This is a genomic window from Gammaproteobacteria bacterium (assembly GCA_036383255.1).
GTDB lineage: Bacteria > Pseudomonadota > Gammaproteobacteria > Natronospirales > REEB76 > DASUBN01.
Window position 1 is genome coordinate 56,839 of sequence record DASVOS010000018.1, and the last position, 57,671, is coordinate 114,509.

Consider the following 57,671-nt stretch of genomic DNA (forward strand, 5'->3'; position numbering starts at 1 on the left):
CGGCCGCGCAACCCGGGTGAGCAGGACGGCCTACTGTGGTTCTGCGAGAACTGCCACGCCGAGCTCTACCGGGAGTACTTCGAGCTCACCAACATCGAGACCCAGTTCCCGCCGGTGTTCGACCGCTACTTCGGCAGCCTCGAGAAGCGGACCTGCAAGCACTGCGGCACGGTCATGGAAGCACCCCAGAAGAAGAAATAGAACGTGCTTAAGATCGACATCCACACCCATATCCTTCCCAAGGAATGGCCTAGCCTGAAGGAGCGCTACGGCTACGGTGGCTTCATCCATTTGGAGCACCACGGCCCCGGCTGCGCCCGCATGCTGAAGGACGACGGCACCTTCTTCCGGGAGATCCAGGCCAACTGCTGGGATGGTCCCACGCGGCTCAAGGAATGCGACGCCCACGGCGTGCAGGTGCAGGTACTGTCCACGGTGCCGGTGATGTTCAGCTACTGGGCCAAGGACCGGGACGGCGCCGACCTCGCGCGCCTGCTCAACGACCATCTCGCCTCCGTGGTGGCGGGCGATCCGAAGCGCTTCATCGGCCTCGGTACCCTGCCCCTGCAAGCGCCGGACCTCGCCGTGAAGGAGCTGGAGCGCTGCGTGAAGGAGCTTAGGTTAGCCGGCGTGCAGGTCGGCTCCAACGTGAACGGCCGGAACCTGGATGATCCCTCCCTGTTTCCCGTGTTCCAGGCGGCCAGCGACCTCGGCGCCGCTGTGTTCGTGCATCCCTGGGAGATGCTGGGCAAGGAACGCATGGACAAGTACTGGGCGCCCTGGCTGGTGGGCATGCCCGCCGAGACCTGCCTCGCCATCACCAGCATGATCTTCGGCGGCGTCCTGGAGAGGCTGCCCAAGCTGCGCGTGGCCTTCGCCCATGGCGGCGGCAGCTTCCCTGCCACCGTCGGGCGCATCTCCCACGGTTTCCACGCCCGTCCCGACCTCTGCGCCGTGGACAACAAGGTGGACCCGCTGGCCTACCTCAAGCGCATCTACGTGGATTCGCTGGTGCACCATCCGGCCATGCTGCGCTACATGCTGGAGCTCATGGGTCCGGAGCGCATCGCGCTAGGCAGCGACTATCCCTTCCCGCTGGGGGAGGATCGCCCGGGCGAGATCATCGATTCGCTGCGTCTGGAAGAGACCGCCAAGGCGCGTCTCCTGCACGGAACTGCGCTGGAGTGGCTGGCGCTACCCAAGACGAGGTTCGCCTGATGCTGCTCTCCCTCGAGATCGCCGGACGCAAGTATGTGGCGGATATGGCGCGCGGCATCTCCCTCGCCATCCCCCTGGTCTTCGGCGCTCTCCAGCCCGCCTTCTTCGGCGCGCCTCCGGCCGAGGAGCAGGTCCTGGAGAGCGGCGAGTGGGTCGGTGACACCCGGCGCGGCGGGAGCTGCAACGTGAAGAGCTACCGCATCGTGCCTCACTGCAACGGCACCCATACCGAGTCCATCGCCCACCTGGTGGACGATGGCCCGCAGGTGCATGAGGCCGTGCGGCCCGGGCTCCTGCCCGCCACCCTGGTGAGCGTGGCGCCCCGCGACAAAGTGATCGACGACAAGCTGATGCAGGCGGCGCTCGGGCGCTATCCGGAAGCCGCCTTCCGCAAGGCCCTGATCCTGCGCACCCTGCCCAACGGCGAGGACAAGCTCACGCGCCGCTACGAAGGCCCGCTGCCGGCGCCTTACCTCACGGTGCAGGCCATGGCGATGCTGGTGCAGGCAGGGGTCGAGCACCTGTTGGTGGATTTCCCCTCGCTGGACCCGGCGCAGGACGAAGGCCGCATGGCCGCGCACCGGGTGTTCTGGGGCATGCCTGCCACGGGCCACCGGCTGGCCGATGCGCGCCGCCCCGGCGGCACCGTGACCGAACTCATCTATGTGCCGGAGGCGGTGGCGGACGGCTACTACCTTCTGGACCTGCAGATACCCGCCTTCATGACCGACGCGGCCCCCAGCCGGCCCGTCATCTACCCCGTGGGATGAGCATGCGATTCCGACCCGACCCGACCCAGGCCGCCGAGCTGGACCGCGCCGACACGCTGGCCTCCTATCGCGAGCGCTTCCACATCCCGCAGCACGAGGGCAAGGACGAGATCTATCTCTGCGGCAACTCCCTGGGGCTGCAGCCCCGCAACACCGAGCGCTACGTGCAGGAGGAGCTGGAAGACTGGCAGCGCCTGGGCGTGAAAGGCCACTTCGGCGGCCGCCGCCCCTGGATGCCCTACCACGAGATCTTCACGGAGCGCACCGCGCGCCTGGTCGGCGCCAAGCCCGTGGAAGTGGTCAACATGAACTCCTTGACCGTGAACCTGCACCTCATGATGACGAGCTTCTACCGCCCCACCCAGGCGCGGCACAAACTCCTCATCGAGCGCGGCGCCTTCCCCTCGGACCGCTATGCGGTGGAAGCCCAGGTGCGGCTGCACGGTTTCGACCCGGACGAGAGCCTGATCGAGCTCGCCTCCCGCAGCGGCGAGCCTTACATCCCGGTGGAGGAGATCGAGGCGTTGCTGGAGGCCGAGGGCGGGAAGATCGCCCTGGTCATGCTGCCGGGCGTGCAGTACTACAGCGGCCAGGCCTTCGACCTGACGCGCATCAGCGCCGCTGCCCACAAGGCTGGTTGCAAGGTTGGCTTCGACCTCGCCCACGCCGTCGGCAACGTGCCGCTCGCGCTCCACGACTCAGGCCCCGACTTCGCCGTGTGGTGCAACTACAAGTACATGAACTCCGGTCCCGGAGCCGTGGCCGGCTGTTTCGTGCACGAGCGCCACTCCAGGGCCTTCGACCTGCCACGCCTCGCGGGCTGGTGGGGCCACGACAAGTCCTCCCGCTTCCGCATGGGCCCGGAGTTCGTGCCCATGGCCGGCGCCGAGGGCTGGCAACTCAGCAACCCGCCGGTGCTGGGCCTGGCGCCCCTGCATGCCTCGCTGGATATCTTCGATGAGGCCGGCATGCCGGCACTGCGGGAGAAGTCCCTCAAGCTCACCGGTTACCTGGAGTTCCTGCTCAAGGAGAAGCTCGCGGAACACATCGACGTGCTTACCACCGCCGATCCGGCCCAGCGCGGCTGCCAGCTGTCGCTGCGCCTGCACAAAGGCCGCGACGCGGCGCGCCGCGTGTTCGAGGAACTGGAGGAAGCAGGCGTCACCGGCGACTGGCGCGAGCCGGACGTGATCCGGGTGGCACCGGTACCGCTCTACAACAGCTTCGACGATGTATACCGCTTCGTAGAGATCCTCGGCCGGCTGGTGCAAGCCTGATGGCCGCCCGCGCCCCCATCACGCTCATCGGCGCCGGCCTCGCCGGCAGCCTGCTGGCGGTGTTCCTGGCCCGCCGCGGCCATGCAGTCACGGTATACGAGCGCCTGCCGGACATGCGCCGGCATGCGATCCCGGCGGGCCGCTCCATCAACCTCGCCCTCGCCCACCGCGGCATCCGCCCGCTGGAAGCGGTCGGCCTCATGCCCGAGGTGCAGAAGCTCCTCATCCCCATGCGCGGCCGCATGCTGCATGACAAGGCCGGCGCCACCAGTCTCACGCCCTATGGCCGCACGCCTACCGAGGTGATCCACTCGGTCTCCCGTCCCGGCCTCAACATGCTGCTCATGGACGCCGCCGAGAAGGCCGGCGCCCGTTTCCACTTCGGCCGCCGGGTCGAGGACGTGGACTTCGACACGGGCCGCGTGACCCTGGTGGACGGGACCGGCGGCAAGCATGCCGTCGAGGCCGCTACGCTCATCGCCACCGACGGCGGGGGCTCCGCGGTTCGCCAGGCCATGATCCGCCGGCGTGACGTGAAGGTGGTGGAGGATGTCCTGCCTCATGCCTACAAGGAGCTCACCATCCCGGCGGCGGCGGACGGCAGCCACCGCATGGAGAAGCACGCCCTGCACATCTGGCCGCGCGGAGGCTACATGCTCATCGCGCTGCCGAACCTGGACGGGAGCTTCACGGTCACCCTATTCCTGGCACGGGACGGCGAACCCAGTTTCGCCCAGCTCGAGAAGCCGGGCGAACTCAAGCGCTTCTTCGCCGAGGAGTTCCCGGACGCCCTGGCCCTGATCCCGGACCTTGAGCAGGACTTCCGCAGCCACCCGACGGGACTCATGGGCACCGTGCACACGGAGCACTGGCACGTGGGTGGTCGTGCGTTGCTGCTGGGTGACGCCGCCCATGCCATCGTGCCGTTCCACGGCCAGGGCATGAACTGCGCCTTCGAGGACTGCCTGGTGCTGGACGAGTGCCTGTCCCGCCACGGCGGGGACTGGGGCGAAGTCTTCAGTGAGTTCGAGGCCCTGCGCCGCCCCAACGCCGAGGCCATAGCCGCCATGGCGCTGGAGAACTACGTGGAGATGCGCGACGCGGTGCGTGACCCCAAGTTCATGCTGCAGAAGAAGCTCGGTTTCCTGCTGGAGGAGCGCAACCCCGGCATGTTCGTGCCGCGCTACTCCATGGTCATGTTCCATCACCTGCCTTACGCCGACGCCCGCGCCCGCGGCGCCATCCAGCAGCGCATCCTCGACACGCTCACCGAAAGCGTCACCGATGTCGGGCAGGTGGATCTTGCCCGCGCCGACAGCCTGGTGCGGGCCGAGCTCGGCGGGCTGGAGCGGGTGAAGTGAACGCCGGAGAACTGCTCGCGAGCTTGTCCCGCGGCCCGGACACCTTCCTGCAAGACCTGGATTTCGTCAACCGCCGCGGCCTCCTGGTGCAGCAGGACCAGGCGGCGTTGCGCCGCGCCCCGTTCCTTGACCAGCGCGCCCTCACGCCCGGCACCGCCGGCGCCTGGTTCCCCCTGCCGATGATCGCCGAGCAGGCCGCAAGCATCCATCCCACGCCGCCTCACGCCATCTTCCACGTGAGCCATTGCGGTTCCACCCTGGTGTCACGGCTCCTGGGAGAACTGCCGGGCTGCCTGCCGCTCAGGGAGCCCGTGGCCCTGCTGGCTCTCGCGGTGCAGCGTCGCGAGCTGGACCTGCCCACCTCGCGCCTGGGACCGGCCGAGTGGGACAAGTGGTTCGACCTTGCCCTGCGCCTGCTCTCACGCAGCTATGGGCCCGAACAGCGGGTGATCATCAAAGCCACCAGCGCCGCCGCGAACCTGCTCATGCCGCTGCAGGAGCGCGCGCCGGCATCCAGGGCATTGCTCCTGTATGTGGACCTGGAACGCTGGCTTGCCACCATGCTCAGGGACGAACAGGTGCGGGAGAACGGCCGCTTCTACGCGCCCGCCTGGCTCACGGACTTCCGCAGCCTCACCGGCCGTAGCGACCTGCGCCTCACCGTGCTCTCGGAAGCGGAGCAGTTCGCCCTCAACTGGCTGACGGGCATGCTGCACTTCCAGCGGGCACTGGAAGCATCACCGGAGCGCAACCGGCTGTGCGACTTCGAGGCCTTCCTGGCGGACCCCGCCTCAGGCCTGCGGGACCTGGGTGGGTTCTTCGGACTTGAGACGGCGCGTGCGGCGGAGATCACCGGCGGGCCGCTCATGCAAAGCTACGCCAAGAACACCGGCCAGCCCTTCGATGCTGCCGCCCGCCGCAAGGAGCTGGAAGAGAGCCGCAAGCGCAACGCTGCCGAACTGGAGGCGGGCCTCAAGTTCGCTGAGAAGCTGTGCCGGGAAATCTCTTCGCTCGAACCTCTCATCCCTTGCTTGCGGGAAGCTTGAGACCGACTCAAAGCGTAGCGAGCGAAGGCAGAACGAGGCGCGCGGCGGCAAGGAACCGGAGTGTACTCTTATGTACATGAGGATTCCGACCCGACGCGCAACGAAGTTATGCCGAGCGCAGCAGCTTTGAGGCGGGCTCAGCGCCGTTCGTAGGTCAGGAAGGAATAATCGTAGGCATTCTTGGCGTCGGCCTTATGGTCGACCCGCTCCGTGAGCCTCCACTCTTGGTCGTCCACGTCCGGGAAGAAGGTGTCCGCCCCTTCCACGTCCGCCTCGATGCGGGTGAGGTAGATCCGGTCGGCCCGCAACCAGGCCAGCCGGTAGACCTCGCCTCCGCCGATCACCATGAGCTCCGGCGCATCAGTCGTGAGCCGCAGTGCCTGCTCCAGGCTCGTGACCGTCTCGCAGCCCTCGGAGCGGAACGACGCATCGCGGGTCAGAACCAGGTTGCGCCGTTCCGGCAGTGGCCGGCCGATGGCCTCCAGGGTCTTGCGCCCCATGAGCACGGGCTTGCCGAGGGTGTTGGCCTTGAAATGCTTCAGGTCCGCCGGCAGGTGCCAGGGCATCTTGCCCGCCATGCCGATCTCACCACGGCGCCCCACCGCGACGATGAGGGATACGATCATCCGAGCTTGGCGCCGTTAGGGACGGGCTTGTCCGGCACCGCCAGGACCACGCTGCCGTCCTCCCGGTAGAAGCCGGTGACGAGGCACTCGGACATGAAGGGGCCGATACGCTTGGCTGGGAAATTCACCACTCCCACCACCTGGCGGCCTTTCAGCTCCGCCAGCGCGTAGTGCGCGGTGATCTGCACCGAGGAGCGCTTGAGGCCGATCTCGGGACCGAAATCCACTGTGAGCTTGTAGGCGGGCCTGCGCGCCTCCGGGAAGGGCTCCGCTTCCACCACGGTGCCGACCCGAAGCTCCACCTTCTCGAAATCGCCCCAGCTGATCTCGTTCATACCGCCACCGGCGCTTTTATCGCCGGATGCGACTCGTAGCCCGCGACCTCGAAGTCCTCGTACTTGTAGTCGAAGATCGAGGCAGGCTTGCGCTTGATGAGTAGCTTGGGCAAGGGCTTGGGCTCGCGCTTGAGCTGCTCTTCCACCTGCTCCATGTGGTTGCTGTAGAGATGGCAATCGCCACCGGTCCAGATGAAGTCGCCGGGTTCGAGGTCAGCCTGCTGCGCCACCATGTGGGTGAGCAACGCGTAGGAGGCGATGTTGAAGGGCACGCCCAGGAAGATGTCGGCGCTACGCTGGTACATCTGGCAGGAGAGCTTGCCTTCCGCCACGTAGAACTGGAAGAACGCGTGGCAGGGCTGCAGCGCCATCTCGTCTAGGTCCGCCACGTTCCAGGCGCTCACGATGATGCGGCGCGAGTCCGGTGTGGTCCTGATCTGTTCCATCACCTTGGCGATCTGGTCGATGTGGCGCCCATCCGGCGCCGGCCAGGAACGCCACTGGTAACCGTAGACCGGCCCCAGCTCGCCCTTCTCATCCGCCCACTCGTCCCAGATGCTGACACCGTTCTCCTTGAGATACCGGATGTTGGTCTCACCCTTCAGGAACCACAGCAGCTCGTGGATGATGGAGCGGAAATGCAGTTTCTTGGTGGTGACTGCCGGGAATCCCTGGGCGAGGTCGAAGCGCATCTGGTGGCCGAACACCGAGCGGGTGCCGGTGCCGGTGCGGTCGGCCTTGACGGCGCCCGTGTCCCGCACCCGGCGCATGAGGTCGAGGTACTGCTTCACGCGCGCTCCCGCCTCCGTTCAGAACGGTACGCCCATACCATCAACGCAATGCCCGCGGCGATCAGCGGCAGCGACAGGATCTGCCCCATGGTGAGCCAGCCCAAGGCCAGGTAGCCGAGCTGCTGGTCCGGCATGCGCACGAACTCGACGAGGAAGCGGAACGAGCCGTACAGGATCGCGAACAGGCCCGAGACCGCCATGCGCGGCCGTTTCTTGCTGGAGTAGAGCCACAGCACTATGAACATCGTCACGCCCTCCAGCAGGAACTCATAGAGCTGGGAGGGATGGTGCGGCAGGCTATAACCCGCGTTCTGCGCGCCGCAGTAGTAGCTGAAGCGCGGGTCGGCGCAGTCCAGGCGCATGCCCCAGGGCAGGTCCGTGACCTTGCCCCACAGCTCGCCGTTGATGAAGTTGCCCAGGCGCCCGGCGCCGAGACCGATGGGCACCACCGGGGCGATGAAGTCCATGAGGTCGAAGAAACGCCGGCCCTGCTGGCGGCCATAGATCCACATGGCCAGCATCACGCCCATGAGGCCGCCGTGGAAGGACATGCCACCGTTCCACACGAAGAAGAAGGTCTCGGGATGGTGGCTGAAGGTATCCCAGTCATAGAACAGCATGTAGCCGGCGCGGCCGCCCAGCACCACGCCCAGGGCCACGTAGAACAGGAGGTCCTGCAGTTGCAGCGAGGTCCAGCCGCTGGCCGGGCGCTTGCTGCGCAGGTGCATGCACCAGTAACCGCCCAGGAAGCCCACCAGGTAGGTGATGCCGTACCAATGGACGGCGGGCTGGAAGACGCGGCCGAACAGGTGCCAGGTGCCCAGGGGCAGGGCGATGGGGTCGATATGGGGATAGATCATAGGGCGCCTATTCTAAACGACGCCCAGCCCTGGCTCAGGCCACCACGCGGACGTAGAACGCCTTGAGATAGGAGGTCTCGGGGATGGCCGGGTGCACCGGATGGTCCGGCGCCTGCATGCCCTGCTCCAGCACCTGCGCGTCCCGGTCCAGGTGGCGCGCGGCGGTCTGGATCGCCCCCAGGAGGTCCTCGGCGCTCATGTGGTGGGAACATGAGCAGGAAATGAGCATCCCGTCCCGCTCCAGCACCTGCATGGCGAGCTGGTTGAGACGCCGGTAGGCATCGCGTCCCGCCGCCAGGTCCTTGCGCCGCTTCACGAAGGCCGGCGGGTCCAGCACCACTACGCCGAAGCGGCGTCCCTCATCCTTGAGGGCCTTGAGGGCATCGAAGGCGTCCTCCTGGAGGGTGGCGACCTTGAGGCCATTGGCGGCTGCGTTCTTCTGCACCCACTCCAGCGCGGAGGCTGAGCTGTCCACGCAGGTAACCTCGCTGGCCCCATGGGCGGCCGCCTGGATGCCCCAGGCACCCACGTAGCTGCACACATCCAGCACAGCCTGGCCCTTCACGTAGCGGAACAGGCGCGCCCGGTTGTCGTGCTGGTCGAAGAACCAGCCGGTCTTCTGGCCGCCCTCCAGGGGCGCCTGGAACTTGAGGCCGTGCTCCACCACGTCCAGTACCGCTGGCGGCGTGCCGAGCGCGGTCTCGGTGTAGAGCGGCAGTCCCTCCAGCTCGCGGATGCCCACATCGTTGCGGAACACGATGGCGGAAGGCTTCACCACTTTCTCCAGCGCCGCCACGATGTCGGCCTTCATTCGCTCCATGCCGGCGGTGGTGATCTGCGCCACCAGCACGTCGCCATAGCGGTCCACCACCAGGCCCGGCAGGCCATCGGATTCACCGAAAGCCAGGCGGTAATGAGGCGTGGGATAGAGCCGCTCCCTGAGCGAGAGGGCCACGTTGAGCCTATGCACCAGCAGCGAGCGGTCCGGCAAGTGATGCGGGTCGCGCGAGAGGATACGCGCCGCGATGAGTGAGTTCGGGTTCACATAACCGGTGCCAATGACATGGCCGCCGGCGGACTGGATCTCGACCAGGTCTCCGGGCTGGAAAGCCTTGAGGGGCGTGCGACCGATGTCCACCTCGTTGCTGAACACCCACAGGTGTCCCGCGCGCAGGCGGCGGTCCTCGTTCTTCCTCAGGATGAGCGGGGGCAGGGACATGGGAATTCCGTGCTGCGGAGCAAGGTTCAGGAACGTATAGTAGGCGCATTCTAGCAGCGAGGCTCCGAATGGGCGACCACGCCGAGAACCGTTTGAGCCGCGAGACCAGTCCTTATCTCCTGCAGCATGCGGACAATCCGGTGCACTGGCAGCCCTGGGACGAGGCCGCGCTCGCCTCCGCGCGCGAGGCGGACAAGCCCATACTGCTCTCCATCGGCTACGCCGCCTGCCACTGGTGCCACGTGATGGCTCACGAGTCCTTCGAGGACCCGGCCACCGCCGAGCTCATGAACCGGCTGTACGTGAACATCAAGGTGGACCGGGAGGAGCGGCCGGACCTGGACCGCATCTACCAGCTCGCCCACCAGCTCATCGCCCAGCGAGGCGGCGGCTGGCCGCTCACGCTGTTCCTCGCCCCCGGCGACCTCGCGCCCTTCTTCGCGGGCACCTATTTCCCCCGGGAGCCGCGCTACGGCATGCCTGCGTTCCGGGAGGTGCTGGAGAAGGCGGCGGAGTTCTACCGGGAGAACAAGCCGGCCCTGGAGCAGCAGAGCGCCGAGCTCGTGGGCGTGTTCCAGCGGGTCGGCAGCGAGCATGAACCTGTGGAAGAGGAGCTGGATGCAGAGCCCATCGGCTCGGCCCTGGGCGTGCTGCTCAAGAACTTCGATCCGCGGGACGGCGGCTTCGGCCGCGCCCCGAAGTTCCCCCACACTGCGGACCTGGAACTCCTGCTGCATATCACCGCGGCTCAGGATTCGGATCCGGAGACGCGCCGCACCTGCCGCCACATGGCGACCCTCACGCTGCGGCGCATGGCCACCGGCGGCATCTACGACCACCTGGGCGGCGGCTTCTGCCGCTACTCCGTGGACAACGCCTGGAGCATCCCCCACTTCGAGAAGATGCTCTACGACAATGGCCCCCTGCTCCTGCTCTACGCCCAGGTCTGGCAACTCACGGGCGAGGGCCTGTTCCGCGAGACCGCCGAACAGACGGCGGGCTGGGTGATGCGGGAGATGCAGGGCGAGCACGGCGGTTACTTCTCGAGCCTGGATGCGGACTCGGAAGGCCATGAAGGCACGTTCTACGTATGGACCCGCGATCAATTGCGGGAGCTCCTCACGGAGGAGGAGTTCATCGCCTTCGCCGCCCACTACGGACTCAACGACCCGCCGAACTTCGAGGAACGCTGGCACCTCAGGGTGACCCTGGAGCAGGCGCGGCTGGTGCCGCCGCCTAGACCTGATGCGGCTACGCTGGAACTCCTGGCATCGGCCCGGACCAAGCTTCTGGCCGCCCGCGAGAAGCGCGTGCGTCCGGGGCTGGACGACAAGGTGCTCACCGCCTGGAACGGCCTCATGATCCGCGGCATGGCCGCCGCCGGCCGCTTGCTCGCCCACCCCGACTACGTGGATTCCGCCGAGCGCGCTGTGGGTTTCATCCACAAGCACCTGTGGCGTGACGGCCGCCTGTGGGCGAGCTGGCGCGGCGAGACGAAGATCCTGGGTTACCTGGACGACCACGCTTTCCTGCTGGCGGGCCTGCTGGAACTCCTGCAAGCCCGCTGGGACAGCAGCTGGCTCGCCTGGGCGCGGGAGATCGCCGATGCCCTGCTCGTCCATTTCGAGGACGTGGAGCGCGGCGGATTCTGGTTCACCGCCGGGGACCAACCGACGCCGCTGCACCGGCCCAAGGGCTTTAGCGACGAGTCCATGGCCTCCGGCAACGCGGTGGCGGCCCGTGCGCTGATCCAGCTCGGCCACCTCTGTGCCGACCCCACCTATATAGATGCGGGTGAGCGCACCCTGAAGGCGGCCCAGGCCCACATGCGGCAGTATCCGGAATCCCACGCCGCCATGCTGCTGGCGCTGGAGGACATGCTGGAACCGCCGACACTCGTGGTGCTGCGGGGCGAGCCGGAGGCGCTCGCCGAGTGGCGCGAGGAGCTAGCGAGCCAGTACGACCCACGCCGCCTCGTGCTCACCATCCCGGATCAGGCCCGCAACCTCGTGGGGCTCTTGGCCCGTTGCACACCGCGCGGTCCTGCCTGCGCCTACGTGTGCCGCGGCACCACTTGCTCCCTGCCTCTCACCAGTGTCGAGAGCCTGGCGCGGACCCTGAACGAATGAACCGTTGCGTGCTCGTGATCCGCCACGCCGAGGCCGAGGACGGCCGCGACGACCGGCTGCGCGCGCTCACGGCCGAAGGCCGGCGCAAGATGGGCGAAGGTGCCCGCGGCCTCGCGACGCTGGTGGAGAAGCTGGACCTCCTGGTCTCGAGCCCGCTGGTACGTGCGGTGCAGACCGCGGACCTTGTAGCCGAAGCCTTCCCCCAAGCGCAGCGCCTGCAGCACACCGGCCTCGCTCCGGGCGTCTATCCCAGCGCGCTGCTGCAGTGGGTATCGAACCACAAGGGCACAGTGGCGCTGGTAGCCCATGAGCCGGACCTGAGCCAATGGATCGGCTACATGGTGAGCGGAGAGCCCAGGAGCCTGGTGCAGATGAAGAAAGGCGCCGTCTGCTGCCTGGAGATGCCGGAGCCCGCCGTGCCGGGCGAGGCGCAGATCCTCTGGCACCTCAACCTCAGGCAACTGAGATCGCTAGCCTAAAACTGTCCTGTTGACGCCGCCATGTGGATAACGTCAACAAGTTGTGGAAAGTAACGTCCCTGTCATCGGCTTCATCCTGGCGCCGTCACTCCCTGTCTTGATCTCCATAGAACTCTGCTTCGAAAGCTGCACCATGCATGCGGGTGCAGGGGGTAAGCCGCGAGCCAGTCCATAGGCTGCGGCTTCGTCGGCTTTAGCCGGCTAACCGGTAAAGGGGAGGCACGGCGGCGGCGCTCCCAGCGCAGGCTGCGCTCGAATACGAAGGGCTGCAGGACTTTCGCAAGCATGGGCGCACTCTAGCTCCCACGCGTTAAAACCACGTTAAGTCCAGGTTGCAGTTCAAAGACACTCCGCGCCATGCAAGGGGATCGTTTCACGCAGATGTAACCCTACTTTCACACGCTCTTAACCCTCTACCTTCAGAATGCCACGCAACGTGCAGAAGGAGGAAGACAACATGAGCGTCCATCACATGAAGCCGCTGCGATACCGCAGTATCTTCATCTCCGACGTGCATCTGGGTTTCCGTGGCTGCCGCGCCGACTTCCTCCTCGACTTCCTCCGCCATACCGAATGCGACTACCTCTATCTGGTGGGCGACATCATCGACGTCTGGGAGATGAAGAACCGCATGTTCTGGCCCCAGGAGCACAACAACGTGGTGCGCACGATCCTGGGCAAGGCCAAGCACGACACCAAGGTGATCTTCATCCCCGGCAACCATGACGAGGTGTTCCGCGAGTACGTGGGCATGGAGTTCGGCAACGTCTCCATCCAGCAGGATGCCATCCACGTCACCGCCGAGGGCAAGCGCCTCCTGGTGCTGCACGGCGACGAATTCGACAGCGTGGTGCGGATCAGCAAGTGGCTGGCGAAGCTCGGCAGCCGCATCTACGACTGGCTGCTCTACTGCAACCGCTGGCTCAACGTGTTCCGTCGCAAGATGGGCTTCCCCTACTGGTCCCTGGCGGCCTACCTCAAGCACAAGGCCAAGAGCGCCGTGCAGTTCATCGGCGACTACGAGGACGCGGTGGCGCGCGAGACCCTGAAGCGCGGCGCCGATGGCGTGGTCTGCGGCCACATCCACCACGCCGAGATCGCCATGCGCGGCGGCGTGCTGTACTGCAACGACGGCGACTGGGTCGAGTCCTGCACCGCGCTGATCGAGCGGCATGACGGCACGCTCGAGATCCTCAACTGGGCAGAGCATATCGCCGCCCGCAACCCCAAGCCTGCAGCCCCGCGCCGGACAGGCGCCAAGGTGGCCCACGCATGAAGATCGGCATCGTCATCGACACCTGGCTGCCGGAGGTGAACGGCGTCGTCACCACCATGCACAAGATCGTGCAGGAGCTGGAGAAGGCCGGCCACGAGCCCCACGTGCTCTCCCACGCCCAGGGCTTCACCACGGTCCCCATGCCGGGCTACAGCAGCATCCGCCTCGCCCTCTTCCCGCAGGGCAAGGTCAACAAATGGCTGGACGCGCTGCAACCAGACGCGATCCACATCTCCACGGAAGGCCCCCTGGGCGGCGCCGCGCGGCGCTACTGCATCAAGCGCGGCCTGCACTTCACCACCTGCTACCACACCAAGTTTCCGGAATACATCCGCGCCAGGGCGCCCATCCCCCTGAGCATGGGCTACGCCTGGATCCGAGGCTTCCACAACCCGGCGAGCCGGCTCATGGTCTCGACGCCCTCGCTCATGCAGGAGCTCAAGGGACGGGGCTTCAGGAACCTGGTGCACTGGGGCAAGGGCGTGGATACCGAGCTCTTCCGCCCGCGGGACAAGCACTTCCTGGACGAGAACCGCCCGGTGTTCATGTACCTGGGACGGGTCGCGGTGGAGAAGAACATCGAGGCGTTCCTGGAGCTGGACCTGCCCGGCACCCAGTACGTGGTAGGCGATGGTCCGGACCTGGAGATGCTGAAGAAGAGGCATCCCAAGGTGAAGTTCACGGGATTCCGGCGCGGCGAGGAACTGGCCAAGACCCTGGCGGCAGCGGATGTGTTCGTGTTCCCGAGCCGCACCGATACCTTCGGCCTGGTGCTCCTGGAAGCCATGGCCTGCGGCGTGCCGGTGGCCGCCTACCCCGTCACGGGCCCCGTAGACGTGGTGCAGCAGGGCGTCACCGGCTTCTGCGACACGGACCTCAGGAAGGCCGCCCTCGCCTGCCTGGAGCTGGACGGCAAGCAGTGCCGCGACTACGCCGTGAAATTCAGCTGGAAGGCCGCCGCCGAGGAATTCCTGCGCAACATGGTGCCGGCGCGGCAGTCGCCGCAGGCGGAGACACTGGTCAGCGCCTGAACCAGCGAAGGAATCCTTGGCATAGCCGGGGTACCCGTTCACCAACGTCAATGACCGCTCCATGCGAATCGGACCGCAATGCTGAGCGGGTGCCAGACCGATTGCCAGCCCCTCCCCTACCCCCAGGATGATGACAATTTTGTGACAGCGAGCCGGCGCTTAGCACAGATTAGATGTGATGAGCAGCCCCTCCCCGTGGCGAAGCGAGCCCGGCTTCAGGGAAAGCGATGTGCCGAGGAAGGTGAACGCCGGATCAGAACGGCTTGACCTGCCCGTCGTAGAAGACGGGACAGCCTTCCTTGGTGAAGAGCTCGTCCGCCTTGTGCACGAGGTGCCGCACCGGGCCCGCCACCACCTTGAAGACGTTGGGCTTCTGCATCTTGGGCTTGCGGATCGGCCCTTCCATGTTGTCCTGGGCGAGGGAGCAGCCCTTCGCATCCACAAGCGCGATGGTCACATGCTCGAAGTTGTCGGTGAGCAGGTTGACGGCACCCTTCGCGGCGATCCTGTGGGTGTCAGTGGAAGCCGCCACATCTTCGGCGCTAACTATGCCTTGAGCGACCTTCACCTTGGCGACCAGCACATGGACATGGCTCACACCGCCGCGGTATTGCAGGAGCTGGGCGTAGTCGGAACCCTTGGTGGCGACGACACCGGCGCCGTTGCCGACGAACAGTCCCAGGAGGTCTGCCACGTCAAACTTCTGCGTCCGCTCGAACTTCCTGAGAAGCTTGTCCAGGTCATACCCGTACACCGTCACCGAGTCCCCGCGGAACAGGATGTCGCCGGTGATGCTCTTCAATAGGTCCTTGTGGGAACGGCCCTGGTAGGCCAGGTTGCCGGAGAGCCCCACCTTGCCATCCGCGAACCTCTTGAACCCCTGGTCCTGGAGGAGCTGACCCACCTGCACATCCGGCACGTCCAGCGCCAAGGCATAGCTCTCATCGTCGCCGGCCAGCCGTATGCGGAAGGCGCCGCCGGCCTTGGTGCCGAAGGCATTCAAGGTCATGGGCTGCAGGTCGAGTGCGCCGCCCACCTTCTCCTCGGCATGGAGCCTCAGGTCCGTGCCGGTGAACTTGCCGGCCTTGAGGGTGGTGCAGCTCAGGTCCGCTCCCGAGAACGTCAGCAGTATGAGCAGGCGGCGCCCATCCGGCATGGCCGACTGGATGCCGTGGACGGTCAAGTCGCAGCCATCGCCCTCGATCGGATTGCGGCCCTTGGGATCTTCGTACCGGATGTTCGCGCCGGTCACGGTCACCTCTATGGGTCCATGGGCGCGCTTGTGCTTCGCTGGCGGTGCGTCGCCGATCAGGTCCAGGGTGCCGTCCGTGCCCTTCTTGATGAGGATGTGCGGATCCTTGACCGTGATGACGACCGGTTCCGGGTCCCCGCGCAACAAGGGCCACCAGCGAAACCGGATATAAGTCTCTCCGATGGTGCCCGCGTTCACGCCTCGGTTGGCGATCCTTACGTCATGCAGGGTGACGTGGGGCGACGGGATGAGCCCGATGCGCATGGGGCCCGCCAGCTCCACCTGCATGCCGAGGCCGCGGCTCACGACCCCCTGCATCAGATGCCGGAAGCTGTCGGTCCTGGCGTAAGCTGCGAGCGCGATGAAAGTGAGGACCGACACGGCGACGACGATGAGCACCGTATGGGAGCAGATCTTGAGCGACCGCCGCACGGCCTCTCCTTAGCTGTTTGGTGCTTCAACGATGCCTTGTACAGGGCATCTCGTCCGCGAAGTCCGTCACTGGATATGGCGTCATGTGGGAAATTGCGGCTAAGCGGCATACCGCGGGCTGCGATTGGACCGTTAGCGAGATTTGGTCAAGTAGCTTTCAGAGCACTCTCAAAGACAAATAGGATCATGTAGCGGGTCGCCGGGTCGTAGGAATAATGGGTGCTCAGGTTCGCGCCGGAATCCGCCACCACCACGTTGCCGTGGGCGTCCATGCGTGCTCGTAGAAGTTGCCGGCGGCGGCGGTGGCGCCCGATTAATGTATTAAGTCAAGACCTGACCCCATTCCATCTTTATTGATCAAAAACGCAGACGTAGTTACCCGAAACTACATCCTTTTGTTCAATGATCAAATCCGGTTGTTTTTCTATTTGCTTAGTAACTTTCACCATCTCATCGTAGCTAGCGAGTCCCCCGGAAATTTCGTCAGGAACCCAATGACCTTTCTCTTTCTTTATCGATCCACCATCTCCTATGTAGATACTATCCTGACCGCCTTTCTCTTTGTCGAAGTAGACACGATAAAAATCTGCTTCTGCTCCATCAGCATGGAATACAAAAAGCTGAAGTTCGTTGTCCTTCTCATAGTCCGGCGTCAATATCCCGTAAAAATATCTAACCTTATAAATTCCGGAAGCGCTCTGCTGAGGCCCAAAGTCTTTCGGGCCAAGCTTGGTTATTAGGCAACTTAAAACGTTACCAACCCTCTCTTTCGAGATTTGTTGCTGGCCTGACTGTGCAAAGCAGGCAGACGTACTCATAACCAACGCTAGCAGAAGTATTTTTTTCATTGCTATGGTCCGTAGGTTTCAATATATGTATATGGCGTCGGGGATATATAGGGTCCCGACTGTGTGTGGACGGCTCCACCATATCTGAATGGCCGTCCAGCGAAGTCTTGATCCGGAGTACGCATGTTGTAATGCACGGCCCCGTTGGTGGGGTCAATGCCAGCACGATCTTCAACCATCGCTCTTACAGTAATGGAGAATGCCTCTCTGTAACCCGCTCCGCTCATAAGTGGAGGCATCATTCCAGATCTCTCATCTACCTTATCACCGAATGCTCGTACAGCGTTAAGTCGTTGATGAACAATCTTGTCTTTTGCCTCAGACAGTCGTTCATTCTCTAGAGGACTGTCATGCATTCCTAGAGTCTCGTGGTTCACAACACCAGCCAAGTTAGTCGCTAGTTTTACTGTGTCAGGCGAAGTCAAAGCTTCGATATCAGCCGGCGTTAAAGCCGTAGGAATATCCTCAAAGTGATAATCCCCATTGTCATCGCGGAAAAATCCTAACCCTGTAACGTTTGCTAGCGCTGTCGCCCTATCTATGTCAGAGGCACCCTTGGGCAAGTGCTGCATGTCAGCGATAGCTTGCTTCAGGTGTGCTCCGTTCCCTACGTTCTCTTCAGTGATTTCGCACCGACCCGAACAGGATGCAAAGGCATCGGCGCGACCGGGAATGTGCGAACCTGCGTGAGCATCACGGTCTTTAGCCTTCTTCTCATCGTTTCGGGGCCGGATTTGTCCCGGCGGATCGCACCACAGGTCGCAGTGCAAACCACCACCAGCACACCCAGATTCGTAGGCACCACCAGGGCAAGCTACTGACATGTACCCACTCGGATCCACCAAGCTCAACGGATTATTCATCACATAGCTATACGGGTTGACCGACTGAGTATTGGTCGGCGCCTGGAACACCGGATCCACTGACATGAACCTGCCAAGCTTCGGATCGTAGACCCGGCCCTGCATGTGCACCAGGTTCAGGTGGTCCAAGTCCTCATGGTCTGTATAACCATGGGTCTTGGTGGCGGAGGAACCGCTCCCCGTACCGGTCCAAGTGCCGGGGTCACGCTTTCGGCCGAACGAATCATAGTTCCTATGACCCACGATGTTGCTGGCGCCTTCCACGGTGGTGGTGACGCTGCCCAAATGGTCGGTTAGCAGGTAGTCCTGGGTCTCCGCCGGGTTGCCGGTGGCTGTATCAGTGACGAACTTGTCCAGCAGCACGGGGCGGCCATAGGCCGTCATGTTGTGGTGGTACTCCACGGTGGTGCCGGTGGTCTCGATCTCCAGGCCGCCGATATACAGGGTCGTGGTCTGGGTGCCAGACGCCATCGCAACTTCCTTGTACTTGTGCTTGTCGGAAGCGTAGGAGAAGTTGCTGTAGTTGCTTCCCTCGGTGATGTTGGTGGGCTGGTTGTCAGAATCCCACACTACGTTGCCGGTGGGAGTGCCGGTGCAGCTTAAGCCCGCCGAGTCACGGCAGCTCATGTTGCCGTCCGCGTCGTAGTTGTAGGACGCGGTGGCGGCGCCGCTCAGGGTGGCGACGGCATGGGGGTGGTCAGTACCGAACCCATAGGCGTAGGTGGTGGTGTTGGTCCCTTCCACCTTCTGGGTGATGTTACCCACGCTGTTGTAGCTATAGCTCACCATGGGCTGGGTACCGCCGGCATTGGTCACCGTGGAATCTAGCAACCTGTTGTGCAGGTCGTAGTGGAACGCCTCGCTGGCACCGGTGAGCACGTCGCTGCGCTGGGTGAGGTTGCCGGTGGGGGTCCACTGGAACGTCATGTCCTGCACCGTGCCGCTGCCGCTCAGGCTGGTGCTGGTCTCCACCATATAGCGGGTCAAGGGGTCGTAGGAATAATGGGTGCTCAGGTTAGCGCCGGAATCCGCCACCACCACGTTGCCGTGGGCATCCATGCCGTGCTCGTAGAAGTTGCCGGCAGCGTCGGTGGAACCGGTGCCTCCCGCGAACGAGTTCACCTGCCAGTAGACCCGGTTGGGGTCCACGCCGGAGGTGAGCTTCCACAGGTAGCCGTTGGCGGTGTAGGCGTACTTCACCGAGAGCCGCGCCACGGGATAGGTGGTGGTGGCGCTCTCCAGGTGCGCGCCCGCCCAGGCCTTGTAGAGCGGCGGAGCGAACTCAGGACGAGCAGACAAATTGGGTTGCTTCCTTGGAGCCTGGACGGTAGCCAAGGCCACACGCGTCGGATCCGAAAGCTGAATGGGATCGACAGACGTTAGAGGTTCGGTCGAAGCCAATTGAGACAAAGCTGGATTCCGGCTTTCGCCGGAATGACGAGCAGCAGCCAGCAAGTCAGGGCTGGCCGGCACTGCGGCGGCGATGCTGCCGTCACCCGGAGCGACGATCTGCGGGTTGCAGTTGGGACAGCCGCCGCTGCCGGTCACTTCGATGAACGCGCGGCCCAGGTAGTCGCTGCAGGCCTTGAGGGCGCCGTCCTGGTTGCAGGCCCGCACCCGGTAGTAGTACTCCCCCAAGCCCTTGCCGCTGAAGCTCTTCGACCGGCTGGTGCCGGTGTACACGAGCGTGGGCGAGGGCCAGCCGGTGGCGGTGTCCTCCTGCAGCTCGTAGAACACCTTGGAGGATGGCAGCGCGCCGGTATAGGCGCCCCAGGAGACGGAGTAGCTGCCGGTAGTGGAACTGGCCGCCGTGGGCGAGATGCTGGAGGGCGTGCCGGGCGCCACCACCAGGTGGATGCTGTCCGCGCCGCTATAGCCGCTGGTGCCGACGGGGCTGGAGCCGATGAAGTTCTCGGCCTTGACGCGGTACCAATAGTAATAGTGGCCGTTGCCGGGGTGGCTCACGACCCTGGAGGTACCGGTGACCAGGGCAATCTCGGTATAGGCCGAGGCCGGCGGCGCACTGCTGGTGTCCGTGCCCGCCTCCTCCAGGTGATACTTCATGGTGGTACCGGTGACGGCGACCGCATTCCAGGAAACCGTATAGTCTCCGTCCCGGTCCGGATCCGCGCCGGCGTTCATGCCATTCGGCGTGGTGGGCGCACTCGGTACCGTCACGTTCACCGTGTCGGAGCCGGCCGAGAGGCCGTCGTCCGCCGTGAGCTGGAAGCTGTAAGTGGTGCCCAGCGTGCTGGTGGCGGTGAACGTGGGCGTGGTGGCTGTGCCGTCGCTCAAGTCCGCCGCAGGGCCGGCGCTCTGGGTCCAGCGGTACAGCACAGGGTTCGGGGCCGCATCCGCGTCCGTGGCGGAGCCGTGCAGGGTGACCGTAGCGCCCGGGGGCACGTACTGGTTGCTGCCGGCGCTCGCCGTGGGCACCGCATTGGCCACGCTGGCCGGGTAGGTCACGGTGTCGATGCGGCCATCCGCGTCGAAGGTGGTGTCGGTGTCGTAGCTGGCACCGTCTATGACATCGCGCACATGGTTCAGGCGGCCGTTGCCGTCATACATGTAGTTCTGCTGGTAGCCGCCGGGACTCGCGGCGATGCGCAGCTTGCCGATGTAGGGCGCGGTGTTGGAGCCGTCACAGGCTTGGCTGTCGTAGCACCAGGTGCTGATGCCCTCGGGCGCGGTCTTGGAGACCATGCGGCCCAGGTTGTCGTAGGCCATCACGATGGTCTGGTTGTTGCCGTCGGTCTGCTGCTTGAGGTCGCCCAGCGCGTCGTAGACGTACACCGAATGGCCCTGGTCCGGGTCGGTGACCTCGACCTTCTGGCCCAGGATGTTATAGACCGCGTCGATATGCGTCGCGTCAGCCGCGATGATCTTCACCGGGTTGCCATCGGAGTCGTACTGGTAGCTCGTGGCGGCCGCGTCAGTGGTGCCGGAGGCATTGGTCACGCTCAGCATCTTGCCGATGGCGTTGCGGGTCTCCACGTCCACCCGGTCTGCCACGCCGCTGGCCGAGGTGGTGACGGTGGTGCTGAAGCCGTCGTAGTCATAGTGAGTGTGCACGCCCCGGGTGGTCATGTCCGTGAGCCTGCCCAGGATGTCGGTCGCGTAGGCGCGGGTATTCCAGCGGATGGCTTCGGCGCCGAAATGGGGCTCGTTGACCCGCGTCACGCGCCCGAGCGCGTCGTAGTCGGTGCGCTGGGCGATGTTGTCGCCGTTGCTGGAGAAGCTCTCGGTCACCTCGCGGATCACGCGGCCCAGCTTGTCATAGCAGCTGTAGTGGCTGGGCGCGCCCTCCTGGTTCACCAGCACGTAGTACGCGGCAGGTACTGCCGCGCCGTCGCAGGAGCCGTCGTTCCCCGGCAGGTACTGGATGACCTGTTCCGGCAGCGAGATCGGGTCCGTGACCTGGGTCGAGACCTTGCGGCCGAACACGTCGTAGCCGTAGGCGGTCTTGACGCCGTTGGGGTCTGTGACCAGGCTCGGCGAGCCGAAGCGCGGGTCGGGGGTGATGGTGGTCACGTGGCCCATGGGGTTGGTGACGGTCTTCACGAAATAGAACGCATCGGCACCGGTGGTATAGGTGGTGGTGGTGATGCGGGGGCCCACCGCCGTGGCGCCGGAACCGCCGCTCACGGTGACCTTGCTGACGTTGCCGCGGGCATCATGGTCGTAATCGGTGGTGATCTCGGTCGCCGCGCCGTCTCCCAGCGCGTCCACCACGTTCAGGCTGCGGCCGCCGTCGTAGGTGTAGGTGGTGGTGCGGGACACCGCCGCCGGATCATTGGCCGTGTAGCCCGCGTCCACGGTCTTGGTGCTGCTGGTGAGCTTATCCAGCCACCAGCTGGTGGTGTCGCTCGCATAGGTATTTGACACGCTGCTCACGTAGGTGCCGCCGGCATCCGTGGTGGTGCTCACGGAGCCCAGCGGGTTCGCGTACATGTCGTAGCCCAGCCCGCCGGCGCAGGCGCCGCCGCTGACAGGGCAATACTGGGTGTCGGTGGTCGAGAGCAGGGCGTAGCTCCCGACATCGTAGCGGGTCTCGATGCTGCGAGTCAGGACGGGCACGAAGGTGCCGGCATCCAGCAGCTTGCTGCAGGTGATGCCGTCCACGGTGAGCCCGGCGGTCTCATTCTTCTTCAGGCAGCCCCAGGTGTTAGCCACATGGTCCACATAGTGGTGGTTCGCGGGCGGCACGGGGGCCACGAGGTCCACGCCCTCGGCCACCGGCATGGTCCAGCTCTCCTCCAAAGTGCCGCTCAGGGGGAAGCGCTGGTGGTAGACCTGCACGGTGCGGGAACCGACCTCGACGTTGTCCTCCACCACGGTACGGAAGCCCTGGAATCCCCTACCCTGGCCGCTGTAGATGGCCTGGCCGTAGTGGAAGTCGTGGACGTTGGTGCCGCCGATGCCATCGCTGACGCTGTAGTCACCCACCACGTACATGGACGAGGAGAAATAGAAATACCCATCGCCCGCATAGGCGCCGCCGCTGCCTGTGGCGGGAGAGGCATACAGCGGCACGCCGCCATAGGTCTTGCTGGACGACAAGGGGTAGTAGTTCCAGCTGGCGGTGACGCCGAACCCGTCGGTCGCGTCGGTCATCAGATCCGGCGCGGCGTTCAGACTGCTGGTGGAGCTGGCGGTGTTGGAGGACATGTGGGGACCGATCGGGCGCGTGTAAGTGCCCTGGTCGATGAAGTAGCCGTCCGCATACCACTTGGTGAAGGGCGATACGACATCGGACAACCCGTCGCCTTCCAGGTCCATGGGAGCCGCGAGGTGGGCCTGGGCGATGATGCCCGTGGTGCCGCCGACGGGCTTATAGACGTAAGCTCCCGCCACCAGCTGCGGGACAAAACGCAGGACGGCATATTGATAGATGCTGAGATCCTCGTTGGCCGGGAGAGTCTGTCCAGTGCTGTAGGCGCACTTGTCCACCGGCTCGGAACCCTGGGTGACCCTGATGCAATACTCGGACTTCAGGATGGACGGATAGATGAGCTCGGCGAGGCCATCGTTGTCGATATCGGCCTGCAACATGCCCGCCTTCGCGTTGTCATTGCCTGCCTGGGCATCCAGCGATCCGGTGTTCACCTCGGGGCCGAACAGGCCCGTACCGGGCTTGCCGGTGTTCAGGGCATAGCACCAGTCCTTCTGCAAGGTGCAGTCGTACACCATGTCGGGAAGCCCGTCGCCGTTGATGTCCAGCTGCATGCCGACGCGGCCTTCCTGGGTGCGGCCATCCGCATCCTGGCTCACCGCGGTGAAGCCGATGCCGGGGGTGCGCTGCGTGAACAGCCAATAGGACTTGGACACGCCGCCGCTGATGTAGCTCACTCCGAAATCGGGAAGGCCATTCCCATCCATGTCGCCGACGGGGCCCGCGCTCAGGACCCTGACGAAGCCGTTACCGTCGGTGTAGTTCGGCGCCGTGTACATCCGGAGGGGGATGCTGTTGAACTCCGGCGTGCAGGTCCCGCCGCAGGGCGGCGTGTCGTTCAGGTAGACGCCCAGCATCCAGTTTCCGGAGGTGTCCGGATCCGGCATGAGGGCCACGATGTCCGCCCGGCCATCGCCGTTCGCGTCGGTGATGGCGACGATGGAGTTCACCGTCTGCGCCCCGCCCGGCTCCTGGACCTGGTAGCTGTAGTGGATCGCGTTGTTGGCATCGTCCCGCAGCTTCACCGCCGCGCCCAAGCCCGAGCCGGTGAACCTGGAATAAGCGAGCCAGGCGCCGTCCTTCGCCTCGCCGATGAGGTCGGCGGTACCGTCGTTGTCGATATCGGTCTCCGTGCTCGGCAGGACGTCGGCGAAGATGCTGTTGCTGGGGTTGCTGACATCGGTCACCACGTAGCTGCCTGTCAGCTGCCCCCCGTGACCCATGAGGTAGATCGTGGCATCGCACCCGGACCGGTAATGCAAGAGGTCCCGGAAACCGTCGCCATTGATGTCACCGACGCTGGACGTGGTCGGCTGATATCCCGTGACGCGTACCGACGACAGGCCACAGGCATCCTGCGAGTCGATGCTCACCGGCGAATCGAAGCTGGTGGCGGGATCGTGCCAAGTGAACGTGGTCTCGGGCAGGCACAGGCGCCCAGCACCGCTGCCGCCGCATTGCTGCACGCCCGTGAGCAGGCTGCGGCGCGTGGCGACGCTGTCCGCATATTCGAGGTTATAGGTGCTCACCACGGCGCCGTTCTCGACCGTGCTGACGCTGGAGAGGATCTGGGTCTGCTGGGTCAGCCCGCCCGCCAGGTACTGGCTGCTGGCATCGCTGCGGGCCAGGTAGTTGAAATCCACCTCGCGGTTGCCATCAGTGGCGCCGGACCCGGTATAGGTGACGCGGGTCAGCAGGTACTCGCCCAGGCCGAACGAGCTGTAGTAGTAGATGATGCTGTTGTTGTAGGTATCCACCTCCATGCCGAGACCCCAGGCCAGGGGCTTGGTCATGACGGCGCCGGCGGCGGTGTCGTAGGCCCTGAACACGGTGTTCTTGCTGGCGCCGATGTTGCTGCCGTAGCCGTAACGGCGTTCGTGGCCGTCCTTGTCCTCCACCTTGAACGAGGAGGTGTCGGTGTCCATGTCACCGGTCTCGGTGATGCGCGCGAAGCTGTCCAGCTCGGTGCGGTAGACCGCGCCATCGTGGCCGTAGGCGCTGCCGGACACGCGGATGAGATGCTGGCCATCCAGGCAGAGGCGGTCGGAGGACCCGTACGTCACGCCGTTGCTGTAGCCGTCCATCGCCTCGGTGGCGGGGCAGCGATGGACCTGGGAGCCCGCGGACACGGACCAGCCCATGCCCATCTCGCCGTTGCCGCCGCGGCTGGAATAGCTCAAGGCGATGGAAGGCTGCATGCCGGAGATGCCCGGCGGCAGCGCGACCGGGATGGAATAGGTGGCGGTGCCGCCGCTGACGCCCGGCTGGCCCTGCATGTTGCCGACGGCGTTGACGGTCATGATCTGGCCGCTGCCCTGGGTGCCCTGGGTGCCACGCACGACCACCGGGTCCTGTTCCGGATCCGTGGGCGCGGTGATGATGTTGGCGGTGGGGCCGGGAGCCGCGACGATGCTGATGCCGCCGTTCACCGGCTTGCCGGCGTCGCGCAGGGCTTCGGTGGCGGACTTGTCGCCGTTCCACTTGACGGTGGCCCGGGTGAAGCCGCCTTGGGTGTTGCCTTCGAACAGGCTGTTCGTGCCGCCGTTCTTCGAACGCAGCGTGATGTCCATGATGCCGTCGCCGTTCGCGTCCTCGATGAGGATCACGTGGGTGGCGGGGTTCCAGTCGGCGCCCAGGTCGCGGTTGTTCCAGGTCTGGGAAAGGCGGGTGAAGCGGCCGGCGCCGTCCGCCAGCAGCAGTGCGTACACGGACTCGCCGGAACCGCGGCGCTTGGACTGGACCAGCAGGTCGTCCCGCGCGTCGCCGTTGAAATCGCCCACATAGAAGGTCTCGTCGGCGGCGCTCCAGAAGCGCCCGAGGTAGCCGTCCACGAACGCCTGGGTGGCGCCCACGAGATGGCCGGCAGCGTCCGCGTGCACGATGAGCCCGGTGCCCTTGCGCTTCATGGCCTGGAGGAACAGCTCCCGGTGCCGGTCGCCGTCGAAGTCGCCGGTGACGATGCCGTGGGCCGCAGCGGCCCAGTCCACACTGAGGTAGTTCGCGGGGATGACCTGGCTCACGTGCAGTAGCTGCACGCTGGGATCGGTGATGAGCACGGCGGCGTTCCCGCCGGTCCTGGCGGGCTGCACCAGCACGTCGTCCTGGCCGTCGCCGTTGAGGTCGGCCGTGGTCACCACGCTCGCGCCCGCGCTCCAGTCCAGGCCCAGGTAACCCGGGTCCCAGCCCTGGGCCACGACACTCAAGGCGCCGGTGCCGTCCTGCAGCACGAGGCTGCCCCGGTCGCGCGTGGTGAGCGGCTGCAGGAGCACGTCCAGCCGTCCGTCGGCGTTGAAATCCCCCGGCACCGCGAGGTGCGACCCATCCAGGTCCACCGCGCCTGCGGTGCTGAAGGTCAGCAGCAACGAGAAGAAGAACGCCGGAAGCGAGTGCGCGCGACGGATGAAGGCCATGTTTTTTCCCCAGACAGTCAGGCTCGAAAGCCGGCATGAGCCGGCGTGGATCAACTGGCTTTGTTCGTCTTGGAGGTCCACAGGCGACCGGGAGACAGGAAGGAAGTTGCGAGCGACCTTCCCTGGCCAGTGTGATTTATTTCCCTAAACCCCTCCGCACGGGCGTGCGGCGACCATGATTTAACATTATCCGGAATCGAGGTGTCAATCTGTAATCACGAAGATATAAATCCAAGCCGTGGGAATCGTCCTTGCGACGACTGCGACCTTAGGCGCGACGAACAGCGCAGGCCACAGGATGGATATCCTGCCTGGACATGGACTTAAGGCGGAAACCTAAAGATCAGAGCGGCTTGCGCACCCAGTCGTCGCCGCTGCGCAGCACCTCGTACGGCGCCCAGTAGCGCTGGTCCACCTTGAGGGTGATGACCTGGCCAGTGCCGTCCCAGTTCTTCACGGCGAGACGCACGTTGTCCCGGTCCTTGAGGCCTTGCACCGCCTGGATGAAGCTGTCCATGTCCGGCGTGGGTACGCCGTTGACGCCGATGATGCGCCAGCCGGTGGCGAGCCCGTAGCGGCTCGCGGGCGAACCGTAGTTATAGGAACCCACCAGGAGACCTTCGTCCGGGATCGCGCGCTCCGCGGCCGCCGCATGGTGCGGCCGCTGCAGGATGGCGCCGGCCCACATCAGCAGGCGCTCGGTGCCGTCGCTCGGCAGCGAGACGGTGGCGACCTTGATGTCCTGCACCGCGCCGTTGCGCAGCACCGTCAAGTTCAGCTCCGGCTTCTGGCTCGCCTGCTCCACCTGGCGGAAGCTGGCGACGGGCTTGCCGTCAATGGCAAGCAGGAGGTCGCCGTTCTGCAGGAGCTTCTCCGCCGGCGTGCCGGCGGTGAGGCGCGAGACCACCAGCACCTCGCGCCGCTCCGGCGCGGCGGCGCCGAGCTTCTGGGCCCAGCTGTCGCTCAAGCCGAGCTTCCTGGCCTGGGAGAGACGGGTGGTGTAGAGCTCCACGTCCAGCGTGCGCAGGCCGGCGCGGCTGCGCGCGATGCGCACCGTGTCCTGCACCACGTCCACCGGGATGCCGCGCTGCACTTCCTGGGTGCGGTTCGCGTCGTCATAGACGAAGCTCACCCACAGGGTGGTGACGCGGCCGGCCTTGTCCAGGAGCACGCCGGTGACGTTGCCCGGCGCGTTCACCAGGCTCAGGACCTCGAGGTTGGTGTCGCGGAAACGCAGGCTGCGGGGCAGCGGGAACAGGGCCGGGTCCAGGGAGGCCACTTGGCTCGTCTGGGACGTGAGGCTGCCGTCCGGCTGGTAGCCCACGAGCTTCACGCTGTCGCCGGGCCGCGAGGGCCGGGTGGCGAATTCGACCGAGGCCACCTTGGTCTTGCCCAGCAGCGCGGGATCGTAGTGGATCACCGCGAGGTTATGCAGCGGGTTCACGTAGATGACCCGGCCCGGCACCTCGAGGGAGCCGGCGAAGGTGATGCGCACGTCGCCCATGGAGACCGGCACCGTGTCCCGGTCCGCTACGATCAGGCCCGCCTTGGCGTCCACCACCACGCCGGCGCCCAGGTAATGGGTGTCGCCGATGCCGTCCAGGGCATAGGGCATGTCGAACTTGATGAACACCAGCGAGGGCGCGAGCTTGTTCATCACGGGGTCGGTATAGCGGGGGTAATCCACCGTGGCGGGCGTGTCCGCCACCGGGGCCGGCGGCTCAGGCAGCGCCGTGCAGGGCCAGTTGCCGGTGATGGGATCGCGCGTGCAGCGTTCCGCCGGGAACCAGCGGCGGTCCACGGTGATGATGCCGAGGGTGGACTGCTTCTTGTTACTGACGTTGAAGTAGCGCACGCGGGCGTGGTCGCCGTCCGGCATGCCTTCCAGCACCTTCTGGAAGTCGTCCAGGTCCGCCACCGGCTTGCCGTCCAGCTCGGTGATGACGGCGGCGCGGGCGATGCCGGCGGTGCCGAACACGTAACCCGGGTTCGCCACGTACACGCCGCTCACCCTTGCGTTGAAGCCGCGGGCCACTTGCAGGGAAAGGTCGTTGAGGGTGGCGCCGCCGAACTGGAGGTACGAGCGCGGGCTGAGTTCAGCGAGATCCTGCACCTTGATGTCCAGGCTCAAGGGGTGCCCGCCGCGCAGCACGCGGAAGTTGAGGGTCTTGCCCACGGAGGCGTCCATGATCTCGTCCAGCGGCGCGAAGGTGGTGAGCACCTTGCCATCCACCGCCACCAGCGCGTCGCCGGGCTGCAGCAGCGCGTCCGCCGGGCCGCCGGGGAGCACCTGGTCCACTACCAGCAGACCCGTGGCGTCCGGGTACTGCTTGCGCAGGTCCGCCTCGAGGCTCGCGGGCAGCCCCAGGCGCTCCAGCTCGTCGTAGTACTCGTGCTGAAACACCACCTGCAGCGTGCCGCGCGGCACGGGCTTGCCGGCTTCCAGCAGGGCCAGCGCAGGCACCACGCGGTCCAGCGGCAGGAAGTAGCTGGAGGCGGCGTCGTTGCGCGCGCCGGCGTTGAGGGCGATCACCTCGCCGTCGATGTTGATTACGGGGGATCCGGAGGAGCCACCGGTGGAACCGGACACGGCCTGGAAATAGAAGGTGTTGAAGTCGTTGTAGCCGCCGGCGCCGTAGGTGGGCGCTTCGCGGTCCAGGCGCGCGAGGGTGCCGGAGAGGATGGAGAGCTGCTCGCCCGCGTCGTTGCCGATGATGCGGATGTCGCCCCCCACCCGCGCGTGCTCCGGCGAGAGCTTGAGGGAGACGGGATGGATGTATTTCAAGGCCGCCGGATCGTACTGGTAGAGGCCGAAGTCGTGCACCGGGTCGTAGTAGAGGGGCTTCAAGGTGACCACCTCGTGGTCCTGGAACACCGCCTCCGCCACCACCGGGCCCGGTGTCACCACGTGGCGGTTGGTGAGGATGATGCCGCGCTCCGCGTCCACCACGAAGCCGGTGGCCTGGCCGGTGAGGTTCCATTCGGTGTCGAAGGCACGCGGCGCGTCCACGCGGATGGACACCACCGAGGGGGAGACCCGCTCCAGGGTCGCGTCCCAAGCCTGCTCATTGCCGGCGGCCGAGGCCCCCTGCCCGCCGACGAGACCGAAGAACAGGACGAGGAGCGGCAGCAGGCGTTTCATGGCGTGTCCAATAAAAATGAGGAGGACTGGAGGGTTCGAGTGTAGCGGATCAGGAAAGTTCGGGGAGTGAAGTGCCGAACGACTCTTCATATCTCTTGGCGAACTCGGCACGGCTGAAGCTGTGGTTCTGGGTGCCGCGGTTCGCGATCTTGATGGAGCCCATGAGCGAGGCGATCTGCCCCGTGGTCTGCCAGTCCAGCTCGTGCATGAGGCCGTACAGCAGCCCGGCACGGAATGCGTCGCCGCAACCGGTCGGGTCCACGACCGAATCCGCCTTCACGCACTCGATGTCGAAGCGCCGGCCCTGGGCGTAGATCACCGAGCCCTTGCTACCCCAGGTGACGATCAGCGCCCCCACCCGCTCGGCGATCTGGTAGGCGGTGAGGCCGGTCTTGTGCTCCAGCACCTGGGACTCGTAGTCGTTCACCGCGACCCAGTTGGCGAGCTCGATGAAATGCAGGAGCTCCTCGCCGGAGAAGAGCGGCATGCCCTGGCCGGGATCGAACAGGAAGGGGATGCCGGCGGCGGCGAACTGCTCGGCGTGCTGCAGCATGGCCTCGCGCCCGTCCGGCGAGACGGCGCCGAGCTTGATGCCGGCGCCCTTCGGCACCTGCTGCTCATGGGCCGAGCCCATGGCACCGGGGTGGAAGGCGGTGATCTGGTTGTCGTCCACGTCCGTGGTGATGAAGGCCTGGGCGGTGTAGGCCCCGGCGATCTCCTTTATATAGGTGCGGGAGATGCCCTGCCTGTCCATCCACTCGGCGTAGGGGCCGAAGTCGCCGCCCACGGTGGCCATGGGCAAGCCCTTCTCACCCAGGAGCTTCAGGTTGTACGCGATGTTGCCGGCGGTGCCGCCGAACTCGCGGCGCAGCTGCGGCACCTGGAAGCAGACGTTCAGGATGTGGATCTTGTCCGGCAGGATGTGGTTCTTGAAGGGCTCGGGGAACACCATGATGGTGTCGAAAGCCATCGATCCACATATGAGTGCCGACATGGGAAACCCCTGGGTTGATCAGAAGAAACGCGGGAAGAGAATGCAGCCCCAGATGACAGTAGCCAGGAGCAGGCTGATCATGACCGCCGCCGAGCCGATATCCTTGGCAAGCCCCGACAGGGCATGGCGTTCGGTGCTGATGCGGTCCACCACCACCTCGATGCCGGTGTTGAGCATCTCCACGATCATCACTTGGATCACCGCGGCGGCGAGCAGCGCCTTCTCGGCGCCGCCCTGGCCGAGCCAGATGCCGAGCGGCACCAGCACCAGCGAGCCCAGCACCTCCAGCCGGAACGCCTCCTCGTTGAGGAAGGCCCAGGTGAGCGCCGTGAAGCCCACGCGGGTGGCGCGTTGCAGCCGCGTCAGCCCCAGGAGCCCGTCGGTGCTGCGCCCCTCGACCTTCATCCGAGGGCCTTGAGGGCCGCCTCGTAGTTCGGCTCGCTGGCGATGTCCGGAACCATCTCGGCGTGGATGACCTTGTCGTCCTTGTCCAGCACCACCACCGCGCGGGCGGTGACGCCGGCGAGCGCGCTGTCCTTAAGCCACACGCCGTAGTCGTCGCCGAACTTGCGGCCGCGCATGGTGGAGAGCGTGACCACGTTCTCCAGGTTCTCGTTACCGCAGAAGCGGCCCTGGGCGAAGGGCAGGTCCGCCGAGATCATCAGCATCACAGTGTCCGGGTGCGCCTTGGCGTGCTCGTTGAACTTGCGGGTGGACATGGCGCACACCGGCGTGTCGATGCTGGGATAGATGTTCAGCACCTTCTTCTTGCCCTTGAAGTCGGCGAGGGAGGTGTCCTTGAGGTCCTTGCTGACCAGCTGGAAGTCCGGGGCCTTGCTGCCCACCTTCGGCAGTTCGCCGCTGGTGTGGACCGGGTTACCGCGCCATGCGATCGTCGCCATGTCTCTATCCTCCTGGAATCAATAGTCCGTGAGTGGGGGGCAGCTGCAGAAAAGGTTGCGGTCGCCATACACGTTGTCCGCGCGGCCCACCGGGGCCCAGTACTTGCGGCGGCGCAGCGAGTCCACCGGATAGGCCGCCTGCTCGCGGCTGTACTTGTGGTTCCATGAATCGGACGTGACCACTTCGGCAGTGTGGGGCGCGTGGCAGAGCGGGTTATCCTCCCGGTCCAGCTTGCCCTCCTCCACCGCGCGGATCTCGCCGCGGATGGCGATCATGGCCTCGATGAACCGGTCCAGCTCGTGCTTGGACTCGGACTCGGTGGGTTCCACCATCAGCGTGCCCGCCACCGGGAAGCTCATGGTGGGGGCATGGAAGCCATAGTCGGTGAGGCGCTTGGCCACGTCGTCCACGGTGATGCCGCTGGTCTCCTTGATGGGCCGCAGGTCCAGGATGCACTCGTGGGCCACCAGGCCGCCGGGACCGCTGTACAGCACCGGGAAGTGGGGGCTGAGCTTCTTCGCCAGGTAGTTGGCGTTAAGGATCGCGGCCTCGGTCGCTGCAGTGAGGCCGGCGGCGCCCATCATGGCCACGTACATCCAGGAGATGGGCAGGATGGAGGCGGAACCGTAGGGCGTCGCTGAGATGGAGCCGATGCCTTCCTTGCTGCGCTCGTAGCCCACCGCGCGGGTGTTGGGCAGGAACTTCGCGAGGTGCGGGCCCACCGCCACGGGACCGACGCCCGGGCCGCCGCCGCCGTGGGGGATGCAGAAGGTCTTGTGCAGGTTGAGGTGCGAGACGTCGCCGCCGAACTGGCCCGGCGCCGCGAGGCCCACCATGGCGTTCATGTTGGCGCCGTCCACGTACACCTGGCCGCCGTTCTGGTGCACCACCTCGCAGATCTCGCGCACCTTGGCCTCGAACACGCCGTGGGTCGAGGGGTAGGTGATCATGATGCAGGCGAGCTTGTCCTTGTGCGCCTCGGCCTTGGCCTTGAGGTCGGCGAGGTCCACGTTGCCCTTGTCGTCGCAGGCCACCACCACCACGCGCATGCCGGCCATGTGGGCCGAGGCGGGGTTGGTGCCGTGGGCGGAGGACGGGATCAGGCACACGTCGCGGTGCGCCTCGCCGCGGGAGGCGTGGTAGGCCTGGATCACGAGCAGGCCCGCGTACTCGCCCTGGGAGCCGGCGTTGGGCTGCAGCGAGACCGCGGCGTAGCCGGTGCAGGCCACCAGCATCTGCTCCAGTTCCGCGATCATCTCGCGGTAGCCCACGGTCTGGCTCTCCGGCGCGAACGGATGCACGTGCGCGAACTCGGGCCAGGACACCGGCAGCATCTCGGAGACGGCATTCAGCTTCATGGTGCAGGAGCCGAGCGGGATCATGCTGCGGTCCAGCGCCAGGTCCTTGTCCGCGAGCTCGCGCAGGTAGCGCAGCATCTCGTGCTCTGAGTGGTGCACGTTGAAGATCTTGTGGGTGAGGTAGGCGCTCTTGCGCTCCAGCGACGCGGGCCAGGCGTGGACGACCTCTTTCTCCAGCGCGTCGAAGTCCGGCAGCGTGCCGGCCTTGCCGGTGGCGGTGGCGAGCAGCGACCACAGCGCCTCGACGTGCTTGCGGGTGATGGTCTCGTCCAGCGAGATGCCCACGTGGGCCTCGTCCACCCGGCGCAGGTTCATGCGCTTGGCGTTGGCCGCGTGGTGCACGGCGGCGGTGTTGCCGCCGGTGCGCACCGTGAGGGTGTCGAAGAAGTGGGTGTTGACGGGCGCGAGGCCGAGCTGGCGCAGGCCCGCGGCGAGGATGTGGGTCAAGCGGTGCACGCGCTCGGCGATGGTCTTCAAGCCCTTGGGGCCGTGGTACACGGCGTACATGCTGGCCATGATGGCGAGCAGCGCCTGGGCGGTGCAGATGTTGGAGGTGGCCTTCTCGCGGCGGATGTGCTGCTCGCGGGTCTGCAGCGCGAGGCGCAGTGCGGGCTTGCCCTGGCTGTCCACGGTGACGCCCACCAGGCGCCCCGGCATGGAGCGCTTGAAGTCGTCCTTGGTGGCGAGGTACGCCGCATGCGGGCCGCCGAAGCCCATGGGCACGCCGAAGCGCTGGCTGTTGCCCACCGCCACGTCCGCGCCCCACTCGCCCGGAGGCGTGAGCAGCGTGAGGGCAAGCAGGTCCGCGGCTGCCACCACGGCGGCGCCCTTCTTGTGCAGGGCCTCGGCCACGGCGCGGTAATCCCGCACCTCGCCGCCGACGCCCGGGTACTGGAAGAGCGCGCCGAAGCAGTCGGTGTTGGCCGCGTCCTCGGCCTTGCCCACCACGACCTTGAGGCCGAGCGGCTTGGCGCGGGTCTGCACCACTTCGAGGGTCTGGGGCAGCACGTCGTCCGCCACGAAGAAGACGTCCGAGGCGGAGTTCGACATGCGCTTCACCAGCGTCATGGCCTCGGCGGCGGCAGTGGCCTCGTCCAGCATGGAGGCGTTGGCGATGGCGAGGCCGGTGAGGTCCGTCACCATCTGCTGGAAGTTGAGCAGCGCCTCGAGGCGGCCCTGGGATATCTCAGGCTGGTAGGGCGTGTAGGCGGTGTACCAGGCCGGGTTCTCGAACACGTTGCGCAGGATCACGCCCGGCGTGTAGGTGCCGTAGTAGCCCTGGCCGATGAAGGTCTTGAACACGCTGTTCTTGGCGGCGAGGGTGCGCAGATGCGCCAGCGCCTCGTGCTCGGAGCGGGGATGGGTGAAGGGCCCCAGCGGCAGCGTCTCCTTGCGGCGGATGTTCGCCGGCACGATCGCGTCCATGAGCGCGGCGCGGCTGGCGAAGCCCAGCTCCTTGAGCATGGCCTTCTGTTCGTCGGTGTCCGGGCCGATGTGGCGGCCGCTGAAGGCATCGTGCTGTTCCAGGGCGCTGAGCGGGGTGCGGGCGGTCATGGCGGGTGTTTCGGTCTCTCTAGGGTGACGAGGGCCCGGACGGGCCCTCTATATATATGAGTGCGGGCGGCGGTCCGGCCGGTCAGTGAGCCTCGTCCGCCAGGAACTTCTCGTAGGCCTTGGCGTCCATGAGGCCGTCCACGTCCTTGGGGTTGACGGGCTTGAGCTTCATGAGCCAGGCGCTGTAGGCGTCCTGGTTGATCATCTCCGGCGTGTCGTTGAGCTTGACATTGCCCTCCACCACTTCGCCGGCGATGGGGCTGTACACGTCGGAGGCGGCCTTCACGGATTCCACCACGGCGCAGGACTCGCCGGCCTTGAGCGGGCGGCCGGGCTTGGGCGGCTCCACGAACACCAGGTCGCCGAGCGCGGCCTGGGCGTGGTCGGTGATGCCCACGGTGGCGACACCGTCGGCGCCGAGCTTCACCCACTCGTGGCTCTTGGTGTACTTGAGGTCGGCCGGGATCTTGCTCATGGTGCTCTCCGTGTCAGATCTTGATGAGTGCCTTGCCGTTGCGCGCGAACGGCGGCTTGACCACCCGCGCCCTCAACAGCTTGCCGCGGATGTCCACCTGCACCTCGTCGCCGGTGGCGACGGGGACGCGCGCCAGCGCGATGGAACGGTCCAGGGTCGGGGAGAAGGTGCCGCTGGTGATCTCGCCCTCGCCCGCGTCGGACACCACCTTCTGGTGGCCGCGCAGCACGCCCTTGTCCTCCAGCACGAGGCCCACGAGCTTGCGGCGCGGGCCGGCGTCGCGCTGCGCGGTGAGCGCCTTGCGGCCGATGAAGTCGCGGTCGTTGGGCTCCCAGGCGACGGTCCAGGCCAGGCCGGACTCGAGGGGCGTGACGCCCTCGTCCATGTCGGAGCCGTAGAGGTTCATGGCGGCCTCCAGGCGCAGCGTGTCGCGCGCACCGAGGCCCGCCGGCTTCACGCCGGCATCCATGAGCTTCTTCCAGTAGTCCGCGCCCTGCTCAGTGGGGAACATGATCTCGAAGCCGTCCTCGCCGGTGTAGCCGGTGCGGGCCACGAACAGGCCCTCGCCCTCCACGGCGCTGAAGGGCTTGAGCGCCAGCGCCGGCTCGCGCAGCGCGGGGGGCAGCACCGAGGCCGCCTTCTCTCTCGCATTCGGGCCCTGGACGGCGATCATGGCCACCTGGCGCTCGGTGAGCTTCACGCCGAAGGGCTCGATCTGCTGGTTGATCCAGGCCAGGTCCTTGTCGTGGGTGGCGGCGTTCACCACCATGCGGAACCAGCCCTCGCGCATGAAGTACACGATCAGGTCGTCGATGATGCCGGCCTGGTTGTTGAGCATGCAGCTGTAGAGCGCCTTGCCGGGCTCCTTGAGCTTGGCCACGTCGTTCGCGAGCAGGTGGCGCAGGAACTCGCGCACCTTGGGGCCTTCCAGGTCCACCACCGTCATGTGCGAGACGTCGAACATGCCGGCGTCGCTGCGCACCGCGTGGTGCTCGTCTATCTGCGAGCCGTAGTTGACCGGCATGTCCCAGCCGCCGAAGTCCACCATGCGGGCGCCGGCCGCCACGTGGGAGTCATAGAGGGAGGTGCGCTTGCCCATGCTTCTCTAGGGTTCGTCCAGGTGGTGAAAATCAAAGGGGCGGAGGGAGACCCGCCGCCCGCTACATGTTCCTCAAGGATGCTGCCGGAGGGCAAAAACCGCCCCACATCAGAGGCGGAAAATGATACCGGAAAGGGGGGTGCCGTTCCATGCCGCCGCGCGCCCCAATCCGGTAGAGTGAACCCTCGTTTCACCGGGGAAAAGCGCGGGATGGCTCGGATCCTAATGGCCTGGGAACTGGGCGCCGGCTACGGGCATCTCGCCCCGCTCCTGACCCTCGCCCGGCCGCTCCGGCAGGCCGGCCATCACGTCGCGTTCGTGGTGCGGGACGTAGCCGCCGCCGAGGCGGTGCTGGGCGGCGACGGCATGCCCTACTACCCCGCGCCCGCCAACTTCCAGCCCCGGGGCGGTGTCCTGCACAGCTATGCTCAGATCCTGCTCAGCACGGCCTTCAATGCCGAGGACGAACTGCGCGCCCGGGTGCGTGCCTGGCAGTCGCTGTACACGGTGCTCGCGCCGGACCTGCTGGTGGCGGACCACGCGCCCACCGCCCTGCTGGCGGCCCGCGGCCGCGACCTGCCCTGCATCGTCACCGGCAACGGCTTCGTGGTCCCGCCCGATGTGGCGCCGCTGCCGGACCTGCGGCCCTGGCAACCGGTGGATGCCAAGCTGCTGCAGGCTGCCGAGCACAAGGCGCTCGCCATGGCGAACGGCGTGGCCGGGAGCCTGGGGCTGCCCAAGCTCGAGTACCTGGCGCAGCTTTTCTCCTCTGCGGCGCCGGCGCTGTTCACGCTCAAGGAACTCGACAGCTACGCCGACTCGCGGCGCGGCGCGGAATACTGGGGTCCGCTGCCCGGCCCCGGCGGCGCCGCGCCGTGCTGGCCCGAGGGCTCCGGCAAGCGCATCTTCCTCTATGGCCAGCCTTTCCCCACCCTGCCGGAGCTGCTGCGGGCGCTGTCCACCGGCCCGCACCGCACCCTGGCCTACGTGCCGGGGCTCGCGCCGCAGCTCAAGCAGCTCGCGGGACCCTACCTTAACTTCGCCGACACGCTGCAGGACATGGCCGCGGTCACCCGCGACTGCGATTGCGCGGTGATGACCAACGGGCACGGCACCACCGCCGCCATGCTTCTGGCGGGCAAGCCCGTGGTGGTGCTGCCGCGGCACCTGGAGATGATGCACATCGCCCACAGCGTGGAGCGGGCGGGCGTGGGCCTCGCGGCGCCGGCGCTCAAGCGCGACGGCATCCTCAGCAAGATCGAACGGGTGCTGGGCGAGGCGGGCTTCGCCGAGAAGGCGCGCACCCTCGCAGCCCAGTATGCGGGTGGCGCTTCCCTGAAGCCGGTACAGAACTTCCAGGCGCTGGTCACGCGCCTCGCGGGAGGCTGAAGGTGGCACACGTGGTCATGTGCTGGGAACTCGGCGCGGACCTCGGTCACGTGGCGCGCATGAAGCCGCTGGCGGAAGCGCTGCTGCGGCGCGGCCGCCGGGTGAGCTTCATCGTGCGCGAGGCCCTATCGGCCGAACGTTTATTGGACGCCGGGCGCACGCCCTGGTTCCAGGCGCCGTATCAGAGCGATGCGGTGCCTTCACCCATCGTGCCCACCTTGAGCCTGCCCGGCGTCATGCACAACACGGGTTTCCATGACCTGAGATCCCTGCTCGCCCGGCTGCACGCCTGGCGCAACCTGTACGCGGCCCTGGCGCCGGACCTCTTGGTGTTCGACCATAGTCCCACGGCCATGCTGGCGGCGCGCGGGCTCAAGGTGAGACGCGTGGTGCTGGGCACGGGCTTCGGCATCCCGCCCGCCGTCTATCCCATGCCCGGCTTCGACGACTCGGCGACCGGGCTCGCCGCCATCGAGGACAGGGTCACCGCGACTGCGAACGAGGCCTTGCGCGCCCTGGGCGAAGCGGCGCTCGCGCGGCTCGCGGACCTCTACGCGGCGGATGCGAGCCTGTTCTTCACGTTCAGGGAACTGGATCATTACGCGAATCGAAATGCGGGCGACTACTGGGGTCCCACGCGGCAGGACGGCGGTGTCGCGCCTGCTTGGCCGTCGACGGCTGGCCGGCGCGTGTTCGCCTACCTCAAGCCCTTCAAGACGTTGCCTGCGCTGCTTGATACCTTCCAGCAGTCCGGCCATCCGACGCTGATCTACCTCGGCAAGGGCGCGGACGAGACGCGCGCGCGCTACGCCGGCGCCGCGAACCTGAGCTTCTCCGACAAGCCCGTGGACCTGAAGCGTGCCGCGGCGGACGCGGACCTCTTGGTCTGCCACTCGGGCCACGGGACGATCAGCTCGGCGTTGTTGGCGGGCAAACCGTTGCTGCTGTTGCCGCTCAACATGGAACAGCGCATGCTTGCGCAGCGGGTTGAACAGGCCGGCGCGGGTCTCGCGGCCCCGGCGCTGGCACCGGAAGGCATGCACGCCAAGTTCCAACGGCTGCTGGCCGAGCCTGCCTTCACCGCGGCGGCCCGTGACTTCGCGGAACGATACAGCCGACTCGAGGTCGAACACATCCCGGAACGCTTCGCCGCGCTGGCGGAGCGCCTGCTCGCATCGGAGGCTCCATGAGACTGCGGACCTGGCCCCTCGTCCTGACCCTCGCCGCCGGCCTGGCCGGCACCATCCCGGCCCTCGCGGCGGATTCCGCCTCGGTGGCGCTGCACAAGCTGTTCGACCGGGAATGGGACCGCGCCATGCGGGAAAATCCCCTCTCCGCCTCCGACCTCGGCGACTACCGCTTCAACGACCAGTGGCCGGACGCGAGCATGGCCGCGATCCAGCGCTCCCATGCCGCCGACCAGCAGGCCCTGGCGGACCTCGCGAAGATCGACCGTGCCGCGCTGCCGCCGGCGGACCAGGTGAGCTACGACCTCTTCAAGTGGCAGTACGCCGACGCGCTCGACTCCAACCGCTTCCATGAGTACCTCTACCCGCTCAACCAGCTGGGCGGCATCCAGACCGTGGGCGACATCACCACCCAGTCGCTGCGCTTCGAGAAGTTGAAGGACTACCAGGACTGGCTGGCGCGGCTCAAGAACTTCGGCACCTACATGGACCAGACCATCACGCTCCTGCAGCAGGGCGTGGACGAGCAGCGGGTGCTACCCAAGGTGGTGGCCCAGCGCATCCCGCAGCAGATCGCCGACAACATCGTGACGGACGTGGCCAAGAGCCCGTTCTACGCGCCGTTCCTGAAGCAGCCCAAGTTCCTGGATGCCAAGACCTTCGCCGGCATGCAGGCCGAGGCCAAGACCAGCATCACCGAGGTCGTGATGCCGGCGTACAAGCGGTTGCAGACGTTCTTCGACGGCACTTACCTCCCGAAGGCGCGCACCGCGCTGGCCGTCACCACTCTCCCGGACGGTGAGGCCTACTACGCCTACCTGGTGCGCCACTTCACCACCACCGACGAGACGCCGCAGCAGGTGCACGAGATCGGTCTGAAGAAGGTGGCGGAGATCCACGCGCGCATGGAGGAGGTCATCAAGAGCACGGGCTTCAAGGGCTCGTTCCAGGACTTCCTGAAGTTCCTGCGCACCGACAAGCGCTTCTACTACAAGAACCCCGACGACCTGCTGGAAGCCTACGAAGCCGTGGCCAAGCGCATCGATCCGCGGCTGACCCAGGAGTTCGGCCATGAGCCGCGCGTGCCCTGGGGCGTGTCGGTGATCCCCATGGACCAGGCGCCCAACACCTATCCCGCCTACTCCATGCAGCCTGCCGCGGACGGCACCCGCGCGGCATTCATGGCGGTGAACCTCTACAAGCCCGAGACCCGGCCCAAGTACGAGATCCCGGTGCTCACCTGCCACGAGGGCCGGCCCGGCCACGCCATGCAGCTCTCGCTGGCCATGGAGATGACGGACCTGCCGAACTTCCGCCGCTTCGGCTACTTCAACGTCTACGGCGAGGGCTGGGCGCTCTACTCTGAGACCCTTTGTGAAGAGATGGGCCTCTACAACGACCCCAAGACCGGCAAGCCCGATCCGTACCTCACCTTCGGCATGCTCTCCTACCAGATGTGGCGCGCGGTGCGCCTGGTGGTGGACACCGGCATCCATGCCTACGGCATGAGCCGCGAGGACGCGGTGAAGATGTTCAAGGAGAACACCGCTCTCACGGACCAGAACATCGGCACCGAGGTGGACCGCTACATCGCCTGGCCGGGCCAGGCGCTCTCCTACATGACAGGCGAGATCAAGATCCAGGAGCTGCGCAAGCGCGCCGAGGACAAGCTCGGCGACAAGTTCGACAAGCGCGCCTTCCACGACGTGATATTGGAGAACGGCACGGTCCCTCTGAGCGTGCTGGAGAGCATCGTGGACGAGTGGATCGCGAAGCAGCAGAGGCCCGAATCGGCGCTGCTGGGAGCGGCGCCCGGCATCCGGGGCTAATCCCTCCGCTCAAAAGCAAGGCCCGCTCTTTCCGGAGCGGGCCTTTTTTCATTTCTGCATCGAGCCGGGCTAGATCGCCAGCATCCGCTCCAGGGCTTCTCTCGCCTGGCTCGCGTCCGGCTCCGGCACGCTGATGCGGTTCACCACCTTGCCTTCCGCCAGGTTCTCCAGCGTCCAGGCGAAGTGCTGCGGGTCGATGCGGTACATGGTGGAGCACATGCAAACCATGGGCGACATGAAGTGCACGTTCACACCCTTGCCCTTCATCTCCTCGTGCAGGCGGTTCACGAGGTTGAGCTCCGTGCCCACCAGCCAGCGGCTGCCGGGCTCCGCCTTGTGTACCGTATCCAGGATGTACTCCGTGGAACCCACGTAATCCGACTTCTTGCATACCTCGAAGGCGCTCTCCGGGTGGCAGATGACCGTCGCATCCGGGTACTTGGCGCGGAATGCGTCGATGTGGGCGGGCTGGAACATCTGGTGCACCGAGCAGTGGCCGTTCCAGAGCAGCACCTTGGCCTTGCGGATCTGCTCGGGAGTCAGTCCACCCATGGGCTTGTGGAAATCCCACACCGCCATCTCGTCCAGGGGGATGCCGAGCTTGTGGCCGGTCCAGCGGCCCAGGTGCTGGTCCGGGAAGAACAGCACCTTCTCGCGGCGCTTGAACGCCCACTCGAGGATGCCGGGGGCGTTGGTGCTGGTGCAGACGATGCCGCCGTGGCGGCCGCAGAAGGCTTTCAGGTCCGCTGCAGAATTAATGTAAGTAATTGGTGTGATCTGCTCATCGGGCGACAAGACCGTCGCGAGCTCGCGCCAGGCGGTCTCGACCTTCGCCAGGTTCGCCATGTCCGCCATGGAACAGCCGGCCGCCAGGTCCGGCAGGATCACCTGCTGGCTCGGCTTGGACAGTATGTCAGCCACCTCCGCCATGAAGTGTACGCCGCAGAACACGATGTATTCGGCATCGCACTGGGAGGCGAGGCGCGCGAGCTTCAGAGAATCGCCGGTCTGGTCCGCGTGCTTGTACACCTCGGCCCGCTGATAGTGGTGGCCGAGGATGACCAGGCGCGAGCCGAGCTTGGCCTTCGCGGCGCGGATGCGCGCATCGCAATCCTGGTCGTCGAGGGTGGAGTAAGGTGCGTAGTCGAGGGGACGGACAGCTGCCATCGAGATCTCAAGGACGGCCGGACGGCGCCGGCGATTGACCCGTTATTTTACACCTGTGGGCTAGGCTGGGATAAAGCAAGGATCGCCGCGCGGTCCGTGGCGGAGCCCGCCAGCTCCGCCGCCTGTTCTCGCGGCAGCCAGCGATATTCCACGTGCTCGGGCGACAGGCTTATGTCGCAGACGCCGGGCAGCCGCAGGTAGAAGACGTATTCCTGGTTCTCCCGCACGGAAGGCGCGTACTTGTGGCGCCAGGCAGGGTGGATGGCATACCGGTTGACGACACCGCTGTCGGCGAGGCCCGCGCCCGCGTCGAGACCGGTCTCCTCCCGCACTTCCCGCAGTGCCGCCTTGAGCGGCGACTCGCCGGCATTGAGGCTGCCGGTGACGGACTGCCAGAAATCCGCCGGTTCCCGGCGCAGGAGACGCAACACCTGGTCATCGTCCGTGTGGACCACGACCAGGACCGATTCGGGGTGCTTGTACAAACCCCTCAGGAAACTTTGGGCTCGGTCGCCGGCAGCTTCACGCGGACGTGCAGCTCCTTGAGCTGGTCATCGCTGGCCACGGCCGGCGCATCCGTGAGCGGGTCCCAGGCGGTCTGGGTCTTGGGGAAGGCGATAACTTCGCGGATGTTCGGCGAGCCGGTCATGAGCATCACCAGCCGGTCGATGCCGAAGGCCAGGCCGCCGTGGGGCGGGCAGCCCGACTTGAGCGCATCCAGCAGGAAGCCGAACTTCATGCGCGCATCCTCGTCGCTGATGCCCAGCATGCGGAATACCGCCGCCTGCATGTCCTGGTTGTGGATGCGGATGGAACCGCCGCCGAGCTCGGTGCCGTTCAGCACCATGTCGTAGGCGCGGGAACGGATGCCGCCCGGGTCCTTCTCCAGTTCCGCCACGGAGTCCACTCGCGGGGCGGTGAACGGGTGGTGCAGGAACACCCAGCGCTTGTCCTTCTCATCCCACTCGAAGGCCGGGAACTCCACCACCCACAGCGGCGCCCACTCGCCCTTGACGAGGCCGCGGTCGTGGCCGAGCTTCAGGCGCAGCGCGCCGAGGGAGTCCGCCACCACCCGCGCCTTGTCGGCGCCGAAGAAGATCAGGTCGCCATTCTCGGCACCGGTGCGCTTGAGGATGCCGGCGATAGCCTCGTCGGACAGGAACTTCACGATGGGCGACTGCAGGCCGTCCTTGCCCTTGGCGGTGTCGTTCACCTTTATATAGGCAAGGCCCTTGGCGCCGTAGCGCGCCACGTAGGCGGTGCAGTCGTCGATCTCGCTGCGCGGCATCTCGCCGCCCTTGGGCAGGCGCAGCGCGGTGACGCGGCCAGCCGGGTCGTTGGCGGGACCGGCGAACACCTTGAAGTCGCAGGTCTTGACCAGGTCCGCCACGTCCACGAGCTCGAGCGGGATGCGCAGGTCCGGCTTGTCGGAGCCGTAGCGGCGCATGGCCTCGTCGTAGCTCAGGCGCGGGAAGGGGTCCGGCAGGTCCACACCCAGCACCGTCTTGAAGGTGTGGCGGATCATGCCTTCCATGATGCCGGTGATCTGCTGCTCGTCCAGGAACGAGGTCTCGATGTCGAGCTGGGTGAACTCCGGCTGGCGGTCGGCGCGCAGGTCCTCGTCGCGGAAGCAGCGCGCCACCTGGTAGTAGCGGTCGAAGCCGGACATCATGAACAGCTGCTTGAAGATCTGCGGCGACTGCGGCAGCGCGAAGAAGCGGCCCGGGTGGGTGCGGCTCGGCACTAGGTAGTCGCGCGCACCCTCCGGCGTCGGCTTGGTCAGGATCGGGGTCTCCAGGTCGATGAAACCCTGGCCGTCCAGGTAGTTGCGCAGGGTGCTGACGATGCGGTGGCGCAGGCGCAGGCGCTGCTGCATCACCGGCCGGCGCAGGTCCACGTAGCGGTACTGCAGGCGGCGTTCCTCGTTCACGCCCTCCTCGTCCAGCATGAACGGCGGGGTCTCGGCGGTGTTGAGCAGCATGAGCTCGTGGGCCAGCAGTTCCACCTTGCCGCTCGGCAAGTTCGCGTTCTCGGTGCCGGCGGGACGCTTGCGCAGCTTGCCCTTCACGCTCACCACGTACTCGCTGCGCAGGCGCTCGGCCTCGGCGAACACGGCGGCACGGTCCGGATCGAACACCACCTGCACCAGGCCCTCGCGGTCGCGCAGGTCGATGAACAGCACCCCGCCGTGGTCGCGGCGCCGGTGCACCCAGCCCGCCAGCTGCACCTCCTGGTCGAGGAGGAGTTCATTCACCTGGCCGCAGTAATGGCTACGCATGGAAAGTCCCGAAAATCAGTGGCTTATATTGAGAAGGCCCCTTTTCAGGGGCCGCGCATATTAAAGTCGGCGGGGCGGCTCCGCAAGCTGGGGCACCGTATCCCCACCGGTGGGATCGGGGTCGGACTTGCTCTCCTGAGGCCTGGGCCAGGGCGGCACGATCACGCCCAGGGAGAGGATCATCTTGAGCGCCTCGTCCACGGTCATCTCGAGCTCGATCATGTCTTCCTGCGGCACCATCAGCAGGAAGCCGGAGGTGGGGTTGGGCGTGGTGGGCACGAACACGCTGACCATGTGCTCCGGCAGCTTCTTGTTGAGCTCGCCCAGGGATTCGCCGGTCTGGAAGGCCAGGCTCCAGGTGTCCTTCTGCGGGTAGCGGATCAGCACCACCTTGCGGAAGGACCTGCCCTTGTTGGAGAACATGGTGTCGGATATCTGGCGCACCGAGGTATAGACCGAACGCACCAGCGGGATGTGCTCCAGGAGCTCGCCTCCCCACCTCAGCAGGGTGCGGCCCAGGTAGTTGCTGGCGACGAAGCCGGTGAGCAGCAGGATCAGCAGGACCAGGATCACGCCCAGGCCCGGCAGGTTGAAGCCGATCAGCTGCATCGGCTGCCAGGCGCGGGGGAACAGGAGCACCAGCCGGTCCATGTAGCCGATGAACAGCTGGAAGATGAACAAGGTCACGCCCATCGGGATCCAGATCACGAGTCCCGTGAGCAGGTAGCGGCGCACCCGCACCATCAGGCTGCGCTTGCGCAGCGGATCGAGGTTCATGCATCACCCGTCTTGGCGGCGCCGCCGGACTTGGCCTTCTTCTCCGGCTTGGGCTTGCTTGCCGGCTCCGCCGGCGCGGCTTTGGCGGGCTTGGATTCCTCCTTCGCCGCCGGCTTCTCGTCCTTGCCGCTGTCCGCCAGGTTCTTCTTCTGGCCGGACTTGAAGTCGGTCTCGTACCAGCCGCCGCCCTTCAGGCGGAACGAGGGCGCGGACAGGAGCTTCTGCAGCTTGGACTTGCCGCACTCCGGGCACTTCTTCAGCGGGGCGTCGCTGACCTTCTGCAGGACCTCGAGCTGATGGCCGCAGGCCTGGCACTGGTACTCATAGATGGGCATGGACGGTCTCACTGGCGTCTTCGGGGGGCGGCATCCATATATGTAAGAATGCGCGCGCCCGGGTTCAAGCCCGCCGGCGACGGGCGTGCCATTATAGCCGTTCGCGCCCGCCGCCTTCCGGAGAGACATGGAACCCGCCGCCCGCCACAACACCACCCTGCGTTCCCTGCTGCCCTATCTCTGGGAGTTCCGGGGCCGCGCCACCCTGGCCCTGGTGCTGCTGATCCTGGCGGACCTCGCCATGGTGGCGGTGCCGTGGGTGCTGAAGCACATCGTGGATGCCCTCAACCCGCAGCAGGCGCTCCTGGTGCTGCCTGTGGCCCTGCTCGTGGCCTACGGCACGCTGCGCTTCGCCGGCACCCTGCTGGGGGAACTGCGCGACGTGGTGTTCGAGCTCGCGACGCTCCGGGCCGCGCGCAGGGTCGCGCTCAAGGTGTTCCGCCACCTGCACGACCTGGACCTCGCCTTCCACCTGGAGCGCCAGACCGGCGGCCTGTCCCGCGACATCGAGCGCGGCAGCCGCGGCGTGAGCTTCGTGATGAGCGCCATCCTGTTCAACGTGCTGCCGACCATCATCCAGGTGGCGCTGGTCGTGGTGGTGTTCCTGTGGAACTTCTCCGACTGGTACGCGGTGATCATCCTCACCGCGGTGGCGCTGTACGTGCTGTTCTCCATCGCCGTGACCGAGTGGCGCACCCGTCACGTGCGGCTCATGAACGAACTTGACTCCAAGGCCAACACCCGCGCCATCGACAGCCTGCTGAACTACGAGACCGTCAAGTACTTCGGCAACGAGGAGTTCGAGGCCCAGTGCTACGACGCGGACCTCGCCAAGTGGGAGCACGAGGCGCTGCGCACCCAGTACTCCCTCTCCACCCTCAACAGCGGCCAGGCCCTGGTGATCGCGCTCGGCGTCACCGCCATGATGCTGCTGGCCGGCAGCCAGGTGGTGCACGGGCGCATGACGCTGGGCGACTTCGTGATGGTCAACGCCTATATGACCCAGCTGTTCCAGCCGCTCAACATCCTGGGCTTCATCTACCGCGAGATGAAGCGCTCGCTCACGGACATGGAGCGCATGTTCTCGCTGCTCGACCGGCACGCCCAGGTGGCGGACCGGGCCGGCGCCGAGCCGGTGCGCCACGCCAAGGGCCACATCCGCTTCGAGAACGTGCGCTTCGGCTACGGCCCGGACCGGGAGATCCTGCACGGCGTGGACTTCGAGGTGCCGGCGGGCTTCAAGGTCGCGATCGTGGGCCCGAGCGGCGCCGGCAAGTCCACCATCGCGCGGCTCATGTACCGCTTCTACGACGTGACCGACGGGCGCATCACGCTGGACGGACGCGACATACGCGACGTCACCCGCGCGAGCCTGAGGAGCCAGCTCGGCATCGTCCCCCAGGACACGGTGCTGTTCAACAACGACATCCAGTACAACATCGCCTACGGCCGCCCCGGCGCGCCCCAGGCGGAGGTGGAGCGCGCCGCCGAGCTCGCCCACCTCAAGCGCTTCATCGACTCCCTGCCCCAGGGCTACCGGACCACGGTGGGCGAGCGGGGCCTCAAGCTCTCCGGCGGCGAGAAGCAGCGCGTCGCCATCGCCCGCGCCATCCTCAAGAACCCGCCGATCCTGATCTTCGACGAGGCCACCTCGAGCCTGGATTCCAACGCCGAGCGCGCGATCCTGGTGGCCATGGAGGAACTGGCGGCGCACCGCACCAGCCTCGTCATCGCGCACCGCCTCTCCACCATCGTGGATGCGGACGAGATCATCGTGCTGGACGCCGGCCGCGTGGCCGAGCGCGGCACCCACCGCGGCCTGCTCAAGGTGGACGGGCTGTATGCCAAGCTGTGGGCGCTGCAGCAGCGGGAGGCGGAGGAGCGCCAAGCGGCGGCCGAGCCCGCGTTCCAGCTCAAGTGAGCACCGTGCCACGCAGCGTACTCATCACCGGCTGCTCCAGCGGCATCGGCCGCGCCACGGCCGCGCACCTCAAGGGCCGGGGCTGGCGGGTGATCGCCAGCGCCCGCAAGGCCGAGGACGTGGCGGGACTCAAGGCCGCCGGCTTCGAGGCGGTGCGGCTCGACGTGGCGGACTCCGCTTCCATCCAGGCCGCCCTGGCGGCGACCTGTGCCCTCACGGGCGGTCCGCTCGATGCGCTGGTGAACAACGCCGGCATGGCCATCCCGGGCGCGGTGGAAGACCTCTCTCGCGAGAACCTGCAACATCAGTTCGACGTGAACTTCTTCGGCTTGATGGAACTCACCCGCGCGGTGCTGCCGGTCATGCGCAAGCAGGGCCGCGGGCGCATCGTCATGGTGAGCAGCATCCTCGGGCGGGTGGCCATGCCCTGGCGCGGCGCCTACAACGCCAGCAAGTTCGCGCTGGAGGGCATCACCGACACGCTGCGCCTGGAGCTGCGCGGCAGCCCCATCCGGGTGGCACTGGTGAACCCGGGGCCCGTGAAGAGCCGCTTCCGGGACAACTCGCTGCACAACTTCGACGCCGAGGTACAGACCTCCAGCACCCACGCGGCGGAGTACGCGCGGCTGCGCGCCATGACGGGCACGCGCAAGGACCACCAGCCCTTCACCGCAGGTCCCGAGGCGGTGGCGGAGCGCATCGCCCGGGCGCTGGAGAGCCCCCGTCCCAAGGCCCGCTATTACGTGACCTCTCCCGCTTATATATTGTCTGCCGCCCGATGCATCCTGCCTACCGCCTGGCTGGACGCAGTGCTGGCACGGATCTAGGAAAGGCTTGCAAGGGGCAGGTCGCGGGCTATACTTCGGGCCTATCATCCGACCAAAAGGGCCTTCTCGATGAACACCCTCCGTCGCATTCCGGCGCTACTCATCCTCGCTTGCCTCGTCTCCCTGGCGGGCTGTGCCGCCCAGCCGATGCAGGACTCGCGCAGCATGCAGGCCGCGCAAGAGTCGATCCAGGACACCCACAACGCGTTCCTCAAGGCCTTCAATGCCAAGGACGCCGCGGGCGTGGCCGCGGTCTACACCGACGATGCGATCATCATGCCGCCCAACTACCCGGCGGTGAAGACCTCCATCGCGATCCAGACCTTCATGCGCGAGCAGCTGGTGCCGCCCATGACGGGGATGCTGCTCAACGTCGCTGAGACCCAGGTGACGGGCGATTATGCGTTCAGCTCCGGGTACTACACCCTGCTTGGCGAGAACGGCGCGACCCTGGACCACGGCAAGTTCCTGCAGGTGCTGAAGCAGCAGGGCCGTGACTGGAAGGTCTACCGCGAGGCCTACAACAGCGATCAGGCCGCCGCCCAGCCGGATGCCACCATGGCTCCCGCCGCCGCGACGCACTGAAGTCGTTAGGCTTTAGATGAAGGCCCGGAGCAGAGATGCTCCGGGCTTTTTCTTTTTGCGAAACCGCCTTAAAAGCGTCGCGAGCGCAGGCGCATCGCATGCGATGCGCGGGTGGGGCAGGAGCCCACCCAGCATTTCGCGAAGCAAGGATGCGAAGCGAATTGGGACGAGGCAACCAAGCCGCGCTCGCCGCTCTCGCACATCCCTGTGCTCCGCGGCACGTACGCATCCCTGCTACAGACAAAGTCATGCTAAGCGCAGCAGCTTTTAAGGCGGTTTCAGCCGGGATAGCTGCCTGCTTGCATGAGGCCTTCAGTCTCGGGAAAGCCCAATGCCAGGTTCATGTTCTGCAGGGCCTGGCCTGCCATCCCCTTCACCAGGTTGTCCAGCGCCGTCATCACCGCCACGGTGCCGTTCCTCGCCTGCCAGCCGATGTCGCAGAAATTGCTGCCCGCCACCGCGCCCACCCGCGGCGGTTCATTCCCCAGCAACCTCACGAAAGGCGCACTGCCGTAGGCGGCCTCCATGCGCTGCGCCACCGCCGCCGCGTCCAGGCCGGCGCGGAACTGCACCGTGGCGTGGATGCCGCGCACCATGGGCGCCGAATGGGGCACGAAGCCCAGGGCATAATCGCGGCTGCCTTCGGTGTCCAGGAGGCGCGTGATCTCCGCCTCGTGCTGGTGCGCCAGCGCCTTGTAGGCGCGGAAATCCTGGGCACGGGTGGGATGATGCGTGCCCTCCCCCGGCGAGGTGCCGGAGCCGGAGGAACCCGTGGCGGCGCTCACGGCGATGAAACCGAGACCCTGCATGCCAGCGAAGGGGAGCAGCGCGAGCTGGATCGCGGTGGCGAAACAGCCCGGGCTCGCGATGCGCTTCTTGCCCGCCAGCTCCTGCCGCCGCCACTCCGGCAGCCCATAGGTGAAACGCCCAAGGCCTTGGGGATGCGGATGGGGCTTGCCGTAGGCGTGCTGGAACACCACCGCGTCGTCCAGGCGGAAGTCGCCCGAGAGGTCGATGAGCGTGAGCCTCTCCTCGAGGCCCGCTGCCCTCCACGCCGATTCGAGCGCCGGCAGTTGCTGCGCCAGCTCGAAGTGCGGCATGGCGGAGAACACCACCGGGTGTTCCGCCCCGGCCAGGGCACGCCAGTCCGGCTCCGCATCGAAGCCGCCCTGCACCACGCCGCGCAGGTTCGGGTGCGCCTTCCAGAACGGCTCCCCCGCATGCTTGCGGGACACGGCGCGCAGCTTGCCCACCTGCGGATGCACGCCCAGCAGCCGCAGCAGTTCGCCGCCGCCGTAACCCGAACCGCCCAATATGTAGACGGACAGCCGGCTCATTGCCTGCGGATGCCCCGCTTGGCCAGCAACTCCAGCAGATGTTCGCCGAAGACCTTGGAATGGGTGCGGGCGTTGATGGCGCGCAGGCCCACCTCCCGCTCCACGAAGCGCACGCCCACGTTGTTGTCGGTGGCGGGACCGGTCACCACGTCGGCGTCGATGCCGTACTCGCTCTTGAGGTGGCGCACGCCGCCTGCCACGCCGACGGGATCGTTGGCGCAGAATACGAAGCCGGCGGTGAGCGCCTTCAGCTCCGGATCCGCCAGGATCGCCTGCACGCCGTAGTCGCCCATGATGCCGTCGCCGGTCTCGGCCACGATCACGTCAAGGCCGCGCCCGGAGAGCTGGGCGAACAGCGTGCGCGCCACCTGGTTCGCGCTGTCGTGTCCGGTGCAGACGATGCCGGCATCGGTGAAGTCATAGGTCACCTCGGCGCCGTAGTCGCGCATGCTCAGGGTGTCGCGCATCAGCGAGACGCCGGTGAGCTTGGCGCCGCCCACCCGGAAGCCCGCCTGGGTGAGCCGGCGCACCAGCGCGCAGGCGGCGGCGGTCTTGCCAGCGTTCATGCAGGTGCCGGCCACGTAGATGACCTTGCAGTCGAGCGTGCGTCCCTCTTCCTGCAGCGCGCCCATGCGGATGTTCGCCGCCTGCCCCTCCCGGGACTGGAACTCCGGGTACACCAGCACCTGCCCCAGCACCTCGAACTCGAAGGGCGAGCCCACCTCGGGGTTGTGGGAGACACACTCGCCGATGACGCCGCCCAGGTTCAGCACGTGCAGCACCTGGCCGGGCTCGACGCTCTTGGGCAGCACGCCCTCGTAGCCGTGCAGCGCGTTGCGATGGCCGAGCGCGCCCACGATCACGTCATCGCCGTGGATCACGTTCATGCGCCCGTGCACGTCCTCGAGCTGGTTGTACCCGGCCTTGTCCCCCAGGATGCGGCCCGCCACCACCGCTCCATGCTCGGCGCGGATGGACGGGGACAGGGTGAGGCTGCGGTCCAGCTTCAGGTTTCTGGTCACGGAAGCTATCTTGTCCGCATTAATTCTCACGGGAATCTCCCGCCTGCAGCGCCAGGATCTGCTGCACGCCGTAGAGCTTGGCGAAGCCGGCGGCCTCGGCGCCGGTCCACAGCCGGTTGGCCTCGCCGTAGCTCGCCACCTTGGCATCCATGAGCGAGTGCGGCGAGCGCACCCCGTCCACCGCGAAGGCCCGCGGGTAGAGGGTGAGCTGCACCTCGCCGGTGACCTGTTCCTGGCTGGAGGCGAGGAAGGCCTCCAGGTCCCGCGCCAGCGGGTCGAAGAAGTGGCCCTCGTGCAGCAACTGGCCGTAGAGGTTGCCGAGCGTATCCTTCCAGAAGAGCTGCTTGCCCGTGAGCGTGAGCTTCTCCAGCTCCCGGTGCGTGCCGATGAGGATGTGCGCCGCCGGCGCCTCGAAGCCCACCCGGCCCTTGATGCCCAGGATGGTGTCGCCGAGGTGCACGCCGCGGCCGATGCCGTACGTGTGCCCCACCGAATTCAACATGGCGATCAGCGCCACCGGATCGAGGGGCTCACCGTCCAGCGACACCGGCACACCCTGGATGAAGCCCAGGGTCATGCGCTTGGCCGGCAGGCCCGCCGCATCGATCTCGCCCCCCGGGAAGGCCGCCTGGGGCAGTACGCTCCAGGAATCCAGGGTCTCGCGCCCGCCGACGGAGGTGCCCCACATGCCCTCGTTCACGGAGTACTGCACGGTCTTGGCCGGGAACTCGAAGCCGTGCTGCTTGAGGAAATCCATCTCCTGCTGCCGGCTCAGGCCTAAGCTGCGGATGGGCGTGATGAGCTCGAGCTCCGGCGCCAGGGCGCGGAATGCCACATCGAACCGTATCTGATCGTTGCCGGCGCCGGTGGAGCCGTGAGCCACCGCGTCGGCCTTGAGTTCCTTCGCCACCGCCACCACGCTCGCCGCCTGGCAGACCCGCTCCGCCGAGACGCTGAGGGGATAGAGGTTGCCTCGCAGCACGTTGCCGTACACGAGGTAGCGCAGGTAGCGGTCGAAGAGCTGGCCGCGGGCGTCCAGGGTGCGATGCGCCTTGGCGCCGAGCTTCGGCGAGAGCGCCTCGATACGCTTCAGCTCCGCGGGACTGAAGCCGCCGGTGTCCACCGTGACAGTGGTGACCTCGTAGCCCTGCTCTTTCAGGTGCACCACGCAGAACGACGTGTCGAGTCCCCCGGAGAACGCCAATACAACATGCTTCTTCATCAGTTGCCCTCCCACAGCTGCTTGTCGGCGGCGGCGAGCCGCGCGCGCACTTGTCCGAGCCAGCCTTCGGCGCCGGCGACGTCCGCCTCGATGAGCTCCAGCCCCAGGTTGCCGGCGCCGCCCAGGTGACTGGCAGTGAGCGCATCGCGGTCCGGTTTGAAACGCCCGGCTTCGAGTTCCCGCGCCACCTGGCGGTAGGCGTCGCGGAACGGCATGCCCCGCTCCGCCAGCACATAGGCCTGGTGCGCAGCGTAGATGTCGTCGCTGCATGCGGAAGCAGCCCGGCTGGCATCCACTTCCAGCGTCGGCACCAGCGCGAGGAGCACGTCCAGCCAGCCCGCCATGGCATCCACCGCATCGAACAACGGCCTCTTCAGGAGCTGCAGGTCCCGGTGGTAGTTGGACGGCAGGCCGCTCGCAAGCTCCTGCAGCATCGCCGCGTAGCCGCGCAGTTCGCGGCAGCGGCCACGAGCCAGCTCCACCACGTCCGGGTTGCGCTTCTGGGGCATGATCGAGGAGCCGGTGGTGAAGGCGTCCGGCAGCTTCAGGAAGCCGAACTCCGGCATGGAGTACAGCGACACGTCCCACAGGAACTTCTCCATCACCAGGCCGATGGAAGCATAGGCGTTGAGCAGCGCCAGCTCGTGGCGGCCGCGGGAGTTCATCACGTCCACCGGCGAGACCTGCACCCCGGTGAAGCCCAGCAACTCCGCCGTGCGCTCCCGCCGGATGGGCAGCGGCACGCCGAAACCGGCAGCAGCGCCCAAAGGACATCTATCCAGCCGCGCGTAAAGCGCCTGCAGCGCCTGAAGTTCCTCCGCGAGGCCGGCGGCGAAGGCCGCACCCCAGAGCCCGAAGCTGGAGGGCATGGCCCGGCGCAGATGCGTGTAACCCGGCATGGCCTGCTGTGCATGGGCATGGGCGAACGTGCAGAACGCCCGCGCCAGCATGGCGGTGCGCTCCACCGCATCCAGCAGCGACTCGCGCATGTAGAGGCGCAGCGCCAGGATCACCTGGTCGTTGCGGGAACGGCCGAGATGGATGCGCTTGCCGGCATCGCCCAGCTCCGCCGTGAGCAGCGCCTCGATGGCGGTGTGGGCGTCCTCCTGCTCACGGCTTATCTTGACCTGTCCCTGGCGCGCCTTGCGGGCGATGCCCGCGAGCGCCGCGACGAGGGCGCGCGCGTCCTGCTCCGGCAGCAGGCCGGCTTCGGCGAGCATGCGCGCGTGGGCGGCGCTGCCTTGGGCGTCGTGCGCCAGGAGCCGCGCGTCCAGCTCGGGATCGTCTCCCACCGTGAACCCATGCACCGCCTGGTCCAGCGGCAGGCCCTTGGCCCAGAGCTGCGCGCTCACGCCGCCTGGTCCTTGGCCTTGGCTTCCCGTGCCACCAGCATGGTGCCGCTGCCCTGGTTGGTGAATACCTCCGTGAGCACCGCGTCCGGCAGCATGCCGCTCACGAGATGCACGCTGGCGACGCCCGCGTCCAGGGCGCGGCGCGCCGCCGCGAGCTTGGGCCGCATGCCGCCGGAGATCTTGCCGGAATGCTCCATCCCTTCGATGCCCCCCAGGGTCGCGTAGGGCACCAGGCTGGACGGACGGCCGAGGTCTTCCATCAACCCCGGCACCTTGAGCAGGAAGAACAGCTTCTCTGCGTTGAGCGCGGCCGCGATCTCCGCCGCCACGGTGTCGGCGTTGGTGTTGAACACCTCGCCCTTGTCGTTGGCCGAGAGCGGCGTCACCACCGGCACGTACTCGCCTGCCAGGAGGTGCTGCAGGAGCGCCGGGTTCACCTTGTCGATGTCTCCCACCAGGCCGAAGTCCACGAACTGGGCCTGGCCCGCGTCGTCCTTCATCTGCACCGGCTGGCGCTTGTGGGCCGAGAGCAGCCCGCCGTCCACGCCGCTGATGCCGGTGACCGGCAGTCCCGCGGCCCGGAGATCCACCAGGAGGTCCGTGTGCAGGCTGCCCGCCAGCACCATCTTGGCGGCATCCAGCACCTTGGCGGTGGTGACGCGCCGGCCGGCCACCTTCTGCACCGGCAGCTGCAGGCTCTCGCACAGGGCGTCGATACCGGTGCCGCCGCCGTGCACCAGCACCAGCTTGATGGAGAAGCTCCACAGCACCGCGAGCTGTTCGCAGACCGCGCGGCGCACCGCCGGGTCCTCCAGCACCTCGCCACCGAGCTTGAACACGAAGGTCTTGCCGCGGAACGCGCGCACGTACTGGGCTGCGGAACGCAGCGTGGCGTAACTGTCGGGGGCTACGGACATGTCAGTCCTCCTTATTGAGCAGCCGGTGCAGGAGCACCCGCTGCACGTGGAAACGGTTCTCGGCCTCGTCGATCACGCGGCTGGCGGTGCCGTCCAGCACCGCGTCCGCCACCTCCACGTTGCGCCTGACCGGCAGGCAGTGGAGGAAGATGGGATCGTGGGCCGCGGCCAGCACCTTCAGGTCCACCAGCCAATCCCGGTGCGCGGCGATGCGCGCCGGCGCATCGGCGGCGGGCACCGTGAGCGTGTTCGGTCCCCAGGCCTTTGCGTAGACCGCGCGGCTGCCCTCGAGGGCGGCGCGCCGGTCATGGGTGACGGTGACGGAACCGCCGCTCGCGCGGGCGTAGGCCCGCGCCTCCTCCACCACGCCGGGATGCAGGTCGAAGCCCTCCGGGTGCGTCACGCGCACCTCGCAGCCGGCGGCGGCGGCCGAGAGCAGGAAGGAATGAGGCACCGCCTTGGGCAGGGGCTTGATGTGGGGCGCCCAGGTCAGCGTCACCGGGAGGCCCTGGGTCGCACCGAAGTTCTCGCGCAGGGTGAGCATGTCCGCGAGGCCCTGGCAGGGATGCTCGCGGGCCGATTCCATGCTGATGACCGGCACGCCGGCCAGCGCGCGGAACGCGTTCAGCACCGGGTCGGCGGCGTCCGCGTCGTCATCCGTGAGCGCGCCGAAGGTGCGCACCGCCAGCGCGTCGGCGTAGCGGCCCAGCACCGGGATCGCTTCCTTTATATGCTCAGGCCGGTCGCCGTCCATGACCGCGCCGTCCCGGTCCTCCAGCTTCCAGACGCCGTTGCCCACGTCCAGCACCACGGCGCTGCCGCCGCCGCGCAGCATGGCCGCCTCGAAGGAGGCGCGGGTGCGCAGCGAGGGATTGAAGAACACCATGCCCAGCAGCTTGCCCGCGAGGTGCGCGCCGGGGGCCTGCCGCTTCCAGCGCAGCGCCTCCTCCAGCACCGAAGCCACGCCGGCGACGCCCAGGTCCGCGATGTGGGTGAAATGCTTCATGGATGGAAACCGCGTACCGCCGCGAGCAGCGCGTCCACCGCCGCGTCGCTCACGTTGAGGGGCGGCATCAGGCGCAGCACCTCCGGGTCCGAGGAACCGCCCACCAGGATGCGCTGCGCCTGCAGCGCCTTCTTCAGGGCCGCGGCCTGCGCGCCGGCCTTGAGGCCCAGCAGCAGGCCCTCGCCCCGCACTTCCGTCACCATGCTGCCGGCTAGTCCGGTCCGGATGCGCGTGGCCTGGCGCGCGGCGTTCTGCATGAGGCCTTCGTCGCGGATCACCTCCAGCGTCGCCAGCAGCGCGGCGCAGGCGAGCGGCCCGCCGCCGAAAGTGCTGCCCAGGTCGCCGGGCTTGAGGGCACGCGCGATCTCCGCGGTCATGAGCAGCGCGCCCATGGGCACGCCCGAGGCGATGCCCTTGGCGAGGGTCATGAAGTCCGGCTCCCCACCATAGAGGTCCGCAGCGAACGGCGTACCCAGGCGGCCCATCCCCGTCTGCACTTCATCGAAGATGAGCAGCGCGCCCTGGCGGCGGCACTTCTGGGCGAGCGCCGCGAACCAGGCGCGGGTGGCGGTGCCGACGCCCGCCATGGATTGGATAGGCTCGACTATCACTGCTGCCGATCCAGAGAGATCCGCGGCGTCCAGTGCTTCGAGGTCGCCGAAGGGCAGGAAGTCCACCGGCGCCAGCAACGGCCCCAATCCCTGCTTCAATGAGGCCGAGTCCGTGACCGAGAGCGCCAGCAGGCTGCGGCCATGGAAGGCGCCCGTGAACGCCGTGTAGCGGCCGCGGCCCGTGAGCTGGGCGGCGAGCTTGAGCGCGGTCTCATTGGCCTCGGCGCCGGAGTTGCAGAAGAACACCGAGGCGATGTGCGCCGGCGCGAAGGCCACCAGCGCCCCGGCCGCCGCATCCCGCACCGGCAGGCGCGCCGCCGCGGAATAGAAGATGAGCTGGCGTGCCTGCTCCGCCACGGCGGCAGCCACCCTAGGGTGGCTATGGCCGGTGGCGGCCACGCAATGGCCACCGTAGAAATCGAGATAGGCACGGCCCGCTTCGTCCTGCACCGCCTCGCCCGCACCGGAAACCAGTGCGAAGGGATAGGGAACGTAGGTAGGGAACAGCGCCGGGACCTGCGTGTTTTGCGGGGAATCCTTGAAAATATGCATTATTGTGTGAATAAAAATGATTTAAATGGAATATAATTCGTTTATATACACACAAATTCTGCTTAATGCAATACTATATGCATAGATATTTACGAGCCTATGACGGGGCGAACCATGACGCTGGATGAGGCGATCCTGAGACTCGCGGAAGAGCGGGAAGTGACGGACCAGGCGGTGTTCCTGGACCTCTTGAAGCGGGAGGGCCACAAGGTCACCCAGCCCACGCTGTCGCGGCACCTGAACAAGCTCGGCGTCCAGAAGCTCGCCGGCCGCTACCAGCGAGTGGACCCCATGCCCACCGAGCTCCCCGCCTACGCCGTGTCCGCCGCGCCGCCGAACCTCGTCATCATCAAGACCCGCCCCGGCTACGCCCAGGCGCTGGCGGTGCTCCTGGACGAGCACGCCATCGACGGAGTGGTGGGGACCCTGGCGGGGGACGACACGGTGTTCATCGCCGTGACGCCGGAGAAGAAGATGCGCGAGGCCGTGGAGACGGTGCGCGGGATCCTGGAGAGCCGCTCCGGCTGAGCAATCCCCAGCCGGAGCGGAGAAGGCTGTCTTATTGGGCGCCGGGCGGCGGCAGCGGGATCTCCTCGGCGATCAGAAGCTTCCACCCGTCCGCACCCTTGCGCCACACATGCATGTAGGTGCCCTGGGGCGTGAGGTGCGCCGTGTCACCGGTCTTGTAGGTCATGCCGTAGAGGTAGCCCAGGTCCCCCGACTTGGCCACGCTGCCACCCAAGGGGAACCATTGCAGGTCGGAGAGCGCGTCCGGCACCACCGTGGCCATCTCTGCCTTCCCCAGCAGCGGCTGGCCGCCCAGCATCAGCACACGGATGTCATCGGTGCCGGAGAGCCGGTATGCGGTGCGCAGGCCCTTGTTGATGGCGTCGTTGGAGAACACGGTATCGGCGCGCATCATGGCGTCGTGCAGGTCGTCCACGGAAGGCACCGCGCCGCTGACGGCGGGAAGCTGCGCCACCTTGGAATGCGGCGCCAGCGGCTTGGCCTTGTCCTCGGCCGGATGGTCTATGCCGGCATCGAACAGCGCCTTCCAGGTGCCGGTGGAGTCCTTGGCCCAGATGCTCAGCCACTCACCGTAGGCGGCCTGCTGCTTGCCCTCCTCGTCCCAGTGCGCGGTCCAGGGACCCGTGTCCACGCCGAAGTCGCCGGAGGCGGATACCAGTGCGTATGAGGGGTACCACAGCAACTGCGTCTTGCTGGCCTTGCCCTGGGTATAGCGGTCGAAGGCATTGACCGGCTGCGGCCCGAAGGTGATGGACTGCTTGTCCAGGTACTTGAGGAAGCCGTCGCGGATACCGTGCTTGGCCACCTCGGCGGCGAAGTCGTATTCGTTCTGCACCAGGCTCACGGGCGCAGTGTGGGTAGTGCGCGCGGCTTGCGCGGCGGGGACCAACAGCAGGGAGGAGAAGACGAAGGCGAGGATCTTATGCATGGCGTACCCTTGGAGATTCCCCTGATTGTTATGGACTAAGCATAGACCTTTCACCGGACAGGATGTTCCACGGCGGTGCCCGACCGCACAGGCACCCGACGAAACAGCGGATTTTAGCGACGGATGGTCATTCGTCCCCGGCCGTCACCTGGTTACGGCCGCCGCGCTTGGCGCGGTACATGCGCCGGTCCGCGGTCATGTAGAGACGGTCCCAGTCCTCCCCATCCTCGGGGAACACGGCGATGCCTCCGCTCAGGGTGGCGGTGGGCGTGGCCGCCTCCTCGTACTGCGCACCCGCCACCGCCTCCCGCAGCCGGTCCGCGGCACGCAGGCATTCCGCGCGGCCGTGCTGGGGGAGGATCACCAGGAACTCCTCGCCCCCGATGCGGCCGAGCACGTCCTCGCCGCGCTTGTGGCGCTCGAGCGTGGCGGAGATGTGCCGCAGCACTGCGTCGCCCACGTAGTGGCCGCAGGTGTCGTT

47 protein-coding genes (2 of these 47 only partly in view) are annotated in these 57,671 nt (G+C 66.7%); 17 read left to right on the forward strand and 30 right to left on the reverse strand.

What is annotated here, in order from left to right:
• The 6 genes in view from VF651_11435 to VF651_11460 are tightly spaced (at most 3 nt apart) and all read left to right on the forward strand, a layout consistent with a single transcriptional unit that may run on beyond the window.
• A protein-coding gene (locus VF651_11435) for a 3-hydroxyanthranilate 3,4-dioxygenase (GenBank protein HEX7966312.1) crosses the window boundary here: on the forward strand, positions 1-201 show its 3' end. 324 nt of this gene lie to the left of the window's left edge; only the last 201 of its 525 coding nucleotides appear in the window; the start codon falls outside the window, past its left edge; its stop codon occupies positions 199-201.
• A gap of 3 nt (positions 202-204) precedes the next feature.
• Entirely contained in the window at positions 205-1,218 is a 1,014-nt protein-coding gene (locus VF651_11440; GenBank protein HEX7966313.1) for an amidohydrolase family protein, read from the forward strand.
• Positions 1,218-1,988, forward strand: coding sequence for a cyclase family protein (locus VF651_11445; protein HEX7966314.1), 771 nt, complete (start codon positions 1,218-1,220; stop codon positions 1,986-1,988). Before VF651_11440 ends, VF651_11445 begins: the two co-directional genes overlap by 1 nt.
• Positions 1,989-1,990: 2 nt before the next feature.
• Positions 1,991-3,265 carry a kynureninase gene (gene kynU / locus VF651_11450; GenBank protein ID HEX7966315.1) on the forward strand — a complete coding sequence of 425 codons (1,275 nt, stop codon included), beginning with the start codon at positions 1,991-1,993 and terminating at the stop codon, positions 3,263-3,265.
• Positions 3,265-4,626, forward strand: coding sequence for an NAD(P)/FAD-dependent oxidoreductase (locus tag VF651_11455; protein HEX7966316.1), 1,362 nt, complete (start codon positions 3,265-3,267; stop codon positions 4,624-4,626). The genes kynU and VF651_11455 overlap by 1 nt, the downstream gene beginning before the upstream one ends.
• Positions 4,623-5,672, forward strand: a complete 1,050-nt coding sequence (locus tag VF651_11460; GenBank protein ID HEX7966317.1) for a hypothetical protein — start codon at positions 4,623-4,625, stop codon at positions 5,670-5,672. Before VF651_11455 ends, VF651_11460 begins: the two co-directional genes overlap by 4 nt.
• A gap of 137 nt (positions 5,673-5,809) precedes the next feature.
• On the opposite strand, the gene VF651_11465 is transcribed toward VF651_11460, so the two are convergent.
• Genes VF651_11465 through VF651_11485 form a run of 5 tightly spaced genes read right to left on the reverse strand, consistent with a single transcriptional unit; the run spans position 5,810 to position 9,503 of the window.
• Positions 5,810-6,298, reverse strand: coding sequence for a dihydrofolate reductase (locus VF651_11465; protein ID HEX7966318.1), 489 nt, complete (start codon positions 6,296-6,298; stop codon positions 5,810-5,812).
• Complete coding sequence (locus tag VF651_11470) at positions 6,295-6,633, reverse strand: tRNA-binding protein (protein HEX7966319.1); 339 nt, start codon at positions 6,631-6,633, stop codon at positions 6,295-6,297. The genes VF651_11465 and VF651_11470 overlap by 4 nt, the downstream gene beginning before the upstream one ends.
• Positions 6,630-7,424, reverse strand: a complete 795-nt coding sequence (gene thyA / locus VF651_11475; protein ID HEX7966320.1) for a thymidylate synthase — start codon at positions 7,422-7,424, stop codon at positions 6,630-6,632. Before thyA ends, VF651_11470 begins: the two co-directional genes overlap by 4 nt.
• The gene (gene lgt, locus VF651_11480) at positions 7,421-8,284 is read right to left on the reverse strand and encodes a prolipoprotein diacylglyceryl transferase (GenBank protein ID HEX7966321.1); all 864 of its coding nucleotides are present in this window, start codon (positions 8,282-8,284) and stop codon (positions 7,421-7,423) included. The genes thyA and lgt overlap by 4 nt, the downstream gene beginning before the upstream one ends.
• A 34-nt stretch (positions 8,285-8,318) precedes the next feature.
• Positions 8,319-9,503 carry a class I SAM-dependent rRNA methyltransferase gene (locus tag VF651_11485; GenBank protein HEX7966322.1) on the reverse strand — a complete coding sequence of 395 codons (1,185 nt, stop codon included), beginning with the start codon at positions 9,501-9,503 and terminating at the stop codon, positions 8,319-8,321.
• A 68-nt stretch (positions 9,504-9,571) separates the two neighbouring features.
• On the opposite strand from VF651_11485, the gene VF651_11490 reads away from it, so the two are divergent.
• From VF651_11490 to VF651_11505, 4 genes are all read left to right on the forward strand, one after another.
• Entirely contained in the window at positions 9,572-11,632 is a 2,061-nt protein-coding gene (locus VF651_11490) for a thioredoxin domain-containing protein (GenBank protein HEX7966323.1), read from the forward strand.
• On the forward strand, positions 11,629-12,111 hold the full coding sequence (locus VF651_11495; GenBank protein HEX7966324.1) for a histidine phosphatase family protein: 483 nt from the start codon (positions 11,629-11,631) through the stop codon (positions 12,109-12,111). The genes VF651_11490 and VF651_11495 overlap by 4 nt, the downstream gene beginning before the upstream one ends.
• Before the next feature lie 457 nt (positions 12,112-12,568).
• Positions 12,569-13,387 (forward strand): UDP-2,3-diacylglucosamine diphosphatase, encoded by an 819-nt coding sequence (locus tag VF651_11500; protein HEX7966325.1) that lies wholly within the window; start codon positions 12,569-12,571, stop codon positions 13,385-13,387.
• Complete coding sequence (locus tag VF651_11505; GenBank protein HEX7966326.1) at positions 13,384-14,418, forward strand: glycosyltransferase family 1 protein; 1,035 nt, start codon at positions 13,384-13,386, stop codon at positions 14,416-14,418. Before VF651_11500 ends, VF651_11505 begins: the two co-directional genes overlap by 4 nt.
• A gap of 253 nt (positions 14,419-14,671) precedes the next feature.
• On the opposite strand, the gene VF651_11510 is transcribed toward VF651_11505, so the two are convergent.
• The 11 genes from VF651_11510 to gcvT form a co-directional block, all read right to left on the reverse strand.
• Complete coding sequence (locus tag VF651_11510; protein HEX7966327.1) at positions 14,672-16,102, reverse strand: AsmA-like C-terminal region-containing protein; 1,431 nt, start codon at positions 16,100-16,102, stop codon at positions 14,672-14,674.
• Positions 16,103-16,248: 146 nt separating this feature from the next.
• A complete protein-coding gene (locus VF651_11515) occupies positions 16,249-16,374 on the reverse strand; it encodes a hypothetical protein (protein ID HEX7966328.1) in 126 nt (41 codons plus the stop codon).
• A 78-nt stretch (positions 16,375-16,452) separates the two neighbouring features.
• A complete protein-coding gene (locus VF651_11520; GenBank protein HEX7966329.1) occupies positions 16,453-16,920 on the reverse strand; it encodes a hypothetical protein in 468 nt (155 codons plus the stop codon).
• Between the two features lie 32 nt (positions 16,921-16,952).
• The gene (locus tag VF651_11525) at positions 16,953-25,895 is read right to left on the reverse strand and encodes an RHS repeat-associated core domain-containing protein (GenBank protein HEX7966330.1); all 8,943 of its coding nucleotides are present in this window, start codon (positions 25,893-25,895) and stop codon (positions 16,953-16,955) included.
• 343 nt (positions 25,896-26,238) lie between these two features.
• Positions 26,239-29,037 (reverse strand): trypsin-like peptidase domain-containing protein, encoded by a 2,799-nt coding sequence (locus tag VF651_11530; protein ID HEX7966331.1) that lies wholly within the window; start codon positions 29,035-29,037, stop codon positions 26,239-26,241.
• Between the two features lie 49 nt (positions 29,038-29,086).
• A complete protein-coding gene (locus VF651_11535) occupies positions 29,087-30,031 on the reverse strand; it encodes a carbohydrate kinase family protein (GenBank protein ID HEX7966332.1) in 945 nt (314 codons plus the stop codon).
• A gap of 18 nt (positions 30,032-30,049) precedes the next feature.
• Positions 30,050-30,436, reverse strand: a complete 387-nt coding sequence (locus VF651_11540; protein ID HEX7966333.1) for a diacylglycerol kinase — start codon at positions 30,434-30,436, stop codon at positions 30,050-30,052.
• The gene (gene tpx, locus VF651_11545; GenBank protein HEX7966334.1) at positions 30,433-30,933 is read right to left on the reverse strand and encodes a thiol peroxidase; all 501 of its coding nucleotides are present in this window, start codon (positions 30,931-30,933) and stop codon (positions 30,433-30,435) included. The genes VF651_11540 and tpx overlap by 4 nt, the downstream gene beginning before the upstream one ends.
• An 18-nt stretch (positions 30,934-30,951) precedes the next feature.
• The gene (gcvP, locus tag VF651_11550) at positions 30,952-33,846 is read right to left on the reverse strand and encodes an aminomethyl-transferring glycine dehydrogenase (GenBank protein HEX7966335.1); all 2,895 of its coding nucleotides are present in this window, start codon (positions 33,844-33,846) and stop codon (positions 30,952-30,954) included.
• An 82-nt stretch (positions 33,847-33,928) separates the two neighbouring features.
• Complete coding sequence (gene gcvH, locus VF651_11555; protein HEX7966336.1) at positions 33,929-34,321, reverse strand: glycine cleavage system protein GcvH; 393 nt, start codon at positions 34,319-34,321, stop codon at positions 33,929-33,931.
• Positions 34,322-34,334: 13 nt separating this feature from the next.
• Positions 34,335-35,420, reverse strand: coding sequence for a glycine cleavage system aminomethyltransferase GcvT (gene gcvT / locus VF651_11560; GenBank protein ID HEX7966337.1), 1,086 nt, complete (start codon positions 35,418-35,420; stop codon positions 34,335-34,337).
• A 210-nt stretch (positions 35,421-35,630) separates the two neighbouring features.
• Here gcvT and VF651_11565 point away from each other — a divergent pair, with 210 nt between their 5' ends.
• From VF651_11565 to VF651_11575, 3 genes are read left to right on the forward strand one after another with little or no spacing between them, the layout of a single operon-like run.
• Positions 35,631-36,809, forward strand: a complete 1,179-nt coding sequence (locus VF651_11565; GenBank protein ID HEX7966338.1) for a hypothetical protein — start codon at positions 35,631-35,633, stop codon at positions 36,807-36,809.
• A 2-nt stretch (positions 36,810-36,811) separates the two neighbouring features.
• Positions 36,812-37,999 carry a nucleotide disphospho-sugar-binding domain-containing protein gene (locus VF651_11570; protein ID HEX7966339.1) on the forward strand — a complete coding sequence of 396 codons (1,188 nt, stop codon included), beginning with the start codon at positions 36,812-36,814 and terminating at the stop codon, positions 37,997-37,999.
• A complete protein-coding gene (locus tag VF651_11575; protein ID HEX7966340.1) occupies positions 37,996-39,825 on the forward strand; it encodes a DUF885 domain-containing protein in 1,830 nt (609 codons plus the stop codon). The genes VF651_11570 and VF651_11575 overlap by 4 nt, the downstream gene beginning before the upstream one ends.
• A gap of 69 nt (positions 39,826-39,894) precedes the next feature.
• Here VF651_11575 and nadA read toward each other — a convergent pair whose 3' ends face one another.
• Genes nadA through VF651_11600 form a run of 5 tightly spaced genes read right to left on the reverse strand, consistent with a single transcriptional unit; the run spans position 39,895 to position 44,382 of the window.
• Positions 39,895-40,992, reverse strand: a complete 1,098-nt coding sequence (nadA, locus tag VF651_11580; protein HEX7966341.1) for a quinolinate synthase NadA — start codon at positions 40,990-40,992, stop codon at positions 39,895-39,897.
• 47 nt (positions 40,993-41,039) lie between these two features.
• A complete protein-coding gene (gene nudB, locus VF651_11585; protein ID HEX7966342.1) occupies positions 41,040-41,477 on the reverse strand; it encodes a dihydroneopterin triphosphate diphosphatase in 438 nt (145 codons plus the stop codon).
• A 5-nt stretch (positions 41,478-41,482) separates the two neighbouring features.
• Positions 41,483-43,270 (reverse strand): aspartate--tRNA ligase, encoded by a 1,788-nt coding sequence (gene aspS, locus VF651_11590; GenBank protein ID HEX7966343.1) that lies wholly within the window; start codon positions 43,268-43,270, stop codon positions 41,483-41,485.
• A 60-nt stretch (positions 43,271-43,330) separates the two neighbouring features.
• Positions 43,331-44,047 carry a DUF502 domain-containing protein gene (locus VF651_11595; GenBank protein ID HEX7966344.1) on the reverse strand — a complete coding sequence of 239 codons (717 nt, stop codon included), beginning with the start codon at positions 44,045-44,047 and terminating at the stop codon, positions 43,331-43,333.
• The gene (locus VF651_11600) at positions 44,044-44,382 is read right to left on the reverse strand and encodes a zinc ribbon domain-containing protein (GenBank protein HEX7966345.1); all 339 of its coding nucleotides are present in this window, start codon (positions 44,380-44,382) and stop codon (positions 44,044-44,046) included. Before VF651_11600 ends, VF651_11595 begins: the two co-directional genes overlap by 4 nt.
• A gap of 127 nt (positions 44,383-44,509) precedes the next feature.
• Here VF651_11600 and VF651_11605 point away from each other — a divergent pair, with 127 nt between their 5' ends.
• The 3 genes from VF651_11605 to VF651_11615 all read left to right on the forward strand — a co-directional run bounded on the left by VF651_11605 (position 44,510) and on the right by VF651_11615 (position 47,715).
• Positions 44,510-46,303 carry an ABC transporter ATP-binding protein/permease gene (locus VF651_11605; protein HEX7966346.1) on the forward strand — a complete coding sequence of 598 codons (1,794 nt, stop codon included), beginning with the start codon at positions 44,510-44,512 and terminating at the stop codon, positions 46,301-46,303.
• Between the two features lie 5 nt (positions 46,304-46,308).
• Positions 46,309-47,130, forward strand: coding sequence for an SDR family NAD(P)-dependent oxidoreductase (locus VF651_11610; GenBank protein HEX7966347.1), 822 nt, complete (start codon positions 46,309-46,311; stop codon positions 47,128-47,130).
• Between the two features lie 69 nt (positions 47,131-47,199).
• Positions 47,200-47,715, forward strand: coding sequence for a DUF4440 domain-containing protein (locus VF651_11615; protein HEX7966348.1), 516 nt, complete (start codon positions 47,200-47,202; stop codon positions 47,713-47,715).
• 278 nt (positions 47,716-47,993) lie between these two features.
• Here VF651_11615 and argC read toward each other — a convergent pair whose 3' ends face one another.
• The 7 genes from argC to VF651_11650 are packed head-to-tail and all read right to left on the reverse strand — an operon-like array spanning position 47,994 to position 55,734.
• Entirely contained in the window at positions 47,994-49,052 is a 1,059-nt protein-coding gene (gene argC, locus VF651_11620; protein ID HEX7966349.1) for an N-acetyl-gamma-glutamyl-phosphate reductase, read from the reverse strand.
• Entirely contained in the window at positions 49,049-50,074 is a 1,026-nt protein-coding gene (locus VF651_11625; protein ID HEX7966350.1) for a hypothetical protein, read from the reverse strand. The genes argC and VF651_11625 overlap by 4 nt, the downstream gene beginning before the upstream one ends.
• A gap of 19 nt (positions 50,075-50,093) precedes the next feature.
• Complete coding sequence (gene argG, locus VF651_11630) at positions 50,094-51,296, reverse strand: argininosuccinate synthase (GenBank protein HEX7966351.1); 1,203 nt, start codon at positions 51,294-51,296, stop codon at positions 50,094-50,096.
• Positions 51,296-52,648: an argininosuccinate lyase gene (argH, locus tag VF651_11635; protein HEX7966352.1), complete on the reverse strand. Its 1,353-nt coding sequence runs from the start codon at positions 52,646-52,648 to the stop codon at positions 51,296-51,298. The genes argG and argH overlap by 1 nt, the downstream gene beginning before the upstream one ends.
• Entirely contained in the window at positions 52,645-53,565 is a 921-nt protein-coding gene (gene argB / locus VF651_11640) for an acetylglutamate kinase (GenBank protein HEX7966353.1), read from the reverse strand. Before argB ends, argH begins: the two co-directional genes overlap by 4 nt.
• A gap of 1 nt (position 53,566) precedes the next feature.
• Positions 53,567-54,571, reverse strand: a complete 1,005-nt coding sequence (locus VF651_11645; protein HEX7966354.1) for an N-acetylornithine carbamoyltransferase — start codon at positions 54,569-54,571, stop codon at positions 53,567-53,569.
• On the reverse strand, positions 54,568-55,734 hold the full coding sequence (locus VF651_11650; GenBank protein ID HEX7966355.1) for an aminotransferase class III-fold pyridoxal phosphate-dependent enzyme: 1,167 nt from the start codon (positions 55,732-55,734) through the stop codon (positions 54,568-54,570). The genes VF651_11645 and VF651_11650 overlap by 4 nt, the downstream gene beginning before the upstream one ends.
• 114 nt (positions 55,735-55,848) lie before the next feature.
• On the opposite strand from VF651_11650, the gene VF651_11655 reads away from it, so the two are divergent.
• Positions 55,849-56,262 (forward strand): arginine repressor, encoded by a 414-nt coding sequence (locus tag VF651_11655; GenBank protein HEX7966356.1) that lies wholly within the window; start codon positions 55,849-55,851, stop codon positions 56,260-56,262.
• A 31-nt stretch (positions 56,263-56,293) separates the two neighbouring features.
• Here the strand turns inward: VF651_11655 and VF651_11660 are convergent, their stop codons facing one another.
• Together VF651_11660 and VF651_11665 are read right to left on the reverse strand one after the other, a co-directional pair.
• Positions 56,294-57,190 (reverse strand): hypothetical protein, encoded by an 897-nt coding sequence (locus tag VF651_11660; protein ID HEX7966357.1) that lies wholly within the window; start codon positions 57,188-57,190, stop codon positions 56,294-56,296.
• A gap of 127 nt (positions 57,191-57,317) precedes the next feature.
• On the reverse strand, positions 57,318-57,671 hold the 3' end of the coding sequence (locus VF651_11665) for a GGDEF domain-containing protein (GenBank protein HEX7966358.1). 801 nt of this gene lie beyond the right edge of the window; only the last 354 of its 1,155 coding nucleotides appear in the window; its start codon lies beyond the right edge, outside the window; the stop codon is at positions 57,318-57,320.

Coding starts and splice junctions, on each gene's coding strand:
- VF651_11445 (HEX7966314.1), top strand. CDS start 1,218: ATGCTGCTCTCCCTCGAGATCGCCGGACGCAAGTATGTGGCGGATATG.
- kynU (HEX7966315.1), top strand. CDS start 1,991: ATGCGATTCCGACCCGACCCGACCCAGGCCGCCGAGCTGGACCGCGCC.
- VF651_11455 (HEX7966316.1), top strand. CDS start 3,265: ATGGCCGCCCGCGCCCCCATCACGCTCATCGGCGCCGGCCTCGCCGGC.
- VF651_11465 (HEX7966318.1), bottom strand. CDS start 6,298: ATGATCGTATCCCTCATCGTCGCGGTGGGGCGCCGTGGTGAGATCGGC.
- VF651_11470 (HEX7966319.1), bottom strand. CDS start 6,633: ATGAACGAGATCAGCTGGGGCGATTTCGAGAAGGTGGAGCTTCGGGTC.
- lgt (HEX7966321.1), bottom strand. CDS start 8,284: ATGATCTATCCCCATATCGACCCCATCGCCCTGCCCCTGGGCACCTGG.
- VF651_11485 (HEX7966322.1), bottom strand. CDS start 9,503: ATGTCCCTGCCCCCGCTCATCCTGAGGAAGAACGAGGACCGCCGCCTG.
- VF651_11490 (HEX7966323.1), top strand. CDS start 9,572: ATGGGCGACCACGCCGAGAACCGTTTGAGCCGCGAGACCAGTCCTTAT.
- VF651_11495 (HEX7966324.1), top strand. CDS start 11,629: ATGAACCGTTGCGTGCTCGTGATCCGCCACGCCGAGGCCGAGGACGGC.
- VF651_11500 (HEX7966325.1), top strand. CDS start 12,569: ATGAGCGTCCATCACATGAAGCCGCTGCGATACCGCAGTATCTTCATC.
- VF651_11505 (HEX7966326.1), top strand. CDS start 13,384: ATGAAGATCGGCATCGTCATCGACACCTGGCTGCCGGAGGTGAACGGC.
- VF651_11515 (HEX7966328.1), bottom strand. CDS start 16,374: ATGGACGCCCACGGCAACGTGGTGGTGGCGGATTCCGGCGCGAACCTG.
- VF651_11520 (HEX7966329.1), bottom strand. CDS start 16,920: ATGAGTACGTCTGCCTGCTTTGCACAGTCAGGCCAGCAACAAATCTCG.
- VF651_11525 (HEX7966330.1), bottom strand. CDS start 25,895: ATGGCCTTCATCCGTCGCGCGCACTCGCTTCCGGCGTTCTTCTTCTCG.
- VF651_11530 (HEX7966331.1), bottom strand. CDS start 29,037: ATGAAACGCCTGCTGCCGCTCCTCGTCCTGTTCTTCGGTCTCGTCGGC.
- VF651_11535 (HEX7966332.1), bottom strand. CDS start 30,031: ATGTCGGCACTCATATGTGGATCGATGGCTTTCGACACCATCATGGTG.
- VF651_11540 (HEX7966333.1), bottom strand. CDS start 30,436: ATGAAGGTCGAGGGGCGCAGCACCGACGGGCTCCTGGGGCTGACGCGG.
- tpx (HEX7966334.1), bottom strand. CDS start 30,933: ATGGCGACGATCGCATGGCGCGGTAACCCGGTCCACACCAGCGGCGAA.
- gcvP (HEX7966335.1), bottom strand. CDS start 33,846: ATGACCGCCCGCACCCCGCTCAGCGCCCTGGAACAGCACGATGCCTTC.
- gcvH (HEX7966336.1), bottom strand. CDS start 34,321: ATGAGCAAGATCCCGGCCGACCTCAAGTACACCAAGAGCCACGAGTGG.
- gcvT (HEX7966337.1), bottom strand. CDS start 35,420: ATGGGCAAGCGCACCTCCCTCTATGACTCCCACGTGGCGGCCGGCGCC.
- VF651_11565 (HEX7966338.1), top strand. CDS start 35,631: ATGGCTCGGATCCTAATGGCCTGGGAACTGGGCGCCGGCTACGGGCAT.
- VF651_11575 (HEX7966340.1), top strand. CDS start 37,996: ATGAGACTGCGGACCTGGCCCCTCGTCCTGACCCTCGCCGCCGGCCTG.
- nadA (HEX7966341.1), bottom strand. CDS start 40,992: ATGGCAGCTGTCCGTCCCCTCGACTACGCACCTTACTCCACCCTCGAC.
- aspS (HEX7966343.1), bottom strand. CDS start 43,270: ATGCGTAGCCATTACTGCGGCCAGGTGAATGAACTCCTCCTCGACCAG.
- VF651_11595 (HEX7966344.1), bottom strand. CDS start 44,047: ATGAACCTCGATCCGCTGCGCAAGCGCAGCCTGATGGTGCGGGTGCGC.
- VF651_11600 (HEX7966345.1), bottom strand. CDS start 44,382: ATGCCCATCTATGAGTACCAGTGCCAGGCCTGCGGCCATCAGCTCGAG.
- VF651_11605 (HEX7966346.1), top strand. CDS start 44,510: ATGGAACCCGCCGCCCGCCACAACACCACCCTGCGTTCCCTGCTGCCC.
- VF651_11615 (HEX7966348.1), top strand. CDS start 47,200: ATGAACACCCTCCGTCGCATTCCGGCGCTACTCATCCTCGCTTGCCTC.
- argC (HEX7966349.1), bottom strand. CDS start 49,052: ATGAGCCGGCTGTCCGTCTACATATTGGGCGGTTCGGGTTACGGCGGC.
- argG (HEX7966351.1), bottom strand. CDS start 51,296: ATGAAGAAGCATGTTGTATTGGCGTTCTCCGGGGGACTCGACACGTCG.
- argB (HEX7966353.1), bottom strand. CDS start 53,565: ATGTCCGTAGCCCCCGACAGTTACGCCACGCTGCGTTCCGCAGCCCAG.
- VF651_11645 (HEX7966354.1), bottom strand. CDS start 54,571: ATGAAGCATTTCACCCACATCGCGGACCTGGGCGTCGCCGGCGTGGCT.
- VF651_11650 (HEX7966355.1), bottom strand. CDS start 55,734: ATGCATATTTTCAAGGATTCCCCGCAAAACACGCAGGTCCCGGCGCTG.
- VF651_11655 (HEX7966356.1), top strand. CDS start 55,849: ATGACGCTGGATGAGGCGATCCTGAGACTCGCGGAAGAGCGGGAAGTG.
- VF651_11660 (HEX7966357.1), bottom strand. CDS start 57,190: ATGCATAAGATCCTCGCCTTCGTCTTCTCCTCCCTGCTGTTGGTCCCC.